52 protein-coding genes and 2 pseudogenes (2 of these 54 running past the window's edge) are annotated in these 57128 nt (G+C 66.9%); 39 read left to right on the top strand and 15 right to left on the bottom strand.

The window, feature by feature from the left end; all coding sequences use genetic code 11:
* Positions 1 to 1185, top strand: the final stretch of a protein-coding gene (locus ACGHX3_RS16030) for a heavy metal translocating P-type ATPase (protein WP_056881652.1). The gene continues 1308 nt to the left of window position 1, outside the view; 1185 of the gene's 2493 nt are visible here — the last part of the coding sequence; the start codon falls outside the window, past its left edge; its stop codon occupies positions 1183 to 1185.
* Between the two features lie 105 nt (positions 1186 to 1290).
* On the opposite strand, the gene ACGHX3_RS16025 is transcribed toward ACGHX3_RS16030, so the two are convergent.
* Positions 1291 to 1917, bottom strand: a complete 627-nt coding sequence (locus ACGHX3_RS16025) for a thioredoxin domain-containing protein (protein WP_056881651.1) — start codon at positions 1915 to 1917, stop codon at positions 1291 to 1293.
* 238 nt (positions 1918 to 2155) lie between these two features.
* Between ACGHX3_RS16025 and ACGHX3_RS16020 the strand changes: the two genes are divergently transcribed.
* From ACGHX3_RS16020 to ACGHX3_RS16000, 5 genes and pseudogenes are all read left to right on the top strand, one after another.
* On the top strand, positions 2156 to 3943 hold the full coding sequence (locus tag ACGHX3_RS16020) for a reverse transcriptase family protein (RefSeq protein WP_162108754.1): 1788 nt from the start codon (positions 2156 to 2158) through the stop codon (positions 3941 to 3943).
* 296 nt (positions 3944 to 4239) lie between these two features.
* Positions 4240 to 5076 carry a hypothetical protein gene (locus ACGHX3_RS16015; RefSeq protein WP_213605387.1) on the top strand — a complete coding sequence of 279 codons (837 nt, stop codon included), beginning with the start codon at positions 4240 to 4242 and terminating at the stop codon, positions 5074 to 5076.
* 329 nt (positions 5077 to 5405) lie between these two features.
* Positions 5406 to 5981, top strand: a complete 576-nt coding sequence (locus ACGHX3_RS16010; RefSeq protein WP_162108756.1) for a manganese efflux pump MntP family protein — start codon at positions 5406 to 5408, stop codon at positions 5979 to 5981.
* Entirely contained in the window at positions 5978 to 6556 is a 579-nt protein-coding gene (locus ACGHX3_RS16005) for a cytochrome b (RefSeq protein WP_162108757.1), read from the top strand. The genes ACGHX3_RS16010 and ACGHX3_RS16005 overlap by 4 nt, the downstream gene beginning before the upstream one ends.
* Before the next feature lie 291 nt (positions 6557 to 6847).
* A pseudogene (locus ACGHX3_RS16000) lies at positions 6848 to 7950 on the top strand (IS3 family transposase).
* Here ACGHX3_RS16000 and ACGHX3_RS15995 read toward each other — a convergent pair.
* On the bottom strand, positions 7947 to 8117 hold the full coding sequence (locus ACGHX3_RS15995) for a BPSL0761 family protein (protein WP_394697312.1): 171 nt from the start codon (positions 8115 to 8117) through the stop codon (positions 7947 to 7949). The pseudogene ACGHX3_RS16000 and the gene ACGHX3_RS15995 overlap by 4 nt on opposite strands.
* A gap of 49 nt (positions 8118 to 8166) precedes the next feature.
* Positions 8167 to 8493 (bottom strand): hypothetical protein, encoded by a 327-nt coding sequence (locus ACGHX3_RS15990; RefSeq protein ID WP_162108761.1) that lies wholly within the window; start codon positions 8491 to 8493, stop codon positions 8167 to 8169.
* 84 nt (positions 8494 to 8577) lie between these two features.
* Between ACGHX3_RS15990 and ACGHX3_RS15985 the strand changes: the two genes are divergently transcribed.
* The 5 genes and pseudogenes from ACGHX3_RS15985 to ACGHX3_RS15965 all read left to right on the top strand — a co-directional run bounded on the left by ACGHX3_RS15985 (position 8578) and on the right by ACGHX3_RS15965 (position 12954).
* Entirely contained in the window at positions 8578 to 8808 is a 231-nt protein-coding gene (locus ACGHX3_RS15985; RefSeq protein WP_056877930.1) for a helix-turn-helix domain-containing protein, read from the top strand.
* Between the two features lie 65 nt (positions 8809 to 8873).
* A pseudogene (locus ACGHX3_RS15980) lies at positions 8874 to 10064 on the top strand (ATP-dependent DNA helicase RecG); the annotation flags it as partial.
* Between the two features lie 84 nt (positions 10065 to 10148).
* On the top strand, positions 10149 to 11087 hold the full coding sequence (locus ACGHX3_RS15975; protein WP_213604512.1) for a nucleoside hydrolase: 939 nt from the start codon (positions 10149 to 10151) through the stop codon (positions 11085 to 11087).
* A 74-nt stretch (positions 11088 to 11161) separates the two neighbouring features.
* Positions 11162 to 11404 carry a type B 50S ribosomal protein L31 gene (locus tag ACGHX3_RS15970; RefSeq protein ID WP_162336762.1) on the top strand — a complete coding sequence of 81 codons (243 nt, stop codon included), beginning with the start codon at positions 11162 to 11164 and terminating at the stop codon, positions 11402 to 11404.
* Between the two features lie 260 nt (positions 11405 to 11664).
* Positions 11665 to 12954 carry a citrate synthase gene (locus tag ACGHX3_RS15965; RefSeq protein WP_162336763.1) on the top strand — a complete coding sequence of 430 codons (1290 nt, stop codon included), beginning with the start codon at positions 11665 to 11667 and terminating at the stop codon, positions 12952 to 12954.
* A gap of 96 nt (positions 12955 to 13050) precedes the next feature.
* Here the strand turns inward: ACGHX3_RS15965 and ACGHX3_RS15960 are convergent, their stop codons facing one another.
* The gene (locus ACGHX3_RS15960) at positions 13051 to 13707 is read right to left on the bottom strand and encodes a hypothetical protein (protein ID WP_213604513.1); all 657 of its coding nucleotides are present in this window, start codon (positions 13705 to 13707) and stop codon (positions 13051 to 13053) included.
* A gap of 104 nt (positions 13708 to 13811) precedes the next feature.
* A complete protein-coding gene (locus tag ACGHX3_RS15955) occupies positions 13812 to 16235 on the bottom strand; it encodes a penicillin-binding protein 1A (RefSeq protein WP_213604514.1) in 2424 nt (807 codons plus the stop codon).
* A gap of 216 nt (positions 16236 to 16451) precedes the next feature.
* Here ACGHX3_RS15955 and ACGHX3_RS15950 point away from each other — a divergent pair, with 216 nt between their 5' ends.
* The 16 genes from ACGHX3_RS15950 to ACGHX3_RS15875 all read left to right on the top strand — a co-directional run bounded on the left by ACGHX3_RS15950 (position 16452) and on the right by ACGHX3_RS15875 (position 33838).
* Positions 16452 to 17510 (top strand): pilus assembly protein PilM, encoded by a 1059-nt coding sequence (locus ACGHX3_RS15950; protein WP_162336766.1) that lies wholly within the window; start codon positions 16452 to 16454, stop codon positions 17508 to 17510.
* The gene (locus ACGHX3_RS15945; protein ID WP_162336767.1) at positions 17510 to 18274 is read left to right on the top strand and encodes a PilN domain-containing protein; all 765 of its coding nucleotides are present in this window, start codon (positions 17510 to 17512) and stop codon (positions 18272 to 18274) included. Before ACGHX3_RS15950 ends, ACGHX3_RS15945 begins: the two co-directional genes overlap by 1 nt.
* Positions 18271 to 18960 (top strand): type 4a pilus biogenesis protein PilO, encoded by a 690-nt coding sequence (locus ACGHX3_RS15940; protein ID WP_162336768.1) that lies wholly within the window; start codon positions 18271 to 18273, stop codon positions 18958 to 18960. The genes ACGHX3_RS15945 and ACGHX3_RS15940 overlap by 4 nt, the downstream gene beginning before the upstream one ends.
* On the top strand, positions 18960 to 19484 hold the full coding sequence (locus ACGHX3_RS15935; RefSeq protein ID WP_162336769.1) for a pilus assembly protein PilP: 525 nt from the start codon (positions 18960 to 18962) through the stop codon (positions 19482 to 19484). The genes ACGHX3_RS15940 and ACGHX3_RS15935 overlap by 1 nt, the downstream gene beginning before the upstream one ends.
* Before the next feature lie 14 nt (positions 19485 to 19498).
* Entirely contained in the window at positions 19499 to 21418 is a 1920-nt protein-coding gene (locus ACGHX3_RS15930; RefSeq protein WP_213604515.1) for a type IV pilus secretin PilQ, read from the top strand.
* 168 nt (positions 21419 to 21586) lie between these two features.
* Positions 21587 to 22576 (top strand): MoxR family ATPase, encoded by a 990-nt coding sequence (locus tag ACGHX3_RS15925; protein ID WP_213604516.1) that lies wholly within the window; start codon positions 21587 to 21589, stop codon positions 22574 to 22576.
* Positions 22577 to 22595: 19 nt separating this feature from the next.
* Positions 22596 to 23492 (top strand): DUF58 domain-containing protein, encoded by an 897-nt coding sequence (locus ACGHX3_RS15920; protein ID WP_213604517.1) that lies wholly within the window; start codon positions 22596 to 22598, stop codon positions 23490 to 23492.
* Position 23493: 1 nt separating this feature from the next.
* Positions 23494 to 23946 (top strand): DUF4381 domain-containing protein, encoded by a 453-nt coding sequence (locus ACGHX3_RS15915; protein WP_213604518.1) that lies wholly within the window; start codon positions 23494 to 23496, stop codon positions 23944 to 23946.
* A gap of 8 nt (positions 23947 to 23954) precedes the next feature.
* Entirely contained in the window at positions 23955 to 24965 is a 1011-nt protein-coding gene (locus ACGHX3_RS15910) for a vWA domain-containing protein (protein WP_394697311.1), read from the top strand.
* Positions 24962 to 26707 (top strand): VWA domain-containing protein, encoded by a 1746-nt coding sequence (locus ACGHX3_RS15905; RefSeq protein ID WP_213604520.1) that lies wholly within the window; start codon positions 24962 to 24964, stop codon positions 26705 to 26707. The genes ACGHX3_RS15910 and ACGHX3_RS15905 overlap by 4 nt, the downstream gene beginning before the upstream one ends.
* Complete coding sequence (locus ACGHX3_RS15900) at positions 26704 to 28377, top strand: BatD family protein (RefSeq protein WP_213604521.1); 1674 nt, start codon at positions 26704 to 26706, stop codon at positions 28375 to 28377. The genes ACGHX3_RS15905 and ACGHX3_RS15900 overlap by 4 nt, the downstream gene beginning before the upstream one ends.
* A 138-nt stretch (positions 28378 to 28515) precedes the next feature.
* A complete protein-coding gene (locus ACGHX3_RS15895) occupies positions 28516 to 29829 on the top strand; it encodes a dicarboxylate/amino acid:cation symporter (RefSeq protein WP_213604522.1) in 1314 nt (437 codons plus the stop codon).
* Between the two features lie 100 nt (positions 29830 to 29929).
* Entirely contained in the window at positions 29930 to 31927 is a 1998-nt protein-coding gene (tkt, locus tag ACGHX3_RS15890; RefSeq protein WP_213604523.1) for a transketolase, read from the top strand.
* A gap of 13 nt (positions 31928 to 31940) precedes the next feature.
* Positions 31941 to 32507 (top strand): 2OG-Fe(II) oxygenase, encoded by a 567-nt coding sequence (locus tag ACGHX3_RS15885; protein WP_213604524.1) that lies wholly within the window; start codon positions 31941 to 31943, stop codon positions 32505 to 32507.
* 207 nt (positions 32508 to 32714) lie between these two features.
* Positions 32715 to 33320 carry an XVIPCD domain-containing protein gene (locus ACGHX3_RS15880; protein WP_213604525.1) on the top strand — a complete coding sequence of 202 codons (606 nt, stop codon included), beginning with the start codon at positions 32715 to 32717 and terminating at the stop codon, positions 33318 to 33320.
* A gap of 14 nt (positions 33321 to 33334) precedes the next feature.
* Positions 33335 to 33838 (top strand): hypothetical protein, encoded by a 504-nt coding sequence (locus ACGHX3_RS15875; RefSeq protein WP_213604526.1) that lies wholly within the window; start codon positions 33335 to 33337, stop codon positions 33836 to 33838.
* 169 nt (positions 33839 to 34007) lie between these two features.
* Here the strand turns inward: ACGHX3_RS15875 and ACGHX3_RS15870 are convergent, their stop codons facing one another.
* The 8 genes from ACGHX3_RS15870 to ACGHX3_RS15835 all read right to left on the bottom strand — a co-directional run bounded on the left by ACGHX3_RS15870 (position 34008) and on the right by ACGHX3_RS15835 (position 40763).
* Positions 34008 to 35957, bottom strand: a complete 1950-nt coding sequence (locus ACGHX3_RS15870) for an acetyl-CoA hydrolase/transferase C-terminal domain-containing protein (RefSeq protein ID WP_213604527.1) — start codon at positions 35955 to 35957, stop codon at positions 34008 to 34010.
* A 44-nt stretch (positions 35958 to 36001) separates the two neighbouring features.
* Positions 36002 to 36559: a flavin reductase family protein gene (locus tag ACGHX3_RS15865; protein WP_213604528.1), complete on the bottom strand. Its 558-nt coding sequence runs from the start codon at positions 36557 to 36559 to the stop codon at positions 36002 to 36004.
* 38 nt (positions 36560 to 36597) lie between these two features.
* A complete protein-coding gene (locus tag ACGHX3_RS15860) occupies positions 36598 to 37215 on the bottom strand; it encodes an ATP-binding cassette domain-containing protein (protein ID WP_213604529.1) in 618 nt (205 codons plus the stop codon).
* Entirely contained in the window at positions 37215 to 37916 is a 702-nt protein-coding gene (modB, locus tag ACGHX3_RS15855; protein ID WP_213604530.1) for a molybdate ABC transporter permease subunit, read from the bottom strand. Before modB ends, ACGHX3_RS15860 begins: the two co-directional genes overlap by 1 nt.
* Positions 37917 to 37923: 7 nt before the next feature.
* Positions 37924 to 38712, bottom strand: coding sequence for a molybdate ABC transporter substrate-binding protein (gene modA, locus ACGHX3_RS15850; protein WP_213604531.1), 789 nt, complete (start codon positions 38710 to 38712; stop codon positions 37924 to 37926).
* 27 nt (positions 38713 to 38739) lie between these two features.
* Positions 38740 to 39117: a molybdopterin-dependent oxidoreductase gene (locus ACGHX3_RS15845; protein ID WP_213604532.1), complete on the bottom strand. Its 378-nt coding sequence runs from the start codon at positions 39115 to 39117 to the stop codon at positions 38740 to 38742.
* A gap of 145 nt (positions 39118 to 39262) precedes the next feature.
* Entirely contained in the window at positions 39263 to 40078 is an 816-nt protein-coding gene (locus ACGHX3_RS15840; protein WP_213604533.1) for a S1/P1 nuclease, read from the bottom strand.
* Positions 40079 to 40142: 64 nt separating this feature from the next.
* A complete protein-coding gene (locus tag ACGHX3_RS15835) occupies positions 40143 to 40763 on the bottom strand; it encodes an OmpW family protein (protein ID WP_213604534.1) in 621 nt (206 codons plus the stop codon).
* 163 nt (positions 40764 to 40926) lie between these two features.
* Here ACGHX3_RS15835 and gap point away from each other — a divergent pair, with 163 nt between their 5' ends.
* From gap to ACGHX3_RS15775, 12 genes are all read left to right on the top strand, one after another.
* Entirely contained in the window at positions 40927 to 41931 is a 1005-nt protein-coding gene (gap, locus tag ACGHX3_RS15830; protein WP_162336785.1) for a type I glyceraldehyde-3-phosphate dehydrogenase, read from the top strand.
* A gap of 222 nt (positions 41932 to 42153) precedes the next feature.
* Positions 42154 to 44859 carry a DUF2339 domain-containing protein gene (locus ACGHX3_RS15825; RefSeq protein WP_213604592.1) on the top strand — a complete coding sequence of 902 codons (2706 nt, stop codon included), beginning with the start codon at positions 42154 to 42156 and terminating at the stop codon, positions 44857 to 44859.
* Entirely contained in the window at positions 44856 to 46208 is a 1353-nt protein-coding gene (locus ACGHX3_RS15820; protein ID WP_394695582.1) for a DUF3999 family protein, read from the top strand. The genes ACGHX3_RS15825 and ACGHX3_RS15820 overlap by 4 nt, the downstream gene beginning before the upstream one ends.
* A gap of 71 nt (positions 46209 to 46279) precedes the next feature.
* On the top strand, positions 46280 to 47455 hold the full coding sequence (locus ACGHX3_RS15815; RefSeq protein ID WP_394695581.1) for a phosphoglycerate kinase: 1176 nt from the start codon (positions 46280 to 46282) through the stop codon (positions 47453 to 47455).
* Entirely contained in the window at positions 47452 to 48093 is a 642-nt protein-coding gene (locus tag ACGHX3_RS15810; protein ID WP_394695580.1) for an HAD hydrolase-like protein, read from the top strand. Before ACGHX3_RS15815 ends, ACGHX3_RS15810 begins: the two co-directional genes overlap by 4 nt.
* 275 nt (positions 48094 to 48368) lie before the next feature.
* Complete coding sequence (gene pyk, locus ACGHX3_RS15805; protein WP_394695579.1) at positions 48369 to 49838, top strand: pyruvate kinase; 1470 nt, start codon at positions 48369 to 48371, stop codon at positions 49836 to 49838.
* 137 nt (positions 49839 to 49975) lie between these two features.
* Entirely contained in the window at positions 49976 to 50980 is a 1005-nt protein-coding gene (locus ACGHX3_RS15800) for a class I fructose-bisphosphate aldolase (protein WP_162336790.1), read from the top strand.
* 560 nt (positions 50981 to 51540) lie between these two features.
* Positions 51541 to 52014, top strand: coding sequence for a MarR family winged helix-turn-helix transcriptional regulator (locus ACGHX3_RS15795; RefSeq protein WP_394695578.1), 474 nt, complete (start codon positions 51541 to 51543; stop codon positions 52012 to 52014).
* 8 nt (positions 52015 to 52022) lie between these two features.
* Positions 52023 to 53114 (top strand): HlyD family secretion protein, encoded by a 1092-nt coding sequence (locus tag ACGHX3_RS15790; RefSeq protein ID WP_394695577.1) that lies wholly within the window; start codon positions 52023 to 52025, stop codon positions 53112 to 53114.
* Positions 53115 to 53254: 140 nt separating this feature from the next.
* On the top strand, positions 53255 to 54811 hold the full coding sequence (locus ACGHX3_RS15785) for a DHA2 family efflux MFS transporter permease subunit (RefSeq protein ID WP_394695576.1): 1557 nt from the start codon (positions 53255 to 53257) through the stop codon (positions 54809 to 54811).
* A gap of 1 nt (position 54812) precedes the next feature.
* The gene (locus tag ACGHX3_RS15780) at positions 54813 to 55199 is read left to right on the top strand and encodes a VOC family protein (RefSeq protein WP_394695575.1); all 387 of its coding nucleotides are present in this window, start codon (positions 54813 to 54815) and stop codon (positions 55197 to 55199) included.
* 224 nt (positions 55200 to 55423) lie between these two features.
* Positions 55424 to 55891: a DUF6265 family protein gene (locus ACGHX3_RS15775; RefSeq protein ID WP_394695574.1), complete on the top strand. Its 468-nt coding sequence runs from the start codon at positions 55424 to 55426 to the stop codon at positions 55889 to 55891.
* 6 nt (positions 55892 to 55897) lie between these two features.
* Here the strand turns inward: ACGHX3_RS15775 and cysK are convergent, their stop codons facing one another.
* Together cysK and cysG are read right to left on the bottom strand one after the other, a co-directional pair.
* Complete coding sequence (gene cysK / locus ACGHX3_RS15770) at positions 55898 to 56872, bottom strand: cysteine synthase A (RefSeq protein ID WP_394695573.1); 975 nt, start codon at positions 56870 to 56872, stop codon at positions 55898 to 55900.
* A 22-nt stretch (positions 56873 to 56894) separates the two neighbouring features.
* Positions 56895 to 57128, bottom strand: partial view of a siroheme synthase CysG gene (gene cysG / locus ACGHX3_RS15765; protein ID WP_394695572.1) — the 3' portion only. Its footprint extends 1218 nt past the window's final position; 234 of the gene's 1452 nt are visible here — the last part of the coding sequence; its start codon lies off the right edge, out of view — the gene reads right to left on this strand; the stop codon is at positions 56895 to 56897.

Below are 57128 nucleotides of genomic sequence, written 5' to 3'. Positions count from 1 at the left end.
CGGATCTTCGTACCTGCGGTACTGGTGCTGGCGTTCCTACTGCTGTTTGCCTGGGTGGTGGTGGATGAGCCGTTCCGCGACAGCTTCTATCGCGCCATGGCCGTGCTGGTGGCCGCCAGTCCGTGCGCGTTGGCCATCGCCACCCCGAGCGCGGTCCTGTCCGGTATCGCCCGCGCGGCGCGTGGGGGCGTGCTGATCAAGGGCGGCGCGCCGCTAGAGGATCTGGGTTCGTTGAAGGCGATGGCCTTCGACAAGACCGGCACCCTGACCGAAGGGCGCCCGCGCATCATCGATGTGGTGCCGGTGGACGGCGCCTCGGAGACCGAGCTGCTGCAGGTAGCCGTTGCGGTGGAGTCGCTGAGTGATCATCCGCTGGCGGCCGCGATCGCGCGTGATGGTCGCAGCCGGTTGGATGCGGGCAAGTTGCCGACAGCCTCGGATCTGGAAAACCTGATCGGCCGCGGCGTCAAAGCCCGTCTGGGCGATCAGCCGGTATGGATCGGCAAGGCCGAGATGTTCGGCGCGGATGGAGTTCCCGCCCTGGGCGCCGCCGCGGCGGCGGCCATCGCCGCGTTACGCGAGCAGGGCAGGACGACCATGGTCGTGCGGTTGGGGGATCGGGAGCTCGGCGCGATCGGCTTGATGGACACGCCGCGCGAGGCGGCCAAGCAGGCGCTGGTGCGCCTGAAGGCCATGGGCATCGAGCGCATGATCATGATCTCTGGCGATCACCAGAAGGTGGCCCAGGCCGTGGCCAAGGAGGTCGGTCTGGATGAGGCGTGGGGCGACCTGATGCCCGAAGACAAGGTCGAGGCGATCCGCAAGCTGCGCGATCAGGACAAGGTCGCCATGGTCGGCGACGGCGTCAACGATGCGCCCGCGATGGCCAACGCCACCGTCGGCATCGCCATGGGCGCGGCCGGCTCGGACGTTGCCCTGGAAACGGCCGATGTGGCGTTGATGGCCGATGACCTGAAGCACCTGCCATTCGCCGTGGGCTTGAGTCGTCACACGCGCGGCATCATCCGGCAGAACGTCTTCGTCAGCCTCGGCATCGTCGCCTTCCTCGTGCCGGCCACGATCTTCGGTCTCGGTATCGGTCCGGCGGTGGCCGTGCACGAAGGCTCCACATTGTTGGTGGTCTTCAACGCGCTGCGTCTGCTGGCCTACAGGGACAGGTCATAACGCCACAGCCTCAAGCTGATGACATCACGGTCGCGGCGGCACCACGTCGTGATCCTTCTCTACGTCGTCACGGCCTGCCGAATACCTCGGCAGGCCGCGCCAAGATCAGGGCTTCTTACGGGTGCGCTGGAGTTCGGTTGCCACGAGCGCGCTCAATTGCTGAGGACCCAGTTCGGACAGCAGCTTGCCGTTGACGAAGAATGTCGGCGTGCCGCGAATGTCGGCCGCTTCCACGGCGGCCACTTCGCGTTTGATCAGGGTCTCGACGGCTCCGGTCGCCAGATAGCGCTGTGCGCGTGCGCGGTCCAGGCCCGCGGCGAGAGCGAACTCCCACACCTTCTTCGGATCCGACGCGCCATGGCTGGCCCACACAGGCTGGTTTCGCATCAAGGTCTCCAGCACCGGCTCAAACTTCTTCTGTTCCCGGGCTGCTTCCAGCACACCAATCGCCTCCTTGGATACCTGCCCATGGAAGGGTACGTAGCGGATCACCAGGCGCACGTCCTTGGGATGGGCGGCCAGCAGTTGCTTCACGTGGGGATACATCGCGCGGCAGGACTCGCAGGCCGGGTCGAAGAACTCCACGATCGTGACCGGCGCCGTTACCGGTCCCAGAGCCGGTGCGCCGGCAGGCGCCAAGGCGGCAGCGCGGGTAGGGGTTTGAGCCATCACCGGGCCTACCGCAACGAGCAGACTGAATCCAAGCGCGATCAGGACGGATTTGAACGACATCAGCTGGCATCTCCAGGGCAAGGAAGTCGCATTGTCGCAGATGCATCAACGCCGCCGCGCAGGCCCTGAGTGCCGTTGCGATCCTCTTCCGGCAAAGCCGAATGCATGCAGCTAGCGGGAGCCCCGCCGGCTGATATTATCGAGTCAGGGGTGGGCGTCCCTGCCTGTGGTTCAGGGCGCGAGTCGCGTCCGCCATCGCGGTATCACTTGCTTCTCCAGCACGGCGCCCACCCCTGCTATGAGCCTTGATGACTACATCCCGCAGTTGGCTCGACCGGCCAACGTTGAGCAACTGGCCAAAGCGCTGGGCGTTGCGACGCAGATCTTCACGTTCATCGCAGACAACAGCGAGCCTGAGCGCATCTATCGCCGGCATCTGATCCCCAAGCGGGCCGTCCGTGCATTGCCCTCGGTGCCTGTTGAGGACGCTCGGGGGATCGTCACGCTCTCGCTCGATAGCTTTGATCTGAGCAAGTACCGCGTCGTGTGGGAAGCGCACAGCCCGGTCATCAAGCATGCCCACAAGTCTGCCGCACGGGTACTGGAGCGTTACCTCTCCCGGCCCGGCTCCCTGTTTCCCCATGAGGCCGCCTTTGGCTACGTCAAAGGCCGATCCACACGACACAACGCAAGACGCCACGTGGGTGCCAAGCGGCTACTTAGCGCAGATATTCAGGACTTCTTTCCCTCCATCACGTTGGCGCGCGTCGAGCTCGCCCTGGAAGCGGCAGGCTTGCAGCCGGCAGTGACCAACGCTTTGGGGCGCTTCCTGACCATCGAAGGCACGCTTCCTTTGGGACTTAACGCCAGCCCGATGATCGCCAACCTGGTGGCAACACCCCTGGACCACGATTTGAATGCGTTGGCCAAGGAGTGGGGGCTCACCTACACACGCTATGCCGATGACATTACGTTGTCCGGCGATGGCGAACTGCCCACACGAGAGATCATCGAAACGGTACTCAAGCGTCACTTCTTCCGACTGAACAAGAGCAAGTTCCGCACCTCAAAGCTCGGCCAGAAGCACTACGTCACCGGCCTGAGCGTGGCCGACAAGGCCGCGCCCCACGCCCCGCGCGCGATGAAGCACAAGCTCAGGCAGGAGCTCTACTACATCGAGAAGTTCGGCTTCCTGGAGCATCTATCGCGGGGCGGCGAGGGGGGCACCGAACAGCACAACGTCAATCGTCTGGATGGCACGGTCAACTATGTATCCAGCATCGAACCGCGTCTGGCGCATCGACTGCGCGCTGCCTGGCAGAAGGTATGCGACGAGAATGACATCGCCAAATCATTTGAGCCTAGGCCCGTCATCCAGCTGCGACCTGCTTCGTGGTTCGTTGATGAGGCCGAGATCGTCCATCCGGATGGCACACGGCTTCTCGCGCTCTGCCTTGCCGACGTTCTGGAGCCTGGCCGGTTGGATACAGAACTACGGACGCTGTTCGCCGAAGAGGCCGGAGATGCGTTCGGGACAGCCGATCCGCTGTCTATCATCCAGAAGGGGTTGCATTGGAGTGATGCGACATGGTCCCAGCGTGAGGCCGTGGTCAAGCTTATCGCCGCCTCACCTGTCAGGGTCATGGTCGCCCTGGCGCCGCTGACTAGCCCGAGCGAGTACGCCAAGACCTACACCGACCTGCTTTGCGAGATTCTCGAGACGGCCCTGAAGATTGCTGATGACGCAGAGATCGCGATACATGTTGAGGAGAACCGTTCAAAGGTTTCGAGGGCGGACGTACAGGAGGCGGTGACCCGCGCCTACACCGAGCTGGAAGCCAAGAACCAGCGTCGACCGTTACAGGCACCAGAGGTCAACATCGTGTCCAAGGGAGCGACGCCCTGCTGCTGTGTACCCGATACCGTATTGGGCGCACTGCATCGCTATGCGGTTTCTCGCAAAGACGGAAAGGAGGGCTCACTAGCGGTCACCCTTTTCGAAAGACTGCGTAACCATTACTCAGTCATCTTCGACCGACATGCCAACAAGATCTATCACCATCGGTCGCCCTTCAAGCGTTGGTGAGAACGGCGTTTGAAGTATTCCATTTTTGCCCATTGACCGAGCCAAGAAGCAAGCCGTCGGCCGGGTTGCCATGGCCATTCCCGATGGTGCCGACTGGTCCATCTGTGGGGCCTAGTTGGCCTGGTAACGCTTACTGCAGTCGCCGCGTCCAGCCCGGAGGGGGACCCCAACTGCATTCTTGCTCGTTCGCGAAACTAGGGATTGCGCGGCTTGTTAGTCGCATCGCACAGCCCTAAGATCAATTTGTGTCGAGGGGCGCCCAACATATGTGTTTGGGTAAGCCGGGAGCGGGTAGTTTGGCCAGACTGGAGAGTGCATTGATATTTGAGCAAGCATTCATGGCTATGCCGGAGTTTCTAACGGGAACTCCATTTTCTGAATACCAGTTCGAGGCGACTATAGCCAATGCTTTTTCTCTTGCAATTCTTCAAGAACTGAACTCCCGCAATGTGCAGAACCCCATATCTCTGCTGCGAAGCGAGGTTCTTTATCACGGCACATCAAAGCACGCAGATGTTCACATCAATCTTTCATCGTTGAACATTTTCAATGAGAACTTTGCGTCGTATGGCTTCTACCAAGACAATTGGCTAGAGGCGAAGTTTTTCAGGCTATCAAATAGCGGTCAGCCGAACATACCGCCGCTTCACTCAACTTACTTGCTCTTAAAGGATGTTCTCAGGCTATGTATGTTGGTGCAGGATGCACCGCCTGGCGCAGACTCATCTTCCGGTAGATACCTTCTTCATGCCTATCAAGACAGCCCCAGCCAATACCTCGTCTACAAGCGGAACTCTGGCGGCTCTAGAACGGAGAGAGCTTGGCTGTCGCCCTTGATAACGCCAGGCGAACAACGCCTCGTCATTTCGGATCTTGGCAAAGAGCGAACCAAATCATTTGAGTCAAATGTTGGGAAGAAGGCTGCGCTCTACGAAGTTGACGCGCAGATTACGAACTTTGTTCATAAACCGCGAACAAGTAGCCCTAATGTCTACTACATCGTTCTGACAAGAATTAACGACTTTAAAATCTCAAAGGGGAATCTTTCATATGGAAGAAACAATGGAAGAACTTTTGGGAACTTGAGGTTCTTTCAGAATCTGGCTCTATCAGCGGATCGGCGTCTAGCCTGAGTATTCAGGCCGGGGCTCCGGTCAGCTCAGTCCTGTAATTTGCCTTCCGAGCGTCGTTGGTCGCCCCCAGCGCTCGGCCCCGGGCTTGCGGCAGCGCAGCAGGCTCGATATCCTGCGCCCCGATCTTCCTCCATGAGGAACGATCATTCCCTTGGGGAGTAGCCAGCTACCACGGACCGTGGGAGCCCGCACGTCAACATGATTGGCTTCACTAGGCCATGGCGCGCGGACCGATTGGGTGGCGAGACCAACGGATATCGACGTGACCCCGGTCGGGCGCGGCGATGTTCGTTCGTCCGCAAAGTCCCGACCGCAGGTGCTCGTCCCCCATGAATCCCGTTTCCATCCTTCTGCTCGGTCTGGCCATGTCCACCGATGCATTCGCTGCTGCGTTGGCCAAAGGCGCCGGCATGGTCAAGCCGACCTGGCCGCAAGCGCTGCGCATCGGCCTCATCTTCGGCGTCGTCGAAGCCATCACGCCGATGATCGGCTGGCTGCTGGGCTCGGCGGCGGCGAAATTCATCGAGCAATGGGATCACTGGGTCGCCTTCGCGTTGCTGTTCGCGCTGGGCCTGCACATGCTCTACAAGGCCTTCTTCGCCAAGGACGAGAAAGAAGACGCGGCGCCCTCCGGCTCGATGTGGAGCATCGCGCTTACTGGCCTGGCGACCAGCATCGATGCGATGGCGGTCGGCGTGGGCCTGGCCTTCGTGCAGGTGAACATCCTGGTAGTCAGCACGGTCATTGGCTTGTGTACGTTTGCGCTCGTCACCATCGGGATCATGGCCGGTCGCGTTCTCAGCACGCTGATCGGCAAGTGGGCCGAAGCGCTGGGCGGCCTGGTACTGATCGCGGTGGGCGCCACCATCCTCTACGAGCACTTGTCCGCCGGAGTCGCGCCATGAGTACCGAATCCACACGCGACGCCATCGTTATCACCGCTGCACCGACATACTACTCGCGCCTCGCCCGTCGGCTGCACTGGACGACGTTCGCGCTGGTGGTCATCGCCTACGCCAGCATCAATGCAAGGAAGCTGTTCGAACGCGGCTCGGACGAGCGCATCCTGGCCGTCGAGTCCCACTTCCTGGTCGGCATGGTCATCCTGATGCTCACGCTTCCCCGGTTGGTCCATCGCATGAAGGCGCCGTTGCCGCCGATCGTGCCGCCGCCGTCCGCGTGGTCTGCGCTGCTGTCGAAGACGACCCACGTGCTGCTGTACGCGTTCCTGATCGTGCAACCGTTGACCGGCATCGTGGCGCGGCTCGCAGAAGGGAAGGGCATCGGACTGCCTTTCACCGAGCGTGTCATCCCGTCGTTCTTCGGACCGCACGAAGCCTTGGCCGCCTTCCTCGAATCGGCCCACGTCTGGATCGGCGAGGCCTTCTACTGGGTCATCGGGCTGCACATCCTGGCGGCGCTGTTCCATCTGCTTGCAGGCAGGGACAACGTCATGCAGCGGATGACAGGCAGGAGCTGAGCGCAGCCTTCACTCACCGCAACAGTATTCCGGTCTCGTCAATGTTCGCTTCCAATCCAGAGTGGACATCATCCATCTCCGTAGCTGTTGACCTCTTCGGTTGCAGCTAGGCTTGTTAGTACGACCAGACTGGCCCTAAGATCGCGCAGCACGAAGTGACTAATCCAACGTTCGGTAGGCTGTGAGTTGCTGACGTAAACCGACCCAGAGCTCAACTGTTGGGCGACGTCCCCCCGGTTTTGAGTAGCACGGCGAATTGGAGTCCAATCCCACCTGACCAGGAGATTGGACGTGAAGAAACGCTTTTCCGAAGAACAGATCATCGGCTTCCTGCGTGAAGCCGACGCCGGCATGGCGGTCAAGGACTTATGCCGCCGACATGGCTTCAGCGAAGCCTCGTACTACCTGTGGCGCAGCAAGTTCGGCGGCATGAGCGTGTCCGATGCCAAGCGGCTCAAGGAGCTGGAGGCGGAGAACACCCGGCTGAAGAAGCTGCTTGCCGAGCAGATGTTCGAGAACGACGTCATCAAGGACGTGCTGCGAAAAAAGCCGTGACCGCACCGGTGCGTAGGGCACTAGTGCGGGAGATGATCGATCGCGGTCTCAGCGAGCGGCGGGCCTTGGGGGTGGCTCGGATGAGCGCCAGTGCGTTCCGCTACCAAGCCCGGCCCGACCGGAACGTCGAGCTGCGCGAACAGATCCATGCGCTGGCCATCCGGCACAAAAGATACGGCGTCGGGATGATCCACCTCAAACTTCGGCAGGCAGGCTGGCCGGTTAACTACAAGCGCGTTGAACGGCTGTACCAGGAAGCCAAGCTGCAGGTGCGGCGCCGCAAGCGCAAGAAGGTGCCGGTTGGTGATCGGCAGCCGCTGTTCCGGCCGACCTCGGCCAACCAGGTGTGGTCGATGGACTTCGTATTCGACCGCACTGGCGAGGGGCGCGTGCTGAAGTGTCTGACCATCGTCGACGATGCGACCCACGAGGCGGTGGCCGTCGAAGTGGAGCGGGCGATCTCGGGTAATGGGGTGGCTCGCGTTCTGGACCGCCTCGCGCTACGCCGCGGCCTGCCTCTGGTGATCCGCTCGGACAATGGCAAAGAGTTCTGCAGCAAGGCCATGGTGAAGTGGGGACATGAGCGAGGTGTCGTGCTGCGGCTGATCGAGCCGGGCAAGCCGAACCAGAACGCTTACATCGAGAGCTTCAACGGAAGGCTGCGCGACGAATGCTTGAACGAGCACTGGTTCCAAAACGTCCTTCACGCTCGCACCGTAATCGAGACCTGGCGCCGGGAATACAACGAGGAGAGACCGAAGAAAGCACTGGGCGGGCTGACGCCCGCCGCCTACGCCAAACGGATGGCCAAGATCGGCTACCCTAACCCCGGACTCTAAATGGCCCCGCTACTGAAAGCGGGGGGACGTCGGTCCGACACTGAAGGAAAGTGACGGAGCAATCTATATGCTTCTGTTCGAATCTCTCTGGGTACATGTTGGTTGGCGGAAAGATCCCGAAGGAATGCACCGGCTTGGATGAGGTTTCTTGTGCGTTCCACTGGCATAGTCATAGCTGAGCGCTCCGCTCTCCTATTCGCAGCACCTAGCGTTGAGTCAGTCGCGAAGCCGCTGCGAGTTGAACTCGATGAATCTATGCATCTCTCCACGCATCGTGGCGGCATCAGTGGGTAGTGAAATTCCCAACTGGCGGCATAGTGTTCGAGCGAAAGCTTGCTGGGCTTTGGTAGGTGGCTTGAACTTCCAATCGATCACTTCCGGAAGTCCTCGACTTATCTCCTCCGCAAGGCGCTTGCAGAAGTTCTCGTGTTCCCAGCCGTCTTTCACTGCCGACAAGTAGCGGGACACCGCGTCGAGAGAGTCGGGTGCTATGGAGAGCTCTAGAGTGAGGTCCAGATCCGGCGCGACAAGGAACAGGTTCATTTGGTTCACCTGGATATCGTTGCTCCCAGAATGCTACCGTAAATACTGTAGACCGAAAATGCTACGAGTCGGACCCTTCGCGCCATGGCAGGCGCGGGAATTCAGGTCAGGCTGGGCAGGGCAGTGAAGGCTGCAAGGATGCGTTTGGGCTATTCTCAGGAAGCCTTGGCCGATGAATTGGGTATGCATCGCACCCAACTGGGCCATATCGAGCAAGGGCTCAAGGATTGCCGGCTTTCAACGATCGTCAGGATCTCAACGGCGCTCGGGCTCCCACTGAGCCAGTTGTTCGAGCAAATCGAGGCTAGTGAATAGTGGGCTACCTGCCCTGTCGGGACCGGCGCCGCTAGTCTGAACGATTTCCTTGATATGGGCTTGCTAACATAAGCAGCGGCAAGACCGTGGTCGCCGCGCTGGCGGGCATGCTGGCGGTGGAGGCCGGCAAGCAGGTGGCGCTGGCGGCACCGACCGAACTGCTGGCCGAGCAGCACCTGGCCAATCTGCGCGCCTGGCTGGAACCGCTTGGCGTGCGCGTCGCGTGGTTGGCAGGCAAGGTCACCGGCAAGGCGCGCGCCACCGTGCTCGCGCAGGTGGCCTCGGGCGAGGCGCAGGTGGTGGTCGGCACGCATGCGCTGATGCAGGAGGCGGTGACCTTCCACGATCTTGGCCTGGCCATCGTCGATGAACAGCACCGGTTCGGCGTGCACCAGCGCCTGGCGTTGCGCGACAAGGGAGCGGGCAGGAACCGCGTCCCCCACCAGCTTGTCATGACGGCGACGCCGATCCCGCGCACGCTGGCCATGGCGGCGTATGCGGACCTGGATGTTTCCGCCATCGACGAACTGCCACCGGGACGTACCCCTGTGCAGACGGTTGCGCTGAGCGCCGAGCGACGGCCTGAGCTGGTCGAGCGCATCCGCACCGCCTGCGCAGAAGGCCGACAGGCGTACTGGGTCTGTACGCTGATCGACGACAGCGACGAGGTCGTGGCGCAGGCCGCGCAGACCACGTTCGAGGCCCTGTCCGCCTCGTTGCCCGATGCCCGCGTCGCGCTGGTGCACGGACGGATGAAGGCGGCCGACAAGCAGGCCACCATGCGTCGCTTCAAGGAAGGCGAGGTCGACCTGCTGGTGGCGACCACGGTGATCGAGGTCGGCGTGGACGTGCCGAATGCCTCGCTGATGATCATCGAAAACGCGGAACGGCTTGGCCTTGCGCAGCTGCACCAGTTGCGCGGGCGGGTCGGTCGTGGTGCGACCGCATCGACCTGCGTACTGATGTATCAGCCGCCGCTGTCGATGATGGCCAAGCATCGCCTGGCGACGATGCGACAGACCAATGACGGCTTCGTCATCGCCGAAAAGGACCTGGAACTGCGTGGTCCCGGCGAACTGCTCGGTACGCGGCAGACCGGCCTGGCGGCGTTCCGTGTTGCGGACCTTGCGCGTGATGCCGGTCTGTTGCCGCAGGTGCACGCATTGGCGGAGCGGTTGCTCGCCGACGATCCCGCAGCGGCGGATCGCGTGATCCGTCGGTGGGTGGGCGGTGCAGCGAGATACGCGTCTGCGTAACGCGGTCTGCGCTTGAGCGTCCCGTGCTTCCATGGGGCCGCCGGCGGTGCGAGACTCGGCGGCCGAGAAGACGAAGAGAAGAAGATGACGGACAGGATTCCCCTGCTGATCGACACCGATCCCGGTGTCGACGACGCGCTGGCGCTGCTGATGGCGTTCAACGATCCGCACCACGAGATCGTCGGCCTGACCATCGCGGCCGGCAACGTGGGCCTGCAGCACACCGTGCGCAACGCGCTGAAGCTGTGCGAGGTGGCGGGCCGCGACGACATTCCCGTATTCGCCGGCGCGCCGGCGCCGTTGCTGCATCCGTCACCGGACGCGGGCTACGTGCACGGCCAGGACGGTTTCGGCGATGTCGGCTTCCCGCCGGCGGCGCGCCAGGCGGAGGCCGAACATGCGGCGCTGGCGATCCTGCGTCTGTCGCATGAGCATGCCGGCCGGCTGGTGCTGGTCGCGCTGGGGCCGCTGACCAACGTGGCGCTGGCGCTCAAGCTGGACCCGACGCTGCCACAGCGGATCGCGCGCCTGGTGGTGATGGGCGGTGCGGTGACCTGCCACGGCAACATCACGCCGGCCGCGGAATTCAATTTCTACTTCGATCCCGAAGCGGCGCATCTGGTGCTCGAGGCCTTCGAGCGCTACGACCTGGCCGACTGGGAGGCCACCATCGCCCACGGCCTGCACCACGAGCGCGTGGCCACTTGGTTGCGCGCCGATTCCGACCGTGCCCGCTTCTACGACCGAATTTCCGAAAAGACCCGGTCGTGGTCCGCCGACCGCCGCGGCGACCACTGGTTCGCCGCCGATGCCCTGGCCATGGCCTTCGTGCTGGCGCCGGAGGGCGCGCTGGAGCTGGCCGAACGCCCCCTTGCCGTCGAACTGCAGGGCGCCCACGCCCGGGGCGCCTCTATCGTGGACTGGCGCCGGGAAGGAGGTGGGCCGGACAAGGCCAATATCCTGCTGCGCTACGACCAGGCCCGGTTCGAGGCCCTGATCGAGGCGGCGCTGGCGGCGGGCTGAGGGGCGGGTTGCGCGGGACGGGCAGGGCGGTCTACAATGCCGCTCTTCCATTCCCGCTACACGGTGTTACCGCCATGAAGGCCGACATCCACCCGAATTACCGCGAAGTCGTCTTCCACGACGTGACCTCCGATTTCAAGTTCCTGACGCGCTCCACGCTGGGCAGCAAGGAAACGACGAAGTGGGAAGACGGCAACGAGTACCCGCTGATCAAGGTCGAAATCTCCTCGGCCTCGCACCCGTTCTACACGGGCAAGCACAAGGTCATCGACACCAGCGGCCGCATCGACAAGTTCCAGAAGCGCTACGCGCGCTGATCGAACCGTCGTTCGCCTGATCCGCCTGCGGCCGCGCCTTGTGCGCGGCCGTTCGCGTTTGCGCGAACCGGATCGCGTGCTTCTGCGAAACGGACGGTTGCGCCTGCGACCTTAGTCTTTGGTCTGACGTTGGTGCGGTATCGAGCGACGGCTCCAAATGCCGTGTGCGATAATTCGGGTCATCCAAGGTTCACTCCCTGGACTCCCGTCACGCGCCGACCGGACCCCGGACGGCGTTACCCCACGAAGGAGCGCACACTGTGTCCGAACTTGACCAGGTCACGCTGAATGCCGGCGACAAATCCGTCGTCCTGCCAGTCCTGAAACCCACGCTTGGCAACGACTGCGTCGACATTTCCAAGCTGACCAAGGAAACGGGTCTTTTCACCTACGACTCCGGTTTCACCGCCACGGCCAGCTGCAAGTCGGCCATCACGTACATCGATGGCGACAACGGCGTCCTGCTGTATCGCGGCTACCCGATCGAACAGCTCGCCCAGCACTCGAACTTCCTGGAAGTCTCGTACCTGCTGATGAACGGCGAACTGCCGACCCCGGACGAATTCGCCAGGTTCGAACACGAAGTCACGCATCACACGATGATGCATGAGTCGCTGAAGAACTTCCTGCACGGCTTCCACTACGACGCGCACCCGATGGCCATGCTGGCCGGCACGGTCGCCTCGCTGTCGGCGTTCTACCACGACACGCTGGACCTGGAAGACCCCGAGCAGCGCCGCCTGGCCGCCATCCGCCTGCTGGCGAAGATGCCGACCCTGGCCGCCGCCGCGTACCGCTATTCGATCGGCTGGCCGATCCGCTATCCGCGCAACAACCTCGATTACGTCGACCGCTTCCTGCACATGATGTTCGAGGTGCCGAGCGAGCCGCTGGAACTGAACCCGGTGGTCGCCAAGGCGCTGGACCTGCTGTTCATCCTGCACGCCGACCACGAGCAGAACGCGTCGACCTCGACGGTGCGTCTGGTGGGTTCAACGGGCGCCAACCCGTACGCCTCGGTCGCCGCCGGCATCACCGCCCTGTGGGGTCCCGCCCATGGCGGCGCCAACGAGGCCGTGCTGAAAATGCTGGAAGAGATCGGCGATGCGAAGAACGTCGCGTCGGCCGTCGCCAAGGCCAAGGACAAGGAATCGGGCTTCCGCCTGATGGGCTTCGGTCACCGCGTCTACAAGAACTTCGATCCGCGCGCCAAGATCATCCGCGAGATGACCCACAAGGTGCTCGGCGAGCTGGGCGTCGACGATCCGCTGCTGGAAGTGGCGATGCGTCTGGAAGAGGCCGCGCTGAAGGACGAGTACTTCATCCAGCGCAAGCTCTACCCGAACGTCGATTTCTACAGCGGCATCATCTACAAGGCGCTGAAGATCCCGACCGAGATGTTCACGGTCATGTTCGCCATCGGCCGCACCGCCGGCTGGGTCTCGCACTGGCTGGAACAGCAGGTCGACCCTGAAGCCAAGATCGGCCGCCCGCGCCAGATCTACACCGGCTACGCGCCGCGCGACTACGTGCCGACCGGCAAGCGCTGAACGCGTCGGCGGTATGATGAAAAAGGCCCCTCGCGGGGCCTTTTTCTTGGGTGCCTTCGGCCAGCCGGCGGCGCGGCGCGAGAAGGGCAGGTCGGCTCACCGGCGCGCCGCATCCCGTTCGTAGCCGGCGATGTCTTCCTCGGCGAGCAACTGGCGAAGTTGCGCGGCAGAGGCGCGCTTCATGGGCTTCTCGTTGATGCCCGAAAGCGGTGCCTGTCGTAGCGCGTCGTGCGGCAGCACGGTCAGGTCGAAGCTCAGCTCCTCGGCACTGAATACCCAGACCGGCACATCGGCCACCCGCTCGCGGTCCATGCGCAGCCGGCGATCGCGGGCATCGGCGGGAATGCGATGGTCTTCCAGCCAGCGCGTCACCGCGTCAGGGTCGTCACTGTGGACATGCAGGTGGACGGGCGTGTTGGCGTCGGCCGTGCCCTCGAGCACCGGGCCCACCAGGCGTGGTGAGAAGCCGGACAGGAATTCCATGGCGCGCAGCGCGGCCTCGCGCCGCTGCCTCAGGCCAGTGGCGTGCGCCTTGCCGGCGAACAGGCGCTGGTACTCGCGCAGGGCCTCCTCGATCTCGCGGTTGCGGGGCAGGGAGGCATCGTCGTGGATGCCCAGCCGGCTGGCGGCCTTGAGTTTGGCCTGGTGGAAGTCGCGCATGCCGCCCTCGGCCATCAGCCGGGCGGCTTCGTGCGCCAATCGTTGGCGCCGTTCGCGGGTGCGCGTTTCGGCATGCTGGCGGGCGTGGTGCATGGCAGGCCTCCGCGTCGAAACTGACCGCGAATGTACACCATGTCCCCGACGTGTCCATGACGGTGCGGGTACACCGTCATGGCGCCTTCACGGGGCCTGCGGGATCAGAAGATGTCGAACGCTTCCTCGTCGGGCACCGCGTCTTCGGGCCCGTACAGGTCGTAGTCCTGGATGCGATCCATGTCCTCGACCTTCACCCACTCGGTCACGCCGTTGAGCGTGGCCTGCACCATGCCGTCGGGCGGATCGTTCGCCGCGATCGGCGTGTCCTTCAGGGCGACACGCATGTAGTCGATCCAGATCGGCAGGGCCGCCTTGCCGCCGTACTCGCGATAGCCCAACGACTGGAAGTTGTCGCGACCCACCCAGACCACCGTGGCGTAGCCGCCACCGAAGCCGCCGAACCAGGCATCGCGGTGATCGTTGGTCGAGCCGGTCTTGCCGCCGACGTCTTCGCGCCCCAGCACCTTGGCCGCGGTGCCGGTACCGCGCTGGACGACGTCGCGCATCATCGACACCATCTGGTAGGCGGTGCGCTCGTCGATGGCGCGTGGCGCCGTCACGACGTTCGGATCGGCCGGCTTCTCCTCGGTCTTGGCCTTCGGTTCCGTCGCCGTCGCCGGTTTGGCGGCTTCCGCAGGGCCGAAGTTGAATCCGTCCACGACCTGTGCCGCCGCCGTGCTCGCACCGTACTGGCCCGCGCCGCAGCCACGGCAGGCGACGGCGGGATTCTCCTTGAACACCACGTTGCCTTCGCGGTCCTTCACCTGGTCGATGAACCAGGGCGTCACGCGCGAGCCGCCGTTGGCGAACACCGCATAGCCGCGTGCGACCGACAGCGGCGTCAGCGAAGCCGTACCCAGCGACATGGACAGGTTGGGCGGCAGTTCCGCCTCTTCGAACCCGAACTGGCTGATGTAGGTGCGTGCGAACGGCACGCCGATGCCGTCGAGCAGGCGCACGGACACCAGGTTGCGCGACTGCACCAGCGCTTCGCGCAGGCGCATCGGTCCGCGGAAGCCGCCGCCGTCGTTCTGCGGACGCCACATGTGGCCGCGGCGGTCGCGGAACACGACCGGCGCGTCCAGCACGATGGACGCGGGGTTGAAGCCCTTCTCGAACGAGGCGGCGTACAGGAACGGCTTGAAGCTGGAGCCGGGCTGGCGGCGTGCCTGCGTGGCGCGATTGAATTTGTTGCCGGCGAAGCTGTAGCCGCCGACCAGTGCACGCACGGCACCGTTGTTCGCGTCGAGCGAGACCAGTGCCGCCTGCGCGCGCGGGATCTGGTCGAGCACGTAGCTGCCTTCTTCCTTGCCCGACTTGATACGGGTCAGATCGCCACGCTTCAGCAGCTTGGCGGGGGAGCGTCCGGTCCACTTGCTGGCGGCGACGGGAAGGACGACCTCCCTGCCATCGGCCATCACCACCGTCGCGCTGCCATCGTCGGCCACGCGTGCCACGATGACCGGGAGCAGGCCGTTCTGCGCGGGAATCCCCCGCAGGTGGGCGGCCAACGTTTTCGCATCCGCATCGGCGGCCACGTCGACATGCTGTTCGACGCCGTTCCAGCCGTGGCGGTGGTCGTACAGCCCCAGGCCGTCGCGGACGGCGTCGTTGGCCGCGCCCTGCGCCACGGCATCCAGTGTGGTGGTGACGTGGTAGCCCTTGGTCAGCGCCTCCGGCCCGAAGCGCGCGATCATCTCCTGGCGCACCATCTCGGCCACATAGGGGGCATAGACCTCGATCGGCCGCTCGTGCGGCCTGGCATGCATCGGCTCGGCCTTGGCCTGCGCGGCCTCGGCGGCGGTGACGTAGCCGTCCTCGCGCATGCGCTCCACGACGTAGGCGCTGCGCTGCTGGTTGCGGCCGGGATTGCTGATCGGGTTGCCGCTGGAGGGGAACTTCAGCGCGCTGACCAGCGTGGCGGTCTCGGCCAGGGTCAGCTGGTCCAGGGTCTTGCCGTAGTAGTACTCGGCCGCGGCGGCCACGCCGTAGGAGCGGTTGCCGAAGAAGCTCTTGTTGAGATACAGCTCCAGGATCTCGTCCTTGGTCAGCATGTTCTCGATGCGCATCGCCAGCATCATCTCCACCAGCTTTCTGGTGTAGCTGTACTCCGAACTGAGGAACCACTGCCGGGCGACCTGCTGGGTGATCGTGCTGCCACCGGCCACGCGGCCTTCCTTGCGGCTGACGATCTGCCAGACGGCACGGGCGATGCCGGTGGGGTCGATGCCGTTGTGCTCGTAGAACTTGCTGTCCTCGGCCGCCACGAAGGCCTGCTTGACCCGGGCCGGGACCTTGTCGATCTGCACGGGGTAGCGGCGGATCTCGCCGTACAGGCCCATCAGGCGGCCATCGCTGGCGTAGATGTAGAGGGGCTCCTGCAGCTCGACGTTCCGCAGGGACTGGACGTCCGGAACCTTGGCCGAGACCGTGTAATACAGCACCCCCAGGCCGACGGCGCCGGCCAGGGCAAGTATCAGGAACGTGATGAGGGTCCAACGGAGAAGACGACGGAACCGGGACATCCAGTGCTTTCCGATTGCAGAATTCGTAACGGCAGAGTATAGATGACCGCCGGGATCGCCACAGGCGATTCCAAGGGGAACAGGGACTTGGGGAACAACCCTCGTGAAACGTGACAAGCCGCACAGCCACGTCACCGGCGGTTGCCAAGCGTAAAAAGTTGGTTATTAATGTCGGCGCACGTTGTGCGTCCAGTGCCCGTCGGAAGGGGAAAGACCGTGGGGCTAATCCCAAAAAGCCAGTCGCCGCTGATCGGCGTCGACATCAGTTCGACTGCGGTGAAACTGCTGCAGCTGTCGCGCGTGGGCAACCGTTACCGGGTTGAGCACTACGCTGTCGAGCCGCTGCCGCCGAATGCCGTGGTCGAGAAGAACATCGTCGAGGTCGAGGCCGTCGGCGAGGCCATCCGCCGCGCGGTTAACCGCGCCGGCAGCAAGGCCAAGCATGCCGCTGCCGCCGTGGCCGGCTCGGCGGTGATCACCAAGATCATCCCGATGCCTGCGGACCTGGACGAGAGCGACCTGGAAGCCCAGGTGGAGCTCGAGGCGGTCAACTACATCCCGTATCCCATCGAGGAAGTGAACATCGACTTCGAGGTGCTGGGCCCCATGCCCAACAACCCGGAGATGGTGCAGGTACTCCTTGCTGCCTCGCGCTCCGAGAACGTGGAGCTGCGCCAGTCCGCGCTTGAACTCGGCGGGCTGACCGCCAAGGTCATGGACGTGGAAGCCTTCGCGGTGGAGAACGCCTTCGCCCTGATGGCCACCGACCTGCCGATCCCGCAGGACGGCGTGGTGGCCCTGGTCGACATCGGCGCCACCATGACCACGCTCAACGTCCTGCGCCGGGGCCGCAGCCTGTACAGCCGCGAACAGGTCTTCGGCGGCAAGCAGCTCACCGACGAGGTGATGCGGCGCTACGGCCTGACCTATGAGGAAGCCGGACTGGCCAAGCGCCAGGGCGGCCTGCCGGAAAGCTACGAGATCGAAGTACTGGAGCCGTTCAAGGAAGCCACGGTCCAGCAGATCAGCCGCCTGCTGCAGTTCTTCTACGCCGGCAGCGAGTTCAACCGCGTCGACCAGATCGTGCTCGCCGGTGGCTGCGCCGCGTTGCCCGGCCTGCCAGAGATGGTGGAAGAACAGCTCGGCGTGCCGACTGTGGTCGCCAATCCCCTGGCGCAGATGACCCTCGGACCCCGCGTGCAGGCGCACGCGCTGGCCCAGGACGCTCCCGCGCTGATGATCGCCACCGGCCTGGCTTTGAGGAGCTTCGACTGATGGCAAGAATCAACCTACTCCCATGGCGTGCCGAACGCCGTGCGCAGCGCCAGCGCGAGTTCTACGTCATGCTGGGCGCCGCCGCGATCGCCGGCCTGCTGCTGTCCTTCCTGCTCTGGTTCCACTACGACCGCCAGGTCGCCGGCCAGACCGAGCGCAACGATTTCCTGAAGGACGAGATCGCCAAGGTCCAGGCGCAGAACAAGGAAATCGAGAAACTCGACGAACAGAAGCGCCGCCTGCTCGCCCGCAAGGACGTCATCGAGAAGCTGCAGGCCAACCGTTCGCAGATGGTCCACCTGTTCGATTCGCTGGTCCGTACCATCCCCGATGGCGTGATGCTCGCCAACATCAAGCAGGAAGGCGAAGTGCTGACGCTGCAGGGGCGTGCGCAGTCCAACGCCCGGGTCAGTGCGTACATGCGCAACCTCGAAACCTCCGGCTGGATGACCAAGCCTGAGCTGTCGATCATCGAAGCCAAGCCGGAAGAGGTCAAAACGCTGACCAACACCGGTGCCGGCAGCGCGCTGCCCTACGTCTTCACGCTGCAGGTGCGGCTGGCCAATCCGACGGCCGAGCAGGAAGCCGAGACGGCCGCCGCGGCCGACGGCACCACGCCCGCCGACGGCACGGCTCCGGCACCCGCACCGGCGTCCGCGCCGCTGGAAGGCCAGCCCGCCGCCCCCGCACCTGCGGCCCCGGCGTCTTCGGAGCCGGCCGCGCCCGTGGAGACTTCCACCCCGGCCGCCGGGAGCAAATCATGAGCCAGAAGACGTCGCTCAAGAACCTCGACATCAACAACATCGGCGCATGGCCCCAGAACGCGAAGGTGGGTTTCTGCGTCGTGCTGGCCATCTTCATCCTGGCCCTGTCGTATTTCCTGTTCGTCAGGGGGAAGACCCAGACGCTGGAATCGCTGGAACAGGAAGAGGTGCGTCTGCGCCAGGATTTCGAGAAGGAGCAGGCCAAGGCCGCCAACCTCGAACCCCTGAAGCAGCAGCTCGCACAGATGGAGCAGGTCCTGCAACAGATGCTGCGCCAGCTGCCCAGCAAGACCGAGATGCCGGACCTGATCATCGACATCTCGCAGACGGCGCTGTCCAGCGGCCTGACCAACGAGCTGTTCCAGCCGCAGCCGGAAACGCTGAAGGAGTTCTACGCCGAGAAGCCGATCCAGCTGCGCATGGTGGGCAACTACCACCAGTTCGGTGCTTTCGTCAGCGGCGTCGCGTCCCTGCCGCGCGTGGTCATCCTGACCATGCACGACATCTCGCTGCAGCCGAAGGAGGGCAAGGGCGGCGTCAACCGTGGCGCGCTCGAGCTCTCCGGTACGGTCAAGACCTACCGCTACCTCGATGAGACCGAGGTGGCCGAGCAGGAAGCCGCCGCGGCCGAGGTGTCGAAGGCGGCCCGCAAGAAGAATGCCCCCGCATCGGGAGGAGCCCCGTGATGCGCAGCAACTGGCATTGGATGATCCTCGCCGCGGTGGTCGCGACATCGGGTTGCGCACGTGGAATCACCAGCACCCCGGGCGATGCGCCCAACCTCGAGAAGTGGGTGGAGGACGTGCGTGCGCGCCCCGCGCCGCCGCTCGAACCGTTGCCGGTGATGCAGCAGTTCGAAACCTTCGAGTACGCCGCACAGACGCTGCGCGATCCCTTCAGCAACGCCTGGAGCAATGCCGATGCGGGTGGGTTGCGGCCCGACCCGAACCGGCGCAAGGAAACACTGGAGCAGTACCCGCTGGACAGCCTGGACATGGTCGGTACGATCGGAAAGGGGGCAGGTCTGGTGGCACTGGTGATGGGACCCGACAAGGTCACCTACCGGGTACGTCCGGGGAACTACCTGGGCCAGAGCGATGGCCGGGTCACCTCGGTCCGCGAAGATGGCGTCGAACTTGTCGAACTAGTGCCGGATGGCGCGGGCGGCTGGCTGGAAAGGCCGGCGTCGCTCTCGCTTGAAGATCAATGATTGGGGGATACACGATGACCGCAACGAATGCCTACCGCCCGCGGCCGTCCCGGCGCCTGGCGACCTTCCGGCTCTGCTCTCTGGGGCTGGCCATCGGCCTGCTTGCCGCGGCGAGCGCCGCTGGCGCCGCGTCGCCTGCACCGCAGGCCGCGTCCCCCGTTGCCGTCGCCCAGCCGGCATCGGGCGTCGCGGTATCGAACATCGATTTCCGTCGGGGCGAGGACGGTTCCGGCCGCCTGATCGTCAAGTTCGATGGCCAGGGCGCGGCGCCTGACCTGCGCAACCAGGGCGACAGCGTCGTGGTGAACGTCGGCAACGCCACATTGCCGGCCTCGCTGCAGCGTCCGCTCAACGTGGTCGACTTCGCCACTCCGGTGCAGCGCGTCGACGCCCAGAGCAAGGGCGGCGGCACGCAGCTGGTCCTCAGTACGCGCGGCGATTTCGAGTCGCTGGCCTACCAGTCTGGCAACGAGTACGTCGTCGAGATCGTGCCGGCCGCCGGCAAGAAGGCCATGGGCAGCGCGACTGCCACGTCCGGCACCAGCGCATCGGCGGTGGTGGCCGCCGCGCAGAAGGTGGCATCCGAAGCGCGCCGCTACAGCGGCCGTCCGGTGACGTTCAACTTCCAGGACGTGCCGGTGCGCACCGTGCTGCAGCTGATCGCCGAAGAATCCAACCTCAACATCGTCGCGTCCGACACCGTGCAGGGCAACGTCACCCTGCGCCTGGTCAACGTGCCCTGGGACCAGGCGCTGGACATCGTGCTGCGGGCCAAGGGCCTGGACAAGCGCCGCGACGGCGCCGTGGTCTGGGTCGCACCGCAGCCCGAACTGGCCAAGTTCGAGCAGGACAAGGAAGACGCGCGCATCGCGATCGAGAACCGCGAGGACATGGTCACCGACTACGTCCAGATCAACTATCACAGCGCCGCCGCGATCTTCAAGGCGCTCACCGAGGCCAAGGGCATCGGCAACCAGGGCAGCGGCGGCGGTGGCGGCGGCAACAGCCAGAACGAGAACGGGTTCCTGTCCCCGCGTGGCCGCCTCGTTGCCGATGAACGTACCAACATGCTGATGATCAGCGACATCCCGAAGAAGGTCGCGCAGATGCGCGAGCTGATCTCGATGATCGACCGTCCCGTGGACCAGGTGCTGATCGAAGGCCGCATCGTCATCGCCAGCGATACCTTCGCGCGCGACCTGGGTGCAAGGTTCGGCATCCAAGGGCGTCGTTTCGGCGATCGCAGCCAAGGCATCGGCGGCTCGCTGGGTGGGAACGCAGGTAACATCGCCAACCCCACCCGCCCCATCACGCCGGGCGCGCTGAACGTCAATCTGCCTGCAGATAACTTCACTAACTCCCCCGCGGGCGCGCTGGCGTACACGCTGCTGGGGCGCAATTTCTCCATCGATCTCGAGTTGTCGGCGATGCAGGAGGAGGGGCGTGGCGAGGTCATTTCCAACCCGCGCATCGTCACCGCCAACCAGCGCGAGGGCGTGATCCGCCAGGGTAGGGAAATCGGCTACGTCACGATCACGGCAGGCCAGGGTGGCGTTGTCACACCGAACGTGCAGTTCAAGGAAGCCCTGCTCGAGCTGAAGGTGATGCCGACTATCACCAACGACGACCGGGTGTTCCTGAACCTCAACGTCAAGAAGGACGAAGTGGCCGAGTTGATCACGCTCGAGGGTTACGGCACGGTGCCGACCATCGACAAGCGCGAGATCAACACCGCCGTGCTGGTGGAGGATGGCCAGACCGTCGTGATCGGCGGTGTGTACGAGTTCACCGATCGCAGCAGCGTGGCGAAGGTGCCGTTCCTGGGCGACATCCCCTTCCTGGGCAACCTGTTCAAGAAGAAGGGTCGCAGCAAGCAGAAGGCCGAACTGCTGATCTTCATCACCCCGAAGGTGCTGACGGTCGCCAAGCGCTGAGGCTGGTCGAGCCGGAACGGAGAGGACGGGCCGCACTGCGGCCCGTCTTCATTTGCGGACGGCAGGGCGGGAATTCCGGCTGAATCCGTGCCATTCCTCACGAGAGGTTCCGGGAACCCGCGTGGCACACTGGCGGTCCCACGCGCACCCCGCCCTGCCCGGAAGCCCATGGACCATCCCGCCGCCGATATGCGCCTGTTCGAGCGATTCGTTTCCCTGCGTGAGGATCTCTCTCAGACCATCGTCGGCCAGGCCGCGCTGGTCGAGCGGCTGCTGATCGCCCTGCTGGCGGACGGGCATCTGCTGGTGGAAGGCGCACCCGGCCTTGCCAAGACCACGGCGATACGCGCATTGGCGTCGCGCCTGCAGGCCGACTTTGCCCGCGTGCAGTTCACGCCCGACCTGCTGCCGGCCGATCTGACGGGCACCGAGGTCTGGCGCCCGCAGGACGGACGCTTCGAGTTCCAGGCCGGGCCGATCTTCCATCCGCTGCTGCTGGCCGACGAGATCAATCGCGCGCCGGCGAAGGTGCAGTCGGCGCTGCTGGAAGCGATGGGCGAGCGGCAGGTGACGGTGGGCCGTCATACGTATCCGCTGCCGGCGCTGTTCCTGGTCATGGCGACACAGAATCCGATCGAGCAGGAAGGCACCTTTCCGTTGCCGGAAGCGCAGCTCGACCGGTTCCTGATGCACGTGAAGATCGGTTATCCCGAAGCCGCCGCCGAAGCCGACATCCTGCGTCTCGCGCGTGATCGTGCCCGCGAGCAGATGCAGCCGGTTCGGGACGCTCTGAGCCGGATGCCGCTGGGGGATGTCTTCGAAGCGCGCACGCAGGTGCTGGACCTGCACCTGGCGCCGGCGCTGGAGCGCTACCTGATCGAACTGGTGCTCGCCTCGCGCGATGCCTCCCGTTACGACGCGGCGCTGGCGCGGCGCATCGCCTGGGGCGCCAGTCCGCGTGGCTCCATCGCGCTGGAGCGTTGCGCGCGCGCGCGCGCCTGGTTGGCCGGGCGCGACTACGTGACGCCCGACGACATCCGTGCCATCGCGCCCGATGTACTGCGCCACCGCGTGCTGCCCAGCTACGAGGCGACGGCGGAGGGCTGGGATGGCGATCGTCTGGTGAAGGCGTTGCTCGACGCGGTTCCGCTGCCCTGAGTCGGGATCGCGCCGCTCCATGAACGAAGGCATCATCCCCAGCCTGTCCGAGCTCATCGCATTGCGGGCGAGCGCGCAACGACGCCCGCCCGCGCGCCGCGGCCGGCACTCGGTCACCGGTCCGTCCGCCTCGCCGCTGCGCGGACGCGGCATGGAATATGCCGAATCACGCGAGTACGTCGCCGGCGACGACGTACGCCACATCGACTGGCGGCTGACGGCGCGCAGTGGTCGCACGCATACCAAGCTGTTCCAGGCCGAGCGCGAACGGCTGACGCTCCTCGTCGCCGATACGTCGCCGTTGCTGTACTTCGGCACGCGTACCCGCTTCAAGTCGGTGCAGGCGGCGCGTGCAGGTGCCGTGGCCGCGTGGCAGGCGGTGCGCGAGGGCGATCGCATCGCCATCGTCCGCGGCAGCATGGCGGAAGCGCCAGTGCCGCCGGCTTCCGGTACGCGCGGCGCATTGCGCGTGCTCGATGCGCTGGTGCGCTGGTATACGGCCACGCCACCGGACGATCTCGGCCTGGCGTTCGCGCTCGATCACGCCGCGCGCCTGCTGCGGCCCGGTTCGCGATTGCTGGTCCTGGCCGAGCCCCACAGCGTGGCCGCCATTCCCGAATCGCGCTGGCCGGCGCTCGCCGCCCATCACGACGTCGTCGTCCTGCTGCTGACGGATCCGCTGGAAACCGCTCCGCCGTCGCAGCGCCTGCCGTTCGTCTCGGGTGGCCAGCGTGTCGAGCTCGACCTGACGAGCGATGCACAGCGCGAGGCGTGGTGTGCCGAATTCCAGCGTCCGCTCGACCGCGCCCTCGATCTGCTTCCGGCGCGCGGCGTACAGGTGAGGACGCTCGCGACCGATGCGCCCAGCGACGCCTGGCTGGCCGCGCTGGGACGCATGCAGCCACAGGTGGCGTGAGATGTACGTGGCGACGCTCGTGTTGCGCGACGTGCACGTACCCGCGTCGCCTTCGTTCTGGCCGCCGGCACCCGGGTGGTGGGTGGTGTTCGCCATCGTCGTGCTGTCGGTGGCCGGGATCGCGGCGTGGCGATTTGCCGTCCGTCGCAGGCGGCGGCGCTGGCAGCATTGGTTCGATGCCGCAAGCGAGGCGTATTCGGCGGCGGACCGGGTGGCCGCGATGTCCGAACGCCTGCGCCGCGCCGCACGGCGCGTCGATCCCGCAGCGGATCGGCTGGAAGGCGAGGCCTGGCTGCAGTTCCTCGATGGCCGGCGTGGCCAGGCGTTCTCGCAAGGTCCCGGTCGCCTGCTGCTGGATGGAGGCTACCGCCGCGATGTTCCGCCAGCTGAGCTCGCTGCCGCCACCGCCGTTGCACGCGCCCGCTTCCTCGAACTGATGGGGGGCGTGCGGTGAGCCTGTCGCTGCCCACCCTGCAGTGGTTGCAGGACGGCTATGCAGGCTTCGCGTGGCCGTGGCTGTGGCTGGCGTTTCCGCTGCCGTGGCTGGTGCGCTGGCTGCTGCCCGCGCGCCGTTCGCATGGTGATGCGCTCAAGGTCCCCTATGGCCACGCGATGCAGGCCATCGCGCAACGTGGCGGTCGCGCGTCGCCACGCCATGCCGCCGCGCTCGCCTGGCTGGCGTGGTTCCTGCTGTGCGCTGCGGCGGCACGCCCGCAGCAGTTCGGCGATGCGGTGACGCCGCCGGTGAGTGGACGCGACCTGATGCTGGCCGTGGATCTGTCGGGCAGCATGACCGAACCCGACATGGAGCTGGGCGGTGCCGTGGTCGATCGCCTGACCGCGGCGAAAGCGGTGCTGGCGGATTTCCTCGATCGCCGCGATGGCGACCGCGTCGGCCTGCTGGTATTCGGGCAGCGCGCCTACGCGATGACCCCGCTGACGCGCGACCTGCACACGGTGCGCGAACAGTTGCGAGACGCCGTCGCCGGCCTCGCGGGACGCGAGACCGCCATCGGCGACGCCATCGCGCTTGCGGTGCGGCGCCTCCGCACGCAGCAGGATGGCCAGCGCGTACTGATCCTGTTGACCGACGGCGTCAATTCCGCGGGCGTGCTGACGCCGCAGAAGGCGGCGGAACTGGCGAAGGAAGAGCGCGTGCGCATCCATACCATCGCCTTCGGCGGCGATGGGGGCGTCAGCGTGTTCGGCATCCCGTTGCCGATGCCGGCCAGTGCGTCCGACGCCCTCGACGAAGCGACGCTGCGCACGGTGGCGGAACAGACGGGTGGTCGCTTCTACCGCGCACGCGATACGCGCGAACTTGCGGGCATCTATGCCGAACTCGATCGGCTCGAGCCCGTGGAGCAACCCGGCAAGGCGGTGCGTCCGCGCATCGAGCGCTATGCGTGGCCGCTCGCCGCTGCGCTGGCGATATCGCTGATCGCGTTCGTGCTGCCACGGAGGCGGGCATGAGCGTCGACTGGGCCGCCCTGCATTTCCTGCGCCCCCACTGGCTGTGGGCGCTGCTGGCGTTGCCCGTGCTGGCCTGGGCCTGGCGCGCGCAACGGCAACGCCGCAGCGCATGGCGGGGACACGTCGATGCTCACCTGCTGCCACATGTGCTGGTGCAGGGGGGCGCCGGCGCGCGCACCGGCCTGATCGCCGCGCTGGCGGCCTGCACGCTGGCCGTGCTCGCGCTGGCCGGCCCCAGCTGGCGACAGGCCGAACAGCCGCTCTGGCAGGTGAAGCGGCCACTGGTCATCGTGCTGGACCTCTCCAGCCGCACCACGACCAGCGACCTGCCGCCTTCTCGCCTGCTGCAGGCGCGCGCGAAGCTGGCGCAGGTGCTGGAGGCCCGTGCGGGCAGCCCGGTCGCACTGGTGGCGTACGCCGAGGACGCCTTCACCGTCACGCCCTTGACCGACGACACCGCGAACATCCGGCTGTTCCTCGATGACCTGGCGCCCGAGATCATGCCGGCGGACGGGCAACGGACGGATCGCGGCATCGCATGGGCGGCGCGGCTGCTCTCGCAGGCGGAGGTGCGCAGCGGCGACATCCTCGTGCTCACGGATCGCGCGGATCCCGCGGCCATGACGGAGGCGGCATCCGCGCGTACGGGAGGCTATGCCGTGTCGGCGCTCGGCCTCGGTACCGCGGCCGGCGCGGCGTACCGCGGAAGCGATGGTGCGATCGGACACGCTGCACTCGATGCCTCCTCACTGGGTGGTCTCGCATCGGCCGGCGGCGGTCGCTACCACGCGTTGACGCCCGACGATGGCGATCTTGCGGCACTGGGGTTGCGGACACCCGTCGACAGCGCAGGCGAAGCCGCCACGGCCGGTGGCGGCAAGGCGTGGCGGGATGAGGGTTACTGGCTGCTGTTTCCGTTGATGGCGCTCGCCCTGCTCGGCTTCCGCCGGGGTGCGGCGCTGGTGCTGGTCGGTGCGTTGTGGCTGCCGATGGCGTCGCCCGCTTCCGCCGCCGGTGTCGACTGGTGGCAGCGTGCCGACCAGGTCGAACACGCGCGTGTCGTCCGGGGCGCCGATGAGTACCGGCAGGGCGATTTCGCGGCGGCGGAGAAAGCCTTCACGGGCGTCGATACGGCCGAAGGCTGGTACAACCTCGGCAACGCGCTGGCGAAGCAGCAGCGCTACGACGATGCCATCGCCGCCTACGACCGCGCATTACGCGCGCAGCCGGGCATGCCCGATGCGGTCGCGAACCGCGCCGCAGTCGATGCCGCCCGCAAGCGACCGCCGTCGTCGGACGAGAGCCAGGGCACGTCCGGACAGCAGGGCGATGGAAAGCAGGGAGCAGGCTCGCAGGGTGACGCGAAGCCGCAACCGGGCGAACAGAAAAACCCCTCGCCCTCGCAGGCCAAGGGTGAGCCATCCTCGCAGGGCCAGGGGAAGACGCCGCCTGCGACGGCACCCTCCCGTCCGCCTTCTTCGTCACCGGCGGATGCGTCGGCGCAATCGGCCGCCGATGCCGCGCAACGCGAGCGCATGCGCGAGGCGATGGCGAAGGCTGCCGCACAGCGTGCGGAGCAGGAGAAACAGGGCCAGCCGGCCGTGCAGGCGGAGACCGCGGAACAGCGCGAGCGCCGTCAGGCGGTGGATGCATGGTTGAAACGCGTGCCGGACGAGCCGGGCTCGCTGCTGAAGGCGAAGTTCCGCCTCGAACAGGAACGGCGACAGAGGGAAGGACGATGAAAGCTCGGGTGTGGCTGCTGCTGTGTCTGCTGTTGGCGTGGCCGCTGTCGTCGCTGGCGGCGACCCGTGCGTGGCTCGAGCAGACCGAGGTGTCGCTCGGCCAGGCCGTGACGTTGAATGTCGAAACCGATGCGGTATCCGCCACTCCTGACCTGACGCCGCTGATGCGCGACTTCGAGGTGGAAGGGCAGTCCGACAGTCGCAGCGTGCAGCTGGTGAACGGGCGCATGAGCAGCCGCACGACGTTCGCGCTCACGCTGCGTCCGCGGCGCACGGGCACACTGGCGATTCCCGCGCTCCAGGTGGGTGCCGAGCGTACCGTGCCGCTGGTGCTGGAGGTCGCCGCGACCCCGACCGCGAGCGCGGCGTCCAACGGGCTGGTGTTCGTCGAAACCGAAGTCGACGACGGGAATCCCTACGTACAGCAGTCGGTCGGCGTCACGGTGCGCCTGTCCTACGCCACGCCGCTGGTGTCCGGCCAGCTCGACCTGGATCCACCCGACGGCGCGCTGCTGCAGCGGGTCGGCGAGATCGTGCAGTCGAGCCGCGAGATCAATGGGCGCCGCTACAACACCGCCGAGCGCCGCTTCCTGCTGGTACCCGAGCGCAGCGGTCCGCTGACGTTGCCGGGTGCGCGCTTCAGCGGTCGCGGCGCGGGTGGCTGGATGGACGATCTGCTGGGTGGCAACAGCCGCGAGGTCAACATCACCGGCACGCCGCGCACGTTGCAGGTTCGACCGCAACCGGCCAACGCACCGCAGCCCTGGTTGCCGGTGCGCGACCTGCGGTTGCGGTACACCGCGGTGCCCGACCAGATGCGTACCGGCGAAGCCGCCACCCTCACCATCGAGACCACGGTCATCGGTGCGACCCAGGCGCAGTTGCCGGAATTGCCGGCACCGGTGGTGCCTGGTGCGCAGGTGTTCGCAGAACCTCCGCAGTACGACGAGAGCTTCGCGGGCGGCACGCCGCAGGTGAAGCTGACGCGCCGCTATTCGCTGGTGCCGTCGCAGGCGGGCACGCTGGCCGTACCCGGCGTCGCGATGGCCTGGTGGGATGTACGCGCGGGAACCGGCAAGCGCGCGACCTTGCCCGACCTGAGCATTCCCGTCGTGGCGGGACGTGGCCAGGCATCGCGCCCGCCGGCGCCTGCGGGCGCCGCAACGGCGTCGCCGGGCGCGAAGGATGATGGCGTGATCGCGCTTGCCGGTGGGCGGCAGGTGCCCGCGCAGCTATGGCCCTGGCTCGCGGCCGGCTTCGCGCTGCTCTGGCTGGTCACGCTGGTGTGGGGGCTGTCGCGTCGGCAGGGTGGCGCCGGCGTGTCGCGTGCCCGCCCACCTTCGACGGAATCCGGCATGACGACGGCATCAGCGACGCACACCGCGGCCGATCTGAAGCGCGTGCTCGATGCCGGGGATCTCGACGACATCGAGACGGTGCTCTGCGGCATGGCGCGTCCGCTGGCCACCGATCTTGATGATCTGCAGCGCCGCCTGGCATCAGCCGCGCAACGCGCGGCGTTGGACCTGCTGCGCCGTGCCCGCTGGGCCGGTGGCGATCCCGCGCAGGCCCGCCTCGCCCTGCGCGAGGCCTTCCGGGGTGGTCCCCAGTGGCACGCCATGGATGCCGGCGTGACGGACGAACCGCTGCCGCCGCTCTACCCGCGATAAGGGAAAACGGGCCAACGTTCGTCATCCCTTCGTTGCAGGCACCCGCGCTGCACGCGGCCCGGAACGGCCTGTCGTGCAAGAACGGGGTGTCACGCCGGGTTTGCTAAGCTCCCGAACTTGTCTCCGCAGGACCCGCCGATGACCGACGCCACGCCCGCCACCCGCACCAAACTGCCGCTGCACTGGAAGATGGCCATCGGTTTCGGCATCGGCCTGTTGGTTGGGCTCATCGTGCATGCCACGGGGCAGGGCGACGCGGCGTGGGTGGGCCAGGTCACGAAGTACGTCACCACGCCCTTCAGCAAGATATTCCTCAACCTGATCTTCATGCTGATCGTGCCGCTGTTGTTCTCCGCGCTGGTCTGCGGCATCGCCGAGATGGGTGACATCCGCGCGCTGGGCCGGATCGGCTGGAAGACGTTGGCCTACACCATCGTGCTGTCGGCGGTCGCCGTGCTGCTCGGCCTGGTGCTGGTGAACCTGCTCAAGCCGGGCGTCGGCGTCGATCCGGCGCTGGCGCAGCAGCTGATCGCCGAGAACGCCGAACGCACCAAGGAGATCGTCGCCAGCGTCGGCACGCAGCCGACCGGCATGGACATGCTGCTGTCGATCGTGCCGGACAACGTGATCGGCGCGGCGTCCAGCAACGCAGCAATCCTGTCGCTGATGTTCTTCGCGGTGATGTTCGGCATCGGCCTGGTGCTGACCCCGTCGGAGAACACCGGCATCCTCAAGCGCGGCATCGAGGGCGTGTTCGAGATCTCGATGACGCTGATCGGCCTGGTCATCCGCCTGGCGCCGTATGCAGTGGCCTGCTTCATGTTCAACCTCGCCGCGATCTTCGGCTTCGACCTGCTGGTGCGGCTGGGCCAGTACGTGTTCGTGGTGGTGCTGGCGCTGGCGCTGCACCAGTTCGTCAGCTATTCGATTGCGCTGAAGCTTGCGGGCTACTCGCCGCTCAAGTTCTTCCGCGGCGCGCAGGAAGCGATGGTGATGGCTTTTTCCACCGCCTCCAGCAACGCCACCCTGCCGACCGCGCTGCGCGTGGCCGACGAGAAGCTCGGCCTGCCGCGCACGGTGTCGCGCTTCGTGCTGACGGTCGGCGCCACCGCCAACCAGAACGGCACCGCGCTGTTCGAGGGCGTGACGGTGATCTTCCTGGCGCAGTTCTTCGGCGTGGACCTGTCGCTGGGCCAGCAGTTCATGGTGATGCTGGTGTGCATCCTGGGTGGCATCGGCACGGCCGGCGTGCCGTCCGGCTCGCTGCCTGTGGTGGCGCTGATCTGCGCGATGGTCGGCGTGAACCCGATCGGCATCGGCCTGATCCTGGGCGTGAACCACTTCCTCGACATGTGCCGCACCACGCTCAACGTCACCGGCGACCTGACCCTGGCCTCGCTGGTGGCCAAGGGCGAGCGCAACGATCTGACGCTGCCGGGGCAGGCGGGCTAACACCCCGACAACCGGCCCGCAACCGCGACACGGCGGGCGGGGGGTGGGACAATGGGCCGCCCGCAGCCCGCCGGGCGCCGCCCCCTCTGTCCCGATCCCCATGACGACGCCCACCCGCCGCCAGCTCGCCAACGCCATCCGTTTCCTCGCCGCCGACGCGGTGCAGGCCGCCAACTCCGGCCATCCCGGCATGCCCATGGGCATGGCCGACATCGCCGAAGTGCTGTGGAACGATTACTACCGCCACAGCCCGTCGAACCCGCACTGGTTCAACCGCGACCGCTTCGTGCTGTCCAACGGCCATGGCTCGATGCTGCACTACGCGCTGCTGCACCTGTCCGGTTACGACCTGCCGCTGCAGGAACTCAAGAACTTCCGCCAGCTGCACAGCAAGACCGCCGGCCACCCGGAGCGTCACGAGACCCCCGGTGTCGAGACCACTACCGGTCCGCTCGGCCAGGGCTTCGCCAACGCCGTCGGCTTCGCGCTAGCTGAGAAGCTGCTGGCGCAGCGCTTCAATCGCGAAGGCCACGCCATCGTCGATCACCGCACCTTCGTCTTCATGGGCGACGGCTGTTTGATGGAAGGCGTCTCGCACGAGGCCGCCTCGCTCGCCGGCACCTGGGGCCTGGGCAAGCTGGTGTGCTTCTGGGACGACAACAAGATCTCCATCGACGGCAACACCGACGGCTGGTTCACCGACGACACGCCGGCCCGCTTCGAGGCCTATGGCTGGCAGGTCGTGCGCAACGTCAACGGTCATGACCCGGTCGAGATCAAGACCGCCATCGATACCGCGCTGAAGAAGACCGACAAGCCCACGCTGATCTGTTGCCGGACCACCATCGGTTTCGGTTCGCCGAACAAGGCCGGCAAGGAATCCAGCCACGGCGCGCCGCTGGGCAAGGACGAGCTGGACGCCACGCGCGCCGCGCTGGAATGGCCGTACGGTCCGTTCGAAGTGTCCGCCGACATCTACGCCGGCTGGAACAAGGTCGACGCCGGCAAGGCACTGGAAGCCGAGTGGAAGGCGCTGTTCGACGCCTACGCCGCACAGTTCCCCGAGCAGGCCGCCGAACTGACGCGTCGTTCGTCCGGCGAACTGCCGGCCGACTTCGTCGCGCAGGCCGACGCGTACATCGCCAAGGTGCAGGCTGAAGGTCCGGTCATCGCCTCGCGCAAGGCCTCGCAGAACGCCATCGAAGCCTTCGCGCCGCTGCTGCCGGAACTGGTGGGCGGTTCGGCCGACCTGGCGCACTCCAACCTGACCCTGTGGAAGGCGAGCAAGTCGGTCTCCACCACCGACCCGAACGCCAACTACGTGTACTACGGCGTGCGCGAGTTCGGCATGACCGCGATCGCGAACGGCCTGGCGCTGCACGGCGGCTTCGTGCCGTTCGATGCGACCTTCCTGGTGTTCAGCGACTACGCGCGCAACGGCGTGCGCATGAGCGCGCTGATCCCGGCGCACGCCATCCACGTGTACACGCACGACTCCATCGGCCTGGGCGAAGACGGTCCCACCCATCAGCCGGTCGAGCACCTCGCCTCGCTGCGCTACATCCCGAACAACGACGTGTGGCGTCCGTGCGACGCGGTCGAGTCGGCGGTGGCATGGAAGCAGGCCATCGTGCGCCAGGACGGCCCGAGCTGCCTGGTGTTCTCGCGCCAGAACCTGCCGCACCAGCCGCGTACCGACGCGCAGGTCGGCGAGATCGCGCGTGGCGGCTACGTGCTGGCCGATGCCGACGGCACGCCGGACGTGATCCTGATCGCCACCGGTTCGGAAGTCGGCCTGGCCACCCAGGCCAAGGCGACGCTGGACGCACAGGGCATCAAGACGCGCGTGGTGTCGATGCCGTCGACCGACGTGTTCGACCGCCAGGACGCCGCCTACCGCGAAGCCGTGCTGCCGAAGGCCGTGCGCAAGCGTGTCGCCGTCGAAGCCGCGATCAGCGACTTCTGGGGCAAGTATGTCGGCCTGGACGGCGCGGTGATCGGCATGACCACGTTCGGTGCCTCCGCGCCGGCCGACGCGCTGTACAAGCACTTCGGCATCACCGCAGAGGCGGTGGTCGAGGCGGCGAAGGCGCTGTAGGCCGGCCGCGCCTGTGACGGTCACGCCCGCTTACACGCAGCAGGTCGACGGACGCCGCATCTCGGTGTTCGACGGCCTGCTGGAGTTGCCGCAACTGGCGGAACTGCATCGCGTGCTGCTGCAGGCGGGCTATACACGCTCGGAGATCGCGCGACCGGATACCGCCGAGTACCGGCATTGGGCCACGGAGATTCCGCTGGCCCGACTCCCCGCCATGCCGTTCGCCGCGCCCACGATGGCAGCGGTGGCCGCGCATGCGCCGGCCATGGCGTATCGGCCTTACCGAAGCTATGTCAACGTCGCGCATTACGGCGACATGCTGTTCAGTCACGTCGATTGCGTGGAGGGCGCGGGCGAACTGACCGCGCTGTGGTACGTGTGCGATCAGTGGGACCCCGAGTGGGGCGGCGAGACCGTCTTCTTCGACCGCCAGCGCGACGTGCGTGCGGCGGTCAGCCCGCGTCCCGGACGGCTGGTGCTATTCGACGGCGACATCCTCCACGCGGGTCGCCCACCCAACCGCAACTGCCACGCACCGCGCTTCACGCTTGCGGTGAAGCTGGAGCGTGCGGCGTCCTGAGTGCTGAGGTCGCGATTGCGCGTCGAATAGAAGACGTGGAGCGTGACCTCACTGTCGAGCTCGCGCCTGTTCTGACGCTTGCATCGAAACAGGCGCCGTCTCGTAAGAAGAGATCCCGCTGCCGAATGTGAGTGATCGGTGTGCTGGTCGCCGTCACACATGAATGTGCGAATCGTCGCAGCGGATCAAGGCATCCGAATCGCAGTCATGGGGTACGACCATCAGCATGTGCCGATCGTGGCTGCTGAGCGCATCCGAGGCAGTGGCGACCCGTTTGTCGACCGCTGGATCGACGCCCTGCAGGCGGGAGACCGCGCCGCCGCCAAGCTTGTGCAGGAGGAGTTCACCCGGTCGCCCGACGGTCAGCGCCTGTGGGCAGAGTCCATGGCCGATGCCCATGTTTGGGACGACGCGCAGAAGCCGTGGCGGGCGCAGGCCCGGGACACCCCGCTGTTCAACCATGCCATGGATCACCTCGAGCGACTGGGTCCGCAGATGGATTCGCACTGGACGCAGGAGCAACGCGAGCGGCTCGCCGGCACGATCGCGCTGGAGGCGCGGCGCGGCCACTTGCCGGAGATCAGCGATCTCGTCACGAGCCGGGACGGTAGTCTGATCGCGGTGTGGAATCACCCAAACAACAGCGCTCTTGACCGTCGCACGGATACGATCAACCCGGGTCAGGCGGCCGAGCAGCCGCTACAGCAGACCATGCGGCAATTCAGCGACGAATCGCAGCGACAGGAACAGCAGGCCATCATCGACGCGCAGCAGCGGCAGATGCAGGGACAGCAGCAGGGAATGGCGAGGTAGCCAAGGGGAACGCGATGAATGACACGGATGGCATCCGCCGCCTGATGATGGCGGTAGAGCGGCTGGAGGACGCCGCCGACAAGCAGGCGCGACAGATGGCCGATGGCCTGCAGCAGGCGCAACAGGTGAATGCCGGTCTGGCGACCGTCCGCGAGGCCGAGGAAGCGAAGCTGAAGCAGGCGATGGTGCGCCTGTTCCAGGATCAGCAGCAGAAGACCGAGGCCGCACTGCGGCCGGTTGTCGGCAGGGCGTGGCTGGGCCTCGTCGCCGGGGCTGTGGGCTTCGGCACGTTGTACGTGGGTCTCCTGCTACTCCTTCACCATGAGTACCAACGATTGAAGGATGCTCAGGTCCGCGCCGATGCGGCCGACGTGTCGGCCGAAGTCCTGCAGGCCTCCCGGCACGTCGAGATCACGTCCTGCGGCGGTCGTCCCTGCATTCTTGTCGATCGGGACACGCCGACCTGGAAGAGCCGGGGCAAGGAGTACGTCCTGGTGGATGGCAAACCCGTCATGTAGAAGAAGTGGCTTGGGCGTCAGGGGAGCGCCGCAGTGTGGTGCTGCAGCGCGGGACCATCGAACTCTTCGTCTGCGCGAAAGCCGTGAGCTACTGTCCCGTAGCTTCCGCCGCGGTGCCGCTTGCCCCGGTTTTCGCGGGTATGACGATCACACGGACCAGTCGCAGCGGTCACGACGGTTGACGCGTCTCCGATAGACCGAGCGTCAGCAGCTTCGCTTCCAGGCGTTCCCCGAGTGTCAAAGGCGACGAAAGCGCCATCCGGTCCATCGCCTCCGCATCGTCCGGCTTCGCCCCCAGCGCACGCAGCGCAGTGCCGATCTTCTTCCAAGGCGTGGCGGTATTCGCCTTCAGCCAGCCCAACGCCTTGACGATGCGCTGCTCAACGTCGGTGAAATCGCTACCCAGCGGATAGTCGGGCAGCGTGCCGTCGTGGCGGAACGCGCGAAGCCGTGCGGACAGGTGCACCGGCGTGTTGTCGATCCAGTGCGCGGGCGCATGGAAGCCGGCACGCAGCTTGCCGGCCTGTTGCGCCTGCTCCATCAGTGCCTGCTGGAAGCGCGCATCGGTGATGCCGCCCATCGCAATGATGCAGTCTTCATCGTTCCTGCCGCGAACATCGGCGATGCCGTACTCGTTGACGTAGACGTCGCGCAGGTGGCGCGGGATCGTCGTGTGTCCGTAGTTCCAGCGCACGTTCGATTCGGCGGCACCGGCGTCTTCGCGCACCGCGCGAAACATCAGCACGCTGCGTGCGCCGTCCAGCGCGTTCGACATATCGACGAAGTTGTACTGGCCGCCCACGCCCGACACCACGCGGCCGTCGTCCAGTCCATCGGACACGGCGGCGCCCAGCGCGGTCGCCATCATGCAGGAGTTGAAGAAGCGCGCATCGGGGCGCTGCAGGCGGGCCAGCGATTCGCGTCCGCGTTCCAGCTCGTTGATCAGGCTGATGCGGCGCATGCCGATGGCGCGACGCTGGTCGTCCGGCAACGTGCGTAGCCACTCGTAGAACGCCGGCGAGCCGAGGTAGAAGGCGCCGTGCAGGTATTCGCCATCGCGCTCCAGTCGTGCCTGGTCGCCGAGGTTGGCGGTGCCGTCGGCGAGCCGCTGCATCAGCGCCTCGTCGTCCACCACCTTGCGCCGGATCACGCCGGTTTCGACCAGTCGCTTGAAACCCTCGTTGATCATTTCACTGCAGCCGTACAGGCCGATGGCGAACGGATCGAGACCGCCGCTGGCGATCACCGCCGGGTGGCGCTCCAGGTCCGGATCCAGCGCGGCGAGCACGCGGCGGTACATCGCATTGTCGGTGTGGCGCAGCACCAGCGCATGGCACAGCGCATCGGCCAGCGCGCCGATGCCGATCTGCAGCGTGCCGCCATCGCGCACCAGCGTGCTGGCGTACAGGCCGATGGCGTAGTCGACGTCCGACACCGGCTGGCGCGGCAGGCCGAACAGCGCAGGGTAGGGGCCGGGCGGCGAGACGACCAGGTCGAAGTAGTCCTCGTCCACCGCTGCGGTGCCGCCGATCCACGGCAGCTCGGGATCCACTTCGGCCACCAGCAGCGGCCGTGGCAGGCCGCGCGCGACGATGGCATCCACGGCATCCTGGGTCAGGTCGTTGTTGCATGAGAAAGATAGCCGCGTGCCGCCGGCTTCGCGCGCGACCTTCTGCACGATGACGTTGAGCTCACGGTCTGCCAGCGCGCGCGCAACGTGCGTGTAGTTCAGGCTGGCGTAGTGCCGCTGTGCCGTGGTCGAGCGCAGCAGCGCGCCGCCCTGCATGTAGAACTCTTCGACCTCGATATTCGGCGGAAGCGCGTCACGCTTGATTGCCTGCACGTAGGCGAGGCGCGGGAAATCTTCTCCGAAGTGGCGCACCGCGAACGGCTTCACGAATCGCCCTTCCAGCCCCTTCCCACCGCCCGGCGGATCCAGCGACAGCGCCGTGTACAGCATCCACGACCGCGACGGTTCCGCGGCGATCCGCGCATACAGCGCATTCAACAGCCGGTGCGGCTTGCCGATGCCCAGCGGCGCGCCCATGCGCAACGGCCCATAGGTGTGGGACAGGATGAGGTCGACAGCGTCGTCGAGGTCGGTGAGGTGCTTGGCCATGCCGCCAGCGTACCCAGCCGGATGTTAACCGGCCATGGGCTGGCTCACTGCTCCAGCGTGTCCGGCCGGAACAGCCGTCGCCGCGAGACTTCCCGGCCCGACACCATGAAGCGGCCGTCGCCCCGGTAATGCACGGTGCGCGGCAGGCGGGGCGAGGTGGCGACATGCGCGTGGACGATGCGCCAGACGAAGAGGGGATAGTGGGCGGTGATGCGGGTTTCGTGCAGGCGGCATTCGAAGCGCGCGTGGCATTCGCCGATGCCGGGCGCGTCGACCTCGCGCGACGGCAATGCGGTCAGGCCGAAGCGCTCGAACTTGTCCTGCTCGGTGCTGCTGCAGTTGCCGATCCGGACCACCGTGTCCAGCAGGTCTTCGGTCGGCAGGTTGATCACGCACTCGCGGCTGGCGCGGGCCAGCGCGTGGCTGCGGTTCGCCTGCCAGAGGTACGTGCCGATCAGGTCGTAGCCCAGCATCATGTGCCACCCCAGCGTCATGATGGCGCGCTCGTCCCGGTGCGCGGTGCTGAGCAGCACGACAGGGCCGGGCTCCAGATAGCGTCGCGCCCGGTCGGGCGGCAGGGTCTTCCAGCGTTGCTTGCTCATGCGGCGGCTCCGATGTCCGGAAGCAGCCTACGCGCGGCTCAGTCGAGAGCGTGTATGGAATCGGCGACGCGCCGGACTTCGTCCGGGTGGTGGCTGACGTAGACGATGGGCAGGCGGATCTCGTCGCGCACGCGCTGCAGATAGGGGATCAGTTCCTCGCGGCGCGCCTGGTCCAGCGCCGACAGCGGCTCGTCGAACAGCAGCAGCGAGGGCTGCGACAGCAGCGCACGGCCGATCGCCACGCGCTGTGCTTCGCCGCCGGACAGGTTGCGCGTGCGCCGCGCCAGCAGCGGCGCGACGCCGAGCAGGTCGACTACGGCATCGAAGCCGAAGCGTGGCGCGCCGCGTCCGCCATGCCGTCCGTACAGCAGGTTTCGGCGGACATCGAGATGCGGGAACAGCCGAGCATCCTGGAACACGTAGCCGACGCGCCGGCGATGCACGGGCTCGTCGATCTGCTGTGCGCTGGCGAACAGGCAATGACCGTCCACGTCGATGCGACCTGCGATCGGCTTCACCAGCCCGGCAATGGCATTGAGCACCGAGGTCTTGCCTGCACCCGACGGTCCGACCAGCGCGATCACCCGGGCGTCGTCGTCGATGCGCACATGGCGATGGAAGTGGCCGCGTCGCAGTTCGATATCGAGCTTCAGCATCAGCTCTCCTCCCCGTGGCGCGTGTGGTGGCGCCGTACCAGCCATTCGGAGAACAGCAGCGCGGCCAGCGAGATCACGACGGCCACGGCGGCCAGCCGCCAGATGCCGGCTTCGCCGCCGGGCACCTGCATCAGGCCGTAGATCGCGGAAGACAGTGTCTGGGTTTCGCCGGGGATATTGGATACGAAGGTGATGGTGGCGCCGAATTCGCCCAGCGCCTTCGCGAAGGCCAGCACGCTGCCGGCGACCAGCCCGGGCCAGGCCAGCGGCAGGGTGATGGTGAAGAAGACGCGCCACGGCCCGGCGCCGAGCGTGGACGCGGCCTGTTCCAGCCGGCGGTCCGTCGCTTCCAGCGATAGCCGGATGGAGCGCACCATCAGCGGGAAGCCCATCACCGCGCAGGCCAGCGCGGCACCCGTCCAGCGGAACGCGAAGACGATGCCGAAGTGCTCCTGCAGGAACGCGCCGACGGTGCCCTGCGTGCCGAGCGTGACCAGCAGCGCGTACCCCATCACGACCGGGGGCAACACGAGCGGGAGGTGCACGAGGGCGTCGAGCAGCGCCTTGCCGGGAAACCGCGTGCGCGCCAGCAGCCAGCCGACCAGCACGCCGAGCGGCAGGCTGGCCATCGCCGCCACCAGCGCCACCTTCAGGCTCAGGCGGATGGCGGTGAGTTCTTCCGGCGAGAACGCGTCGAGCATGCTCGGGTCAGGGTTTCACGGCGAAGCCGCGGCGCTGGAAGATCGCGCCGGCGGCGGGCGAGGCCAGCCAGTGCACGAACTGCGTCGCCTGCGCGGAGCGCGCACCACGCAGTGCCGCCACCGGGTAGACGATCGGCGGATGCGAATCCTCCGGAAAGGTCGCGAGTACACGTACGCCCGGCTCCGCCTTAGCGTCCGAGGCGTACACGATGCCCAGCGGCGTCTCGCCGCGCGCCACCAGCATCAGCGCTGCACGCACGCTGTCGGATTCGGCCAGCCGTGCCTTGACGCCGTTCCACAGCGACAGCGATTCCAGCGAGGCCTTGGCGTACTTGCCGGCCGGCACCGTCTGCGTCTGGCCTACCGCGAGGCGTCCGTCGCCGAGGGCGGCGAGGAGCGTGGCGGGCCGCTTCAGGTCGACGCGTGCCTTGCTCGCCTTGGGCGCGACCAGTACCAGCTGGTTGCCCAGCAGACTGCGGCGCGTGGCGACCTCGAGCTTGTCGCGTTCTTGCAGGTAGTCCATCCACTCCAGGTCGGCGGAGAAGAACACGTCAGCCGGCGCACCCTGTTCGATCTGCCGTGCCAGCGCGGAGCTGGCGGCGTACGACACGCGGACCGGGATGCCGGTATGCGTCTGGTAGGCGGTGGCGGCTTCGTCCAGCGATTCCTTCAGGCTGGCGGCGGCGAAGACGGTGAGACCTGCCTTGTTCTGCGCGCGCGCGATGGGTGGCACGAGCACGGTGGCGAGCAGCAGGGCGGCGGTTGCGACGGGGCGGAGCAACGCGGACAGGTTCATGCGAACGACTCCAGTGGGGAAGGTGGGCTACTCGATGATGAAGGTCTGGACTTGGCGGGCGCTGCGCGCTGGCCGTGTGTCGCCGGGAATCAGCAGGCGTGCCGGGCCGGCGTCGGCCGGCAATGGCTTGCCGTCGCACTGGTCGGTCACGTAGACGCGCTGCTTGCCGAGGGTCGGATCCAGTTCGCCCAGTGAGAACACCACCGTGTAGCCATCACGCGCACGCACTTCCACGTGGCGGGCGAGGTCGGTGCCGCGAAGCGGGTCGGCGGGCATCGCGCCGGCGTGCCGCAGTATGTCGACGAGATCCACGCCGCTGCACGTCATTGCCTTGCCGTGCACGTCCATGCTGACCGTGCGGCGCGGCAGGCCTTGCAACAGGTCGACATGCCAAGGCAGTTCCATCCGGCCCGTCGGTCGCGCGGACGGCGCATGCGCGGCATGCGACTGCGCATGGACGGGCAGGGCCGAAGGGATCAGGGAGATTGCGAACAGGAGCGGGAGACAGGGGCGGCGCGTCATGTGCGATCTCGTGATGTCCAGGGGAAGGTCAGTGACGGTCCAGCGCCTTGTTCAACACCGCTGCCAGTGCCACGCCGCCGGCGCGCAGCTGGCGCTCGGCGATGGGCAGGTGCTTGTCCACATAGGACTGTTCGAGCTTCGCGCGGCGGGGATAGAAATCCGGTTGGGTCACCACATGGCACGACTGCTCGGCCCAGGCCGCCGCCGGTGGAGGCAGGGTCATCGCCGGGAGGGTGGGACGTGGCAGCGTACGCAGATGGTCCAGATACGTTTGCTCGCTGCGGCCGGTGGACAGCAGCATGCGGCTGTCCCACAGCGTGTGCATGTTGGTGCCGCGCCCGTTCCAGTTGATCTGGAACTCATTGCCGCCCTTGTCGTGTCCATAACCGGCGTGCAGCGGTTGGTGGGCATCGCCGACGAAATGCACGACGAACTTCAGTGCCTGCAGGCGCTCGGCACGCGGACGCCGCGCGTCGGCCAGGATCGCCGTCTGTTTGCGGATCGCCTCCACCACGCAGTTGCCACCGGGGCAGTCGCGTTGTTGCAGGTAGGCGCAGTCGTGCTCGCCGATGTTGACGAAGTGCCAGTTCGCGGATTCGCGTCCGAGTGCGGGATCGTTCTTGCGCAGGTCGTCGGCCCAGCCGGCGATCCCCGCCAGCGTGGGATCGGGCTCGCCCTGCAGCAGGGTGTCGATCTGGCGGCGGGTGTCGGGCGAGAGATCGTCCCAGGCCAGCAGCGCCACCAGCCGATGGCCGAGCAGGCCCCAGGCGTGCGCGGGAACCGGCATCAGCGCGAGTGCGAGCGATGCGACGAGCGTGAGCGCGAAAAGAAGGGAACGGACCATGCCGGTACTGTAACCGACACGGGCCGTTCCCCGATTTACCGCAGGCGCCGGATCGAGCGCGTGCTCAGAACTTCAGGACATAAGCCACGCCGTACACCAGCGGGTCGATGTTGGCCGTGCCCAGCTTGGCACCGTCCACTTCCACCTTGGTGTCGATGTCGGCCCAGCGCACATCCACGCGCACCGCGCTGCGCTCGCTGACCTTGAAGTCGAGGCCGGCATGGGCGGCAAGGCCCCAGGAGTCGTCCAGCTTCAGCCTGGTGCCTTCGAGCGCACCGGTGGTGTCTTCGCTGAAGAAGGTCGTGTAGTTCAAGCCCACGCCGAGCAGCGGCGACACCTTGCCCTTGCTGTTGAAGTGGTACTGCAGCGACACGGTCGGCGGCAGGTGCTTGGTTTCGCCCACCTTGCCCACGCCCTTCACCGCGATGTCGTGCTTGAACGGCAGTGCGGCCAGCACTTCCAGGCCCAAGTTGTCGCGCAGGAAGTATTCGAAGGTCACCGTCGGCTTGACGTCGCTGTCGATCTCCAGCGGCAGGGTGCCGCCGGCGAGGGCGCCGTTGTCGGACTTCGGGTTGACCTGGTGCACGCCCACGCCCAGTGTCCAGTCGCCCTTGGACTGGGCGAAGGCGGGAACGGCGGTGCCCAGGGCGAGGGCGATGGCAATCGGGACAAGGGTCTTCTTCATGGTGGTGACGCTCGTTGGAATGTGGCGCCAGTCTCTGCCCGCGTTTCCCGTGCCGCCTTGATCCTGATCAATGCCTGCGGGGACGTGCCGGCGGGGCGGCCTGTTAGAATGTCGGCCCCCGTCAACCCCGCCGCGCCAGGCGCGGCCGCAGGAGTCCCGAGCAATGTCGATCAAGGTGGGTATCAACGGCTTCGGCCGCATCGGACGCAACGTGCTGCGTTCCGCCGTGCAGAACTTCGGCAACGACATCGAGATCGTCGCCATCAACGATCTGCTGGAGCCGGACTACCTGGCCTACATGCTGCAGTACGACTCCGTGCATGGCCGCTTCGACGGTGACGTGAAGGTCGAAGGCGGCGCGCTGTTCGTCAACGGCAAGAAGATCCGCCTGACCCAGGAACGCGACCCCGCCAACCTCAAGTGGGATGAAGTGGGCGCCGACATCGTCATCGAATCCACCGGCCTGTTCCTCGACAAGGCCACCGCGCAGAAGCATCTCGACGCGGGCGCGAAGAAGGTCGTCCTGTCGGCACCGTCGAAGGACGACACGCCGATGTTCGTCTATGGCGTGAACCACGAGACCTACAACGGCGAGGCGATCATCTCCAACGCCTCGTGCACGACCAACTGTCTGGCGCCGATCGCCAAGGTGCTGCACGACAAGTGGGGCATCAAGCGCGGCCTGATGACCACCGTGCACGCGGCTACCGCCACGCAGAAGACGGTCGACGGCCCGAGCAACAAGGACTGGCGCGGCGGCCGCGGCATCCTCGAGAACATCATCCCGTCGTCCACCGGTGCAGCCAAGGCCGTCGGCGTGGTCATCCCTTCGCTCAACAAGAAGCTGACGGGCATGTCGTTCCGCGTGCCGACCAGCGACGTGTCGGTGGTCGACCTGACCGCCGAACTCGAGAACCCGGCCACGTACGACGAGATCAAGGCCGAGATGAAGGCGCAGAGCCAGGGCGCGTTGAAGGGCATCCTCGGCTACACCGAGGACAAGGTCGTCGCCACCGATTTCCGCGGCGACACCCGCACCTCGATCTTCGACGCGGAAGCCGGCATCGCGCTGGACCCGACCTTCGTCAAGATCGTCAGCTGGTACGACAACGAGTGGGGCTACTCCAACAAGTGCCTGGAAATGGTCCGCGTGGTCGCCGGCAAGTAAGGCGCACTGAGCCGCCGTATCGCACGGGCGCCCTTGGGGCGCCCGTGTCGTTTCCGGGTATCGTCATGTGATACGAGATGGGCGGGATTGCGCCACCGGCGCATCGGATTCTTGCAAATCCGGTGGCCTTGCCCGAGGCTGCGGCGAGGCTGAAGGGACGGCCGGGGAGCGGATGCCCGTTCCCGCACCGAACACGCAACGACGGGGTAGGCGATGGATGATCTGGCGGGAATTCTGGTGTTGCTCGGCCTGGCCGTACTGGCGGTGCCGGTACTGCTGATCGTGGCGCTGGTGGCGATCAGCGGCCTGAAGCGCCGCGTCGCCGATCTGGAGCGGCAGGTAAGCCAACTGCGCGTGCCGCAGGCTGCCGTGGTCGCACCGGAGGCCGTGGCGCCTGCGCCCGCCGACACCGGCCCCACCCTGGCGGAACTCGTACGCTCGCCGCCGCCGCGCGTGGAAACGCCGCCTCCCGTGCAGGCGAGCACGCCACCGCCGATTCCTCCGCGCCAAGCGCCGCCGCCGGAGATCCCCGCACAACCTGCGGCCGCGTTGCCGCCGCGTCCGCCGCGCGACGAACCGCCGCCGCGTCCCGCCAAGCCTGATGTGTTCACCGTTGCGCTCCGCGCGGTGCAGCGCTGGTTCACCGTCGGCAACGTGCCGGTGAAGATCGGCGTGCTGGTGCTGTTCGCCGGCGTGGCCGCGCTGCTGAAGTACGGCGCCGACCAGGGCTGGTTCTCGCTGCCGCCGGAGCTGCGCCTGGCTGGCATCGCCGCCGCTGCGCTGGGCGCGCTGGTGTTCGCGTGGCGCAAGCGCGACAGCAACCGCACGTTCGCGCTCAGCCTGCAGGGCGGCGCCATCGGGGTGCTGCTGCTGGTGGTGTTCGCCGCGGTCAAGATCTTCGGGGTGATCCCGGCCGGCGCGGCCTTTGCGCTGAGCATCGTGCTGATCGCTGGCGCGGGCATGCTGGCCGTCCTGCAGGACGCGAAGTCGCTGGCGGTGTTCGCGCTGCTCGCGGGCTTCCTTGCGCCGATCTGGCTGTCCACCGGCAGCGGCAACCATGTCGCGCTGTTCTCGTACTACGCCGTGCTCAATGCTGCCATCGTCGGCATTGCCTGGTACAAGTCGTGGCGCGTACTGAACCTGCTCGGCTTCGTCTTCACCTTCGGCATCGGCACGGCGTGGGCGCTGTTCGATTACGCACCGGAGAAGTACGCCAGCACGCAGCCGTTCCTGGCCTTGTTCTTCGTCTTCTATCTGCTGATCCCGTTGCTGTTTGCGCGTCGCCAGCCGGCCGGTCGCCGCGACTTCATCGATGGCTGCCTGGTGTTCGGCATGCCGCTGGTGGCGTTCTCGCTGCAGGCGGGCCTGATGCAGGGCGGCAGCTTCGAAGACAGCCGCCTGCCGCTGGCGTTCTGCGCGCTCGGCCTGGGTATGCTGTATGCGGGGCTGTCGTGGACATTGCGTCGCCGCGCGAACTACGACGTGCTCGCACAGTCGTACGCGTTGCTGGCGGTCGGTTTCGCCACCCTGTCGGTCCCCCTGGCGCTGTCGGCGCAGGCCACGGCCTGCGTGTTCGCGCTGGAAGGCGCGGCGTTGGCTTGGCTGGGCCTGCGGCAGTCGCGGTTGTTGCCGCAGCTGACCGGTGCGGGTCTGCAGATCGCGGCGGCAGTGGCGTTCTTCATCGCACAGGTCGACGTGGCCTCGTGGCGCGAGAGCGTGGATGCGACGATGTTCGCCAATGCGTCGTTCATGAGCGCCCTGCTGATCACGGTGGCCGGCTTCGCCAGTGCGTGGGTGTACCGCGCGCGTGGCCATGGCGTGGCGCTGGTCTACTACCTGTGGGCCCTCGCGTGGTGGCTGGGCAACGGCATGGTCGAGATCGATACGCATGTCGCCTATCGCGCCGAACCCGACGCACTGCTGGCATTCGCCGCGCTGACCGGCTGGCTGGCGGCCGAAGTGCATCGTCATCGTCCGTCCACCGCGTTGGCGTGGACGACGCTGGCCGCATTGGCATCCGCGGTTCCGTTCGCGCTGTGGCAATCGGAGGTGCACCAGCAGCCGTTCGCGGGTCACGGCGCCTGGGCGTGGCTCGCCTACGCCGTGCTGGGTGTGCGCAGCCTGATGTGCCTGCGCGACAGCGACCATCGCCTTGCCGGCGCGGCGCAGTTCGTGTGGTGGCTGGTGTGGCCGCTGGTCGCGAGCCTGCTCCTGGCCTGGTTGCCCGGCCACGTGGAGGGCATGGGTGGCGGGTGGCAGGCCGGCCTCATCGCGCTGCCGTGGCTGGTGGTCGTTGCGCTGGCGCTGTTCCGCTGGGACTGGCTGGCGGCCCCATTGGGCGGGCGCTTCGACGCATGGCGCACGCCCTTGTTCTGCGTGCTGTTCGTCGCGCTGGGCTTGTGGTGGCTGGTTTCGCTCTTCATGTCCGGCGACGCGCATCCGTTGCCCTGGATTCCGGTGCTGAATCCGATGGAACTGGCGCAACTCGCCACACTGGTGCTGCTGCTGCGCTGGTGGATGCCGGAGGCGCGCGTGCTGCCGCCGTCGCGCATCGTGCTGCTGTCGTCGCTGGCGTTCGTGTGGATCACCTCGGTGGTGCTGCATGCCGTGCATCACTGGGGCGGCGTGCCGTGGAACGAGGGCCTGCTGTCGGGCAGCCTGGCGCAGACCAGCCTGACCGTCACCTGGAGCGTACTGGGCGTGCTGGGCTGGGTGATCGGGTCGCGTCGCGGCCAGCGCATGCTGTGGCTGGGCGGTGCGGTGCTGATGGGCGTGGTACTGGCGAAACTGGTGTTCGTCGACCGTCAGCACCTGGGCAACCTGCTGGGCATCGGTTCGTTCATCGCGTACGGCCTGCTGTGCACGGTGGTGGGTTACCTGGCGCCGGCACCGCCGCGCCGCGTCGACAACGAGGAAGCGACCACATGAAGAAGTTCCTGATGCTCCTCGGCCTGCTGCCGCTGATGGCGGCCGCGCAGGCGCCCGCGCCCTACGCGAAGCGATGGCCGCTGGTGCTGTCCGGCGAGCAGGCCGGCGCTTACCGCGTCGTGCTGGACCATGAGGTCTACGCTACCACCGCCTGGCCCGACCTGCGCGACGTGGACGTGCTGGATGCGCACGGCAGGCCGGTCGCGGCGGCGCTGTTCGGCCCCGAGCAACCGACGGCATTGCCGGCGCGACGCATCGTCGTGCCGTGGTTCCCGCTGCCGGCGTCGATGCAGGATGCCGGCACGTCGTCGCGCGTGTCGGCCCAGTTCGGCGAGAACGGGCGCATCGTCCGCATCGAAGCCGACACCGGTGCCGCCACCGGGGCGGGTCCGTCGCGAGCCTTCCTGGTCGACCTGAGCGGCATCCGCGACCGTGCCGAAGCGCTGGAATTCACCTGGGACACCGGCACGCCACGCGAGGCGAGCTATCGCGTGGAGGGCAGCCACGACCTGCAGGCCTGGGACGTGGTGCAGGATCGGGTGACGCTGGTGGAACTGCAGCGGGGCGCGCAACGCCTGCTGCGCGACGACGTGCCGATCCAGAGCGGCTTGCGCTACGTGCGCTTCGTGCCGCTGGATGCGTCGCCCGCACTGCCGATCCGCGAAGTCCGCGTGCGCCTGGACGCCGTGCACCTGCAGCAGGCCGTGCAGTGGTCGGAACTGCAGGGAAAGCGCGTGTCCGAGCAGGGCGTCGACGCGTTCACCTATGAGAACACCGGGCGCCATCCGGTCGCCTTCGCCGACCTGGCGATGGACGACTACGCGGTGGGGGAGTGGACGCTGGAAAGCCGCGACGCGACCGATGCGCCGTGGCGGCTTCGCGCAGGCCCGTGGGTGGCGTATCGGGTCGGTGGCGATCGTCCGAGCGCGTCGCCCGCGCAGCCGTTGGCGAGCGAGCCGGCACGCGACCGCTACTGGCGCCTGCGCAATCGCAGCGCATTGCCCGATCAGGTGCCTACGCTGAGGCTGGGGTACCGCCCCGAGGTGATGGTCTTCCTTGCGCAGGGCACGCCGCCGTACGCGCTGGTGGCAGGCAGCGCAACGGCACGCAGAGCCGTCGTGCCGATGCCGGCGCTGGTGGATGCGCTGCGTCGTGACCGGGGCGAAGACTGGCAACCTGCGCCTGCGTACCTGTCGCCGGCCTCGGCGCTCGCCGGTGATGCGGCGCTGATCGCACCGCCCACGCCGCGCGACTGGAAGACCTGGCTGCTGTGGGGCCTGCTGGTGCTGGGCGCCGCGCTGGTGGCGGCCTTCGCCTTCAGCCTGTTACGCAGCCGTCCACCGGCGTAGTCCGCGCCTCGTTTGCGGCATGCGGGGGCAGGCGGGACAATAGCGGTCTTTCCCGCTGCCCAGGACCTCCCATGCCCATCGTCCGCATGACCGACCTCGACCTCGCCGGCAAGCGCGTGCTGATCCGCCAGGATCTGAACGTGCCGATCGACGGTGGCCGCATCACTTCCGAGCAGCGCATCACCGCGTCCCTGCCGACGCTGAAGCTGGCGCTGCAGAAGGGCGCGGCGGTCATGGTGACCTCGCACCTCGGGCGTCCGAAGGAAGGCGTGTGGAGCGAAGCCGATTCGCTGGCGCCGGTCGCCGCGCGCCTGTCGGAACTGCTCGGCGTCGACGTGCCGCTGGTGAAGGACTGGGTGGAAGGCGTCGATGTCGCACCCGGGCAGATCGTCCTGCTCGAGAACTGCCGCATGAACGTCGGCGAGGGCAAGGACGACGAGGCACTGTCGAAGCAGTACGCCGCGCTGTGCGACGTGTTCGTCATGGATGCCTTCGGTACCGCGCACCGCGCGCAGGCCTCCACGCACGGCGTGATCCGCTTCGCACCGGTCGCCGCCGGCGGCCCGCTGCTGATGGCCGAACTGGACGCGCTCGACAAGGCGCTGGCCAATCCCGCACGTCCGCTGCTCGCCATCGTCGCCGGCAGCAAGGTCTCCACCAAGCTGGAACTGCTGACCAGCCTGGTCGGCAAGGTCGATCAGCTGATCGTGGGCGGCGGCATCGCCAACACCTTCATCGCGGCGGAAGGCCATGCGGTCGGCAAGTCGCTGTACGAAGCCGACCTGATCGATACCGCGAAGAAGATCGACGCCGACGCCAAGGCGCGCGGTGCCGAGATTCCGCTGCCGACCGACGTGGTGGTCGCCACCGCGTTCGCCGCCGATGCGCCGGCGACGGTGAAGGCCGTTGACGCGGTCGCAGCCGACGACCTGATCCTCGATATCGGTCCGCAGACCGCACAGCGCTATGCCGAGCTGATCAAGTCGGCAGGCACGGTGGTGTGGAACGGCCCGGTGGGCGTGTTCGAATTCGATGCCTTCGGCAAGGGCACCGAGACGCTGGCGCACGCCATCGCACAGTCGAAGGCGTTCTCCATCGCCGGCGGCGGCGACACGCTGGCGGCGGTGGACAAGTACGGCATCGCCGACGACATCAGCTACATCTCCACCGGCGGTGGCGCGTTCCTGGAATTCCTGGAGGGCAAGACGCTGCCGGCCGTTGCCGCGCTGCAAGCACGCGCGCAGTGAGCCGCGATACGCTGTTCTTCGATCTCGACGGCACCCTGATCGATTCGGCCGTCGGCATTACCCGCTGCATCGCGCATGCGTTGGCGCAGTTCGAGCATCCGGTTCCGCCAGAGGCCGAGCTGCGTGGCTGGATCGGCCCGTCGCTGCGAACCAGCTTCCTGCCGCTGCTCGGCGATCCGGTGAAGGTCGAAGCCGCCGTCGAACACTACAGGGAGCGCTTCGAGTCGCACGGCTGGCTTGAGCACCAGGTCTATGCCGGGATCGGCGAGGCAATCGAGGCGCTGCACGCCGATGGCCACCGGCTCGCCGTGGTCACCGCGAAGAACGAACCGCATGCGCGCAAGATCCTGGCGCATCTGCCGTTCGGGCACCGCTTCGAGGACATCATCGGCGCCACCGCCGATGGCCGCCTGAGCCACAAGAAGGATCTGATCGGTGAAGCACTGCGTCGCCTGTCGCTCGCGGCCGACGCATGCTGGATGATCGGCGACCGCCACATGGACATCGATGGCGCGCATCACCACGGCATGCGCAGCGTCGGCGTGTTGTGGGGCTTCGGCGGTGAAGCGGAGTTGCGCGACGCGGGCGCGACCCGGCTCGCAGGCGCACCCGACCAATTGCGGCCACTGTTCGCCTGAGCGGGACGCGCGCGATCAAACGCGCGTTTCATCGTCTCGTTTTTTGCGCAGTCGGGTGTGCGTGCGCAGCATCCATCGCATGCGCAGAGACCAAAAAAATACCAGTCGTCCAGTGTGCGCGATGCTGACCAAAGCGCTTGAAAACAGCGCTTTCCGCACGTCGCTGCAAGCGCGAGGCACGCTGTCCCGGGACAGTCGCATGACGTCGCGAAGCCCGACCTCAACGACGCTGTTTCGCTGTGGTAGCGTTTGCGCGATCACACGGAACCCGCACCATGACCGAACGCCAGCGCCGCACCAAGATCCTCGCCACCCTCGGACCGGCGACGGACCCGCCGGGCGTGCTGGAAGACCTGTTCCGTGCCGGCGTCAACGTGGTGCGCTTGAACTTCTCGCACGGCGATCCTTCCGGACAGGCGAAGCGCGCCGCGGCGGTGCGCCTCGCCGCGCAGCGTGTCGGCGCCGAGGTCGGCATCCTCGCCGACCTGCCGGGCCCGAAGATCCGCGTCGAGCGGTTCGCCGAAGGCAAGGTGGTGCTGAAGACGGGCGACCGCTTCGACCTGGTGGCCAATGTCAACGCGCCGCCCGGCGATGCCTCGCAGGTGGGTGTGAGCTACCTCGGCCTGCCCGGCGACGTGGAGGCCGGCGACGTGCTGTTGCTCGACGACGGCCTGATGCAGCTGAAGGTGGTGTCGGTCGAAGGCGAGCGCATCGTCTGCACCGTGCTCAACGACGGCGTGCTGTCCGACCGCAAGGGCCTGAACAAGCAGGGCGGTGGCCTGTCGCTGGGCGCGCTGACCGAGCGCGACCGCGAACTGATCGCCTACGTGGCCGAGAACATCGGCGTGGATTTCATCGCCGTGTCGTTCTGCCGCAACGCCGACGACATGAACGAAGCGCGCCGCATCGCGCGTGAGCACGGCTGCGATGCTGCGCTCGTCTCCAAGATCGAGCGCACCGAAGCCATCGAGAACCTGGCCGAGATCGTCGACGCCAGCGACGTGGTGATGGTGGCGCGCGGCGATCTTGGCGTGGAGATCGGCGATGCCGAACTGCCAGGCCTGCAGAAGAAGATCATTCGCGAGTCGCTGGCGCGCAACAAGGTGGTCATCACCGCCACCCAGATGCTGCAGTCGATGGTGGACAGCCCGATTCCCACGCGCGCCGAAGTGCTGGACGTGGCCAACGCCGTCATCGACGGCACCGACGCGGTGATGCTGTCGGCGGAAACCGCGGCGGGCAGCTATCCCGTCCGTGCGGTCGAGGCGATGGCGCGTATCTGCCTGGGTGCCGAGAAGCAGTTCGAAATGGACACCGACTTCGAGAAGGCGCCGCGCAACCTGGAACGCGCCGACCACGCCATCGCGATGGCGACGATGTTCCTGTCCGAGCACATCGGCGTGCGTGCGATCGTCGCGATGACCGAATCCGGCGGCACCGCACGCTTCCTGTCGCGCTTCCGCTCCAATGCGCCGATCTATGCGTTCTCGCGCCACGACGGCGCGCGCCGCAAGATGGCGATGATCCGCGACGTGTTCCCGATCGCGTTCGACAGCCGCGGCCTGGCGCCGCGCGAGGCCGCGCGCGATGCGATGCGCGTGCTGCACGACCGCGAACTGCTGGCCGAGGGCGACCGCGTCATCTTCACCAGCGGCGACCACATGGAGCGCCACGGCGCCACCAACACGCTGCGCCTGCTGCAGATGGGCGAGCGCGGCAAGGCCGAGGGTCTGGGCGAGCTGTAAGCGGTTCCGGCCGCGCGGCACAACCGCTGCGGCTGCCGGAGCCGGGCGCGCTGCGGCGCGTTCTTCGCCGTGATTGCCCGCTCTCGGCGGGGTGCGGTCTATAATTGGTCTCTTTTTCGCCCCGCCACAGGAATCCCATGAGCATCGAACAGCTTGCCGAAACCGCCCAGGCCATGGTCGCCGCGGGCAAGGGCATCATCGCGATCGACGAGTCCACCACCACCATCGCCAAGCGGTTCCAGGGCGTGGGCATCGAGAACACGGAAGAGAACCGTCGCGCGTACCGCGAGCTGCTGCTCACCACGCCGAAGCTGTCGGACTACATCTCCGGTGCCATCCTGTTCGACGAAACCCTGCGCCAGTCCACCAAGGACGGCGTGCCGTTCGCCAAGTACATGGCCGACCACGGCATCATCCCCGGCATCAAGGTCGACAAGGGCACGCATGCCCTGGCCGGCTGCCCGGGTGAAGTGGTCACCGAAGGCCTCGACGGCCTGCGCGACCGCCTGAAGGAGTACTACAAGCTGGGCGCGCGCTTCGCCAAGTGGCGTGCGGTCATCACCATCGGCGAGGACATCCCGTCCGGCACCTGCATCGAGGCGAATGCGCACGCGCTGGCCCGCTACGCCGCGCTGTGCCAGGAATGCGGCCTGGTGCCGATGGTGGAGCCGGAAGTGCTGATGGACGGCGACCACAACATCGAAGTCTGCTACGAAGTTACCGAGGCCGTACTGCGCTCGCTGTTCGGTGCGCTGTACGAGCAGAACGTGCTGCTGGAAGGCACCATCCTGAAGGCCTCGATGGTCATCGCCGGCAAGGACTGCGAAGAGCAGGCCGACGTCGACGAAGTGGCCGAGTCCACCGTGATGTGCCTGAAGAGCACCGTGCCGGCGATCCTGCCGGGCGTGGTGTTCCTGTCCGGCGGCCAGACCGACGAGCAGTCCACCGCCCACCTCAACGCCATGAACCAGCTCGGCAACCTGCCGTGGCCGCTGAGCTTCTCCTACGGCCGCGCCATGCAGCAGGCCGCGCTGAAGCTGTGGTCGCAGGACCTGACCGGCAACTTCGCCAAGGCCCAGGCCGTGGTGTACGAGCGCGCCAAGGAAAACGGCCTGGCTGCGCTGGGCAAGTGGGAAGGCTGATCGCCCGCGCCACCTGAAGTGATTCCGACGCCGGCCTCGTGCCGGCGTCGTCGTTTCCGGGGTCGGAATCCGACATTCAAGCGTGTCCGCCGCTCCGCCGCTCCGCCGATGCGTCATTCCCGCGCAGGCGGGAACCCAGTGCCTTCGGCTTCACGGCGGAAAGTCGCTGGGTCGCCGCCTGCGCTGGGATGACAGCGCTCTTTCCGTCAACTCAGTGCAGGCGCTCGCTTGACGCAGGGCGCTGTGATGGTCATTTGCGGGGATCCAAACTCCCTGCCAACGGTGGCGCCCGGTCCAGCACACCGTCGTTCCCGCGAAGGCGGGAACCCAGTGCCTTCGGCTTCACAGCGGGAAAGTCGCTGGGTCGCCGCCTGCGCGGGGATGACGAACCTCCTTCCTTCGCCGATGCGGCCCCGCTGCTGCGAGCCTGAAGAAGGGCTCGGCGACTGCCTACAGGACGGGCTCCCGTCCCTGAAGACCCTGACCTGTAGCGAAAGCGCGGCTGAACAAGTTTCTTCGCCTTGAATATAATTGCCTAAGCATCTATATCATAGGCACCCATGAAGACACCTGCCGGCCAAAGCACCATCGGTTATCTGATCGCGGACCTGAGCCGGTTGTTCGGCCGCGTCTTCGACCGCCGCGCCGCACATCTCGGCCTGACCCGCGTGCAGTGGCGTGCGCTCAAGCGCATCCATCAGAGCGAAGGCATCACCCAGTCCGAACTGGCCGACCTGCTCGACATGGAGCCGATCGCCGTCGGCCGCGTGATCGACCGCCTGCAGAAGGCCGGCTTCGTCGAGCGCCGCAGCGATCCGGAAGACCGGCGCGTGTGGCGCCTGCACCTGCTGCCGCAATCCGACGCGGTGATGCACGACATCGAGGCCGTGGCCACCTCGGTCCGCGAGGACTGCCTGGCCGGCATCGATGCGGACGAACTGGAAACGGCCCTGAAGGTGCTCGGCCAGATCCGCGAAAACCTCTCCCTGCTCGACCGCGCCAGTCGCGCCGAGTCCTCCCTCCGCAAGAGCTGACCCCCACCATGACCAGCAAGATCAACGAGGCCGCCGAGAACGCGGCCAGGACTCCCGCTCCCAAGCGTCGCCGCGTGCCGGTGTGGCTGTGGGTCGCCGGCCCGCTCGCCGTGGCCGGCTTCTTCGGCTGGGAATACGTCGCCTCGCAGCGCGAAGTCAGCACCGACAACGCCTACATCAAGGCCGAGCGCATTCTGATCGCGCCGCAGGTCGGCGGACGCGTCGTCGAAGTCGCCGTGCAGCAGAACCAGCCGGTGAAGAAGGGCGACCTGCTGTTCCGCATCGACGCCGATCCGCTGACGATCGCCGTGGCACAGAACGAAGCGCTGGTCGCGCGCATGGCGAACAGTGCCAGCGCCAGCCGCGCGAAGGTCGTCGGCACCGGCACCTCCATCCAGGCGGCGCGCGAGACGCTGGCGTGGGCGCAGCGCGATTTCCAGCGCATGCAGCAGCTCGCCGGACAGCAACTGGTCTCGCGCAAGATGCTGGACGACGCGCGCCACGCGGTCGCCGAAGCGCGCACCGACCTGGCCGACGCCATCGCCACGCAGTCCGAAGCCACCGCCTCGCTGAGCGGCAGCGCGGGCACGCCGACGCAGGACCTGCCGGAATACCGCGCCGCGATGGCCATGCTGGCCAAGGCGAAGCTCGACCTGGCGCACGCCGAAGTGCGCGCACCGGTCGACGGCATCGTCGGCCTGCACGACCTGCAGGTGGGCGAATACATCAACGTCGGCCAGACGGCGATGCCGCTGGTGGCCACGTCGCCGATCTGGGTGGAGGCCAATTTCAAGGAAACCGAACTGACGAAGATGCAGGTCGGCCAGGCCGCGACGGTCGAGGTCGACTCGTATCCCGGCGTGAAGTGGAAGGCGCACGTCGCCTCCATCGCGCCGGCCTCGGGTGCTGAGTTCAGCGTGCTGCCGCCGCAGAACGCCACCGGCAACTGGGTGAAGATCGTGCAGCGCATTCCCGTGCGCCTCGAGATCGACAGTGCCGACGCCGATGCGCCGCAACTGCGCGCCGGCATGAGCGCCGACGTGCATGTCGAGCTGCGCGATGGCGGCAGCGCTTCCAGTCGCGCGACCGCCGCGCGCTGAGGCTTCTTTTCCATGTCATCCCGGGCGTGCGCGGACGCGGGCGAGGGCACTGTGGTGGGGCCCGGCCCCGCTGACGCCGCGCCCCGGGTGACCTCTGGATCGCCGCGCACCGTGCGCGTCGGTCCCTTCCGGATTTTCCCATGAGCACAACCACCGTCCCCGCCGCGCCCGCGCAGGAAGACACCGGCAAGCGCACGCTGCTGGTCGGCTCGGTGATGCTGGCCACGCTGATGCAGGCGCTGGACACCACCATCGCCAACGTCGCGCTGCCCGATATGCAGGGCTCGCTGTCGGCCACCCAGGACCAGGTGTCGTGGGTGCTGACCAGCTACATCGTCGCCGCCGCGATCCTGACGCCGGTCACCGGCTGGCTGGCCGGCCGCCTGGGGCGCCGCCGCCTGCTGATCATCGCGGTCAGCGGCTTCACCGTCGCCTCGCTGCTGTGCGGCATCGCCACCGGCATCGGCGAGATGGTGATGTTCCGCATCCTGCAGGGCGTGTTCGGCGCCTCGCTGGTGCCGATCTCGCAGTCGCTGCTGCTCGATGCCTTCCCCAAGGAGAAGCACGGCGCTGCGATGGCGATGTGGGGCATGGGCATCATGGTCGGGCCGATCCTCGGTCCGCCGCTGGGCGGTTTCCTGACCCAGAACTACAGCTGGCACTGGGTGTTCCTGATCAACTTGCCGATCGGCATCCTTGCGCTGATGGGCATCATGGCCAGCGTCAAGAAGGACGTGCCGCACGAGCGCCCGCTCGATGGCGTCGGGCTGGCGCTGCTGGCGCTCGGTATCGGTGCGCTGCAGCTGTTCCTCGACCGCGGGCAGAGCGAGGACTGGTTCGGCAGCGTCGAGATCCAGATCGAAGCCGCGCTCGCCTTCCTCGCGCTCTACATGTACGGACTGTGGTGGTGCCGCCGGCGCGACCATGCGCTGCTCGACCTCGGCCTGCTGAAGAACGCGAACTTCGCCGTCGGCTGCGCGCTGATCTTCGTGGTCGGCATCGTGCTGTTCGCGACGCTGGCCTTGTTGCCGCCGTACCTCAGCACGCTGATGAACTATCCGGTGCTGACCATCGGCCTGGTGCTGGCACCGCGCGGCGTCGGCACGATGTTCAGCATGATGGTGGTCGGTCGCCTGCTGGGCCGCATCGACGCGCGCTGGCCGATCCTGGTCGGCATGGGCCTGATGGTCTTCTCGCTGCACGGCATGACCCAGTTCGGTCCGAACGCGTCGATGGAATCCATCGTCTGGCTCGGCGTCGTGCAGGGCATGGGCCTGGGCCTGGTGTTCGTGCCCATTTCCACCGTCGCCTACGCCACGCTTGAGCCGCACCAGCGCACGGAGGCCGCCGGCCTCTTCAGCCTGGTGCGCAACATCGGATCGTCCGTCGGCATTTCGGTGGTGATGACGATGCTGTCGCGCGCCATGCAGGTGAACCATGCCGAGATCGGCGCGCGCATCCCGGCCTTCGGCGCGGAAACGACCCTGCTGCCGGCGGCCATGAACCCTTCCACCGCCACGGGGCTGGCGTTGCTCAATGCCGAAGTGAACCGTCAGGCGGCGGCCATCGGCTACCTCAACGATTTCAAGCTGATGATGCTGCTGACCCTGGCCTCGATGCCGCTGGTACTGCTGATGCGCGGCGGCAAGGCGCCGTCGGGCGGCAATGCAGGCGCAGACGCCGCCGCGGCCCACTGACATGCGCATCGACGGCCTGCACCATGTCGCGATCATCGCGTCCGATTACGCGCGGTCGAAGCGCTTCTATACCGAGGTGCTGGGTCTGCGCGTGATCGCCGAGCACTACCGCGCCGAACGCGACTCCTGGAAGCTCGACCTCGCGCTGCCGGACGGCACGCAGGTCGAGCTGTTCTCCTTCCCGTCGCCGCCGCCCCGCGTGTCGCGGCCGGAAGCCTGTGGGCTGCGCCACCTGGCATTGCGCGTTGCCGACCTGGATGCCGCCGTCGCGCATCTGCATGCCCATGGCGTGGCCAGCGAACCGGTCCGCGTGGACGAGTACACCGGCCGCCGCTTTACCTTCTTCGCCGATCCGGACGACCTGCCGCTGGAACTTTACCAAGCGTAGGAATGCTCTATGTGGGAGCGACGTCAGTCGCGATCGCACGGCATCGGTGGCAGCGATTCGTGCTTGGCGCCCTCACCGGAAGACATCGGGTTTCAGCGAGATCCACGGCGTCCGGAATTCACGATCGCGACTGACGTCGCTCCCACACCGGTTTTCGGATCGCCTGTCCGTCCATGCACCTGCTAAGGTCGCGCGCAACATGATCTGCCGCAGCGGAGATAGTCATGAAACGCCTGACGACCTTTTTTCTGTCCGTGTCGACAGCACTGACGGCGGTCCCCGCATCGGCCAACGGTCTCGACTGGCTCGCCGGTCACTGGTGCGGCCAGAGCGGCAAGACCTTCAGTGAGGAAACCTGGATGGCGCCGCGTGGTGGGCTGCTGGTCGGCATGCATCGCGACACGCGCGAGGGCAAGGCGACGGGCTTCGAGTTCATGCGCATCGCGCAGCGGGACGGGCGCTGGGTGCTGTCGGCACAGCCTGGCGGCGGCGCGGTCACCGCGTTTGCCGCCGACCTGGTGGAAGAAGGCCGCGCCGTGTTCGCGAGTCCCACGCATGACTTCCCCAAGCGTGTGATCTATTCGCGCGTGGATGCCGACACCCTGCGGGCACGCATCGACGATGGCCGCGACGACGGCCAGGCGATGGAGTGGACGTGGCGGCGCGATTGCGTCGCGCCGCCGTCGTCCTGAGGCCGCTTACGGCAGGGCAGCGTCGCCCAGCGAGGCCAGCCACTCGTCGTCCGAGCCCTCGTTGACGCCTTCGAACAGCGGCGTCGAGAAGTAGCGCTCGCCGGTATCCGGCAGCATCGCCAGCAGCACGTCACCGGGCTTGGCCTTCTGCGCGACCTGCAGCGCGGCGGCGACCGTGGCGCCTGCGGAGATGCCGACGAAGATGCCTTCCTCGGCGGCGAGGCGACGTGCGGTGGCGATCGCCTCCACGTCGGTGACCGGCAGGATCTCGTCGGCCACCTCGCGGTTCAGCACGTCCGGCACGAAGTCCGGTGTCCAGCCCTGGATCTTGTGCGGCTGCCATTCCTTGCCTTGCAGCAGCGACGCACCGGCGGGCTCGGACGCGGTGATGCGCACTTCCGGGCGCGCGACCTTCAGCACTTCGCCCACGCCGGTCAGCGTACCGCCGGTGCCCCAGCCGGTGACGAAATGGTCGAGGCGCTGGCCGGCGAAATCGCGCAGGATTTCCGCTGCGGTCGTCTGCCGGTGGTACGCGGGATTGGCGGGATTGGCGAACTGGCGGGCGAGAAACCAGCCGTGCTGCTTCGCCAGTTCTTCCGCACGCCGCACCATGCCGCTGCCGCGCTCGGCGGCCGGCGTCAGGATGACTTTGGCGCCGTAGGCACGCATCAGCTTGCGGCGTTCGATCGAGAAGGTCTCCACCATCGTGGCGACGAACTTGTAGCCGCGCGCGGCGGCGACCATCGCCAGTGCCACGCCCGTGTTGCCGGACGTCGCTTCGACGATGGTGTCGCCCGGCTTCAGCAGGCCCTTGGCTTCGGCGTCGAGGATGATCGCCAGCGCCAGGCGGTCCTTCACCGAACCGCCCGGGTTGAACGATTCCACCTTGGCGTAGAGCGAGACGTGCTCGGGCGCGATGCGGTGCAGTTTGACGACCGGGGTGCGGCCGATGGTGTCCAGGATGCTGTCGTAAACGGCCATGGGATCTCCGTGGGGCGTGGGCTCAGGCAGCCTGCAGTGTGGGCGTAGGCAGGTTGCGGGAATGTGTGGGGGCGGCGGCGCCGACGGGCGGCGCGCCGAACCAGTGCAGGGTGCCGGCGAGCGCGGCGACTTCGCCGAGTACCAGCAATGCGGGCGAGCGTACCTGGTGGAAACGCGCCGTTTCCGGCAGATCGGCCAGGGTGCCGGTCAGCACCCGCTGGTCGCGGCGCGAGCCGTTTTCGATCAGGGCGAACGG

It is taken from the genome of Pseudoxanthomonas japonensis (assembly GCF_043632995.1).
GTDB classification, from domain to species: Bacteria; Pseudomonadota; Gammaproteobacteria; order Xanthomonadales; family Xanthomonadaceae; genus Pseudoxanthomonas_A; species Pseudoxanthomonas_A japonensis.
This window is presented reverse-complemented; position numbering and strand designations above follow the sequence as displayed.

Coding starts and splice junctions, on each gene's coding strand:
- ACGHX3_RS16025 (WP_056881651.1), bottom strand. CDS start 1,917: ATGTCGTTCAAATCCGTCCTGATCGCGCTTGGATTCAGTCTGCTCGTT.
- ACGHX3_RS16020 (WP_162108754.1), top strand. CDS start 2,156: ATGAGCCTTGATGACTACATCCCGCAGTTGGCTCGACCGGCCAACGTT.
- ACGHX3_RS16010 (WP_162108756.1), top strand. CDS start 5,406: ATGAATCCCGTTTCCATCCTTCTGCTCGGTCTGGCCATGTCCACCGAT.
- ACGHX3_RS16005 (WP_162108757.1), top strand. CDS start 5,978: ATGAGTACCGAATCCACACGCGACGCCATCGTTATCACCGCTGCACCG.
- ACGHX3_RS15995 (WP_394697312.1), bottom strand. CDS start 8,117: ATGCCAGTGGAACGCACAAGAAACCTCATCCAAGCCGGTGCATTCCTT.
- ACGHX3_RS15990 (WP_162108761.1), bottom strand. CDS start 8,493: ATGAACCTGTTCCTTGTCGCGCCGGATCTGGACCTCACTCTAGAGCTC.
- ACGHX3_RS15985 (WP_056877930.1), top strand. CDS start 8,578: ATGGCAGGCGCGGGAATTCAGGTCAGGCTGGGCAGGGCAGTGAAGGCT.
- ACGHX3_RS15975 (WP_213604512.1), top strand. CDS start 10,149: ATGACGGACAGGATTCCCCTGCTGATCGACACCGATCCCGGTGTCGAC.
- ACGHX3_RS15970 (WP_162336762.1), top strand. CDS start 11,162: ATGAAGGCCGACATCCACCCGAATTACCGCGAAGTCGTCTTCCACGAC.
- ACGHX3_RS15960 (WP_213604513.1), bottom strand. CDS start 13,707: ATGCACCACGCCCGCCAGCATGCCGAAACGCGCACCCGCGAACGGCGC.
- ACGHX3_RS15955 (WP_213604514.1), bottom strand. CDS start 16,235: ATGTCCCGGTTCCGTCGTCTTCTCCGTTGGACCCTCATCACGTTCCTG.
- ACGHX3_RS15945 (WP_162336767.1), top strand. CDS start 17,510: ATGGCAAGAATCAACCTACTCCCATGGCGTGCCGAACGCCGTGCGCAG.
- ACGHX3_RS15940 (WP_162336768.1), top strand. CDS start 18,271: ATGAGCCAGAAGACGTCGCTCAAGAACCTCGACATCAACAACATCGGC.
- ACGHX3_RS15935 (WP_162336769.1), top strand. CDS start 18,960: ATGCGCAGCAACTGGCATTGGATGATCCTCGCCGCGGTGGTCGCGACA.
- ACGHX3_RS15930 (WP_213604515.1), top strand. CDS start 19,499: ATGACCGCAACGAATGCCTACCGCCCGCGGCCGTCCCGGCGCCTGGCG.
- ACGHX3_RS15925 (WP_213604516.1), top strand. CDS start 21,587: ATGGACCATCCCGCCGCCGATATGCGCCTGTTCGAGCGATTCGTTTCC.
- ACGHX3_RS15920 (WP_213604517.1), top strand. CDS start 22,596: ATGAACGAAGGCATCATCCCCAGCCTGTCCGAGCTCATCGCATTGCGG.
- ACGHX3_RS15915 (WP_213604518.1), top strand. CDS start 23,494: ATGTACGTGGCGACGCTCGTGTTGCGCGACGTGCACGTACCCGCGTCG.
- ACGHX3_RS15905 (WP_213604520.1), top strand. CDS start 24,962: ATGAGCGTCGACTGGGCCGCCCTGCATTTCCTGCGCCCCCACTGGCTG.
- ACGHX3_RS15900 (WP_213604521.1), top strand. CDS start 26,704: ATGAAAGCTCGGGTGTGGCTGCTGCTGTGTCTGCTGTTGGCGTGGCCG.
- ACGHX3_RS15895 (WP_213604522.1), top strand. CDS start 28,516: ATGACCGACGCCACGCCCGCCACCCGCACCAAACTGCCGCTGCACTGG.
- tkt (WP_213604523.1), top strand. CDS start 29,930: ATGACGACGCCCACCCGCCGCCAGCTCGCCAACGCCATCCGTTTCCTC.
- ACGHX3_RS15880 (WP_213604525.1), top strand. CDS start 32,715: ATGGGGTACGACCATCAGCATGTGCCGATCGTGGCTGCTGAGCGCATC.
- ACGHX3_RS15875 (WP_213604526.1), top strand. CDS start 33,335: ATGAATGACACGGATGGCATCCGCCGCCTGATGATGGCGGTAGAGCGG.
- ACGHX3_RS15870 (WP_213604527.1), bottom strand. CDS start 35,957: ATGGCCAAGCACCTCACCGACCTCGACGACGCTGTCGACCTCATCCTG.
- ACGHX3_RS15865 (WP_213604528.1), bottom strand. CDS start 36,559: ATGAGCAAGCAACGCTGGAAGACCCTGCCGCCCGACCGGGCGCGACGC.
- ACGHX3_RS15860 (WP_213604529.1), bottom strand. CDS start 37,215: ATGCTGAAGCTCGATATCGAACTGCGACGCGGCCACTTCCATCGCCAT.
- modB (WP_213604530.1), bottom strand. CDS start 37,916: ATGCTCGACGCGTTCTCGCCGGAAGAACTCACCGCCATCCGCCTGAGC.
- modA (WP_213604531.1), bottom strand. CDS start 38,712: ATGAACCTGTCCGCGTTGCTCCGCCCCGTCGCAACCGCCGCCCTGCTG.
- ACGHX3_RS15845 (WP_213604532.1), bottom strand. CDS start 39,117: ATGGAACTGCCTTGGCATGTCGACCTGTTGCAAGGCCTGCCGCGCCGC.
- ACGHX3_RS15840 (WP_213604533.1), bottom strand. CDS start 40,078: ATGGTCCGTTCCCTTCTTTTCGCGCTCACGCTCGTCGCATCGCTCGCA.
- ACGHX3_RS15835 (WP_213604534.1), bottom strand. CDS start 40,763: ATGAAGAAGACCCTTGTCCCGATTGCCATCGCCCTCGCCCTGGGCACC.
- gap (WP_162336785.1), top strand. CDS start 40,927: ATGTCGATCAAGGTGGGTATCAACGGCTTCGGCCGCATCGGACGCAAC.
- ACGHX3_RS15820 (WP_394695582.1), top strand. CDS start 44,856: ATGAAGAAGTTCCTGATGCTCCTCGGCCTGCTGCCGCTGATGGCGGCC.
- ACGHX3_RS15815 (WP_394695581.1), top strand. CDS start 46,280: ATGCCCATCGTCCGCATGACCGACCTCGACCTCGCCGGCAAGCGCGTG.
- pyk (WP_394695579.1), top strand. CDS start 48,369: ATGACCGAACGCCAGCGCCGCACCAAGATCCTCGCCACCCTCGGACCG.
- ACGHX3_RS15800 (WP_162336790.1), top strand. CDS start 49,976: ATGAGCATCGAACAGCTTGCCGAAACCGCCCAGGCCATGGTCGCCGCG.
- ACGHX3_RS15795 (WP_394695578.1), top strand. CDS start 51,541: ATGAAGACACCTGCCGGCCAAAGCACCATCGGTTATCTGATCGCGGAC.
- ACGHX3_RS15790 (WP_394695577.1), top strand. CDS start 52,023: ATGACCAGCAAGATCAACGAGGCCGCCGAGAACGCGGCCAGGACTCCC.
- ACGHX3_RS15785 (WP_394695576.1), top strand. CDS start 53,255: ATGAGCACAACCACCGTCCCCGCCGCGCCCGCGCAGGAAGACACCGGC.
- ACGHX3_RS15780 (WP_394695575.1), top strand. CDS start 54,813: ATGCGCATCGACGGCCTGCACCATGTCGCGATCATCGCGTCCGATTAC.
- ACGHX3_RS15775 (WP_394695574.1), top strand. CDS start 55,424: ATGAAACGCCTGACGACCTTTTTTCTGTCCGTGTCGACAGCACTGACG.
- cysK (WP_394695573.1), bottom strand. CDS start 56,872: ATGGCCGTTTACGACAGCATCCTGGACACCATCGGCCGCACCCCGGTC.